Below are 56903 nucleotides of genomic sequence, written 5' to 3' on the forward strand. Positions count from 1 at the left end.
TTGCGAATTTCCCCATCGCGTTGCGAAATGTGCGATCATCCATCAGTTCTCCCATCCTTTCCCTTTTCGTAAACTTCGTTTGCACAGCTAAAGGACAGAGCCTAAAGCGATGGCCGTCCCATCATTTCGATGTTATACGGCAAAGGCCCTCCTGATCATGGTAAATAAAGAAAGCAATCATAACCACTATCGTCCATGGCCCGCCGATCCGAGATACGCCTCGGCCACCCGCTCATCAACAAGCAGATCAGCGGCTTTCCCGTTTGCCACGATCCGACCGCGTTCGAGAACATACGCATAATCCGCCGTTTGCAGCGCAGCGCGCACGTTTTGCTCGACAAGCACAATGGCGGTATGAAGCTGGTCGCGCAATCGCTTCAGCAACTCCATCATTTCTTTAACGATGAGCGGCGCCAACCCGAGCGATGGTTCGTCAAGCAGCAACAGTTTCGGTTTTGCCATTAAGCCACGAGCGATCGCCAACATTTGCTGCTCCCCGCCGCTTAACAATCCACCTGGGCGATCAAGCATCGTTTTCAATTTCGGAAACAACTCAAGTACTTGCTCGTAATCGCGCTTTACTTCATGAAGATCGCGGCGATAGCGACGATAGGCCCCAAGAAGTATATTATCCTTGACAGACAAGCCATCAAAAATTTGCCGTCTCTCTGGAACAAGGCAAATTCCTCTTTCGACGACTTGTTCCACCTTTCCATACGGGAGCGGTTCATTTTCAAAGAGAATTTCCCCTTCCTTCGGGGCATAAATGCCGGCAATTGTCCCAAGCAACGTACTTTTCCCCGCCCCGTTGGCTCCGACGACAGCGACAATTTCTCCTTCTCTCACTTGCAGATCTACCTCTTTTAACACGTGCAAATGGCCATGATGCACATGGACGTTGCCAACTATCAACATGGCGCCGCCTCCTCTTCACCTAAATACGCCTTAATGACATCCGGATGGCGGGCGATTTCTTCCGGTGTCCCTTCGGCGATTTTTTGGCCGTAATCGAGGACGACAATTCGATCGGCGACCGACATGACCGTTTCCATATCATGCTCCACGAACAAAAACGTGATCCCTTGCTCCCTCATCGCCAACCATACATCAACAAGCTGCTTTGACTCTTGCGGATTGAGCCCGGCCATCGGTTCGTCAAGCAAAATGAGCGAAGGGCGGGAGACAGCAGCCCTGGCAATTTCCACAAGCCGCTGTATCCCATATGGGAGCGTTCCCACCTGCTCCATCGCCAAATCGGCCAATCCGACTTGCTCGAGGCAGGCGAACGCCTCTTCCCGCGCCCGTTTCTCCTCTTTGACCGTATGCGGCAAGCGAAAACCGGCGCTTATGATCCCGCTTTTCAAACGCGGATGGTATCCGACCATCACGTTTTCCAATACGGTCATATCGGCAAACAGCTGCAAGTTTTGAAACGTTCTTGTCATGCCAAGCATCGCCAGCTCATCCGGCCGCTTGCCATTGACCGTCATTCCGCGAAAACGGACGACACCATCTGTCGGCGGAGTAATGCCGCTGATGACGTTGAACAATGTGGTTTTTCCTGCCCCGTTCGGCCCGATCACAGCGACGATGTCTCCTTTTTTCACCCCAAATGACACACGTTGCACCGCCTGAACCCCGCCAAATGATTTGGACAATTGTTCGACTTCCAACAGCATGGCGCTCATCCGTGCCCTCCCCCTATCGAACGCGCCTCATGGCGTTCGGTCGTTGCTGTTGTTCCTGTCTGACTTCCAGCCGTTGTCCTAAAGCGTTTCATTCCCTTTTGCACGGCGCCTGTCAATCCGCTAGGCATGTAAATAAGCATGATAATAAGCAGCAAGCCAAAAAAGACGATTTCAAACTCCCCGCCGGCATCCGGCATCAATATTGGAACGACCGCTTTTAGCCATTCGCCTAAGCAAACATAAACAGCAGCGCCAACAAGGCCACCCCATACGCCCGCCGTTCCGCCAATGACGACCATAATGAGAAAATAAATCGAAGGAACGATACCAAATAAGTCCGGGTTGATAAACGTCACATAATGGGCATACAAACTGCCGGCAACCGAAGCATACATGGCGCTAAGCATAAAGATTTGCAGCTTGTATTTGGTGATGTTCACCCCAAGTGAACTGGCCGCCACTTCGCTTCCGTGAATCGCCCGCAACGCCCTTCCGACCCGAGAGCGGACGATGTTATGGGCAAACCATAAACCGGCAAGGACAAACAGCCAAACAAGGTAATAAAACTGAATATCGGTCTGCAAGGACATCCCCAATACGCTAATCGGCGGAATACCAAAAAAGCCGTTTAACCCTCCGGTGATCGCTTCCCACTCCTTAAACAGCGTAAACATAATGACACCAAATCCTAACGTCGCCAAGGCTAAATAATGCTCACGCAACCGAAACACCGGGATACCCACGACAAACGCCACCAAAGCGGCCAATACCGCCCCAACTGCCATCGCTAGCCAAGGCGGCCATCCTGCATGAGCGGTCAAATAGGCAGACGTGTAAGCGCCGACACCATAAAAAGCGGCTTGGCCGAGCGAAATTTGCCCAGCGTATCCCATCAACAGCGTCATCCCTGTACTGACTAGCGCATAGACCCCAATGATAATGAGCGTGCTCAACAAATAATTGTTTCCTGCCACAAGCCAAGGGAAACCAAGCCAGGCGGCCACCAAAACGAGCAGCACTAGCCGCCTTCGTCCACCTTTGATCCGTTCATCCCGCTCCACCGCCATCCCTCCTTATACCCGTTTCCCTGTCATTTTCGCAAACAATCCATTCGGCATGACAAAGAGTACAAGCAACAGCAACCCGAAACTAACCGCGTCTTTATATCCGGAAGACAAATACCCTTCGGCAAACGATTCGAGCAAGCCGACAAGAAACGCCCCCGCGATCGCGGCCGGAGCGTTCGTCAATCCACCGACAACAGCCGCGATAAATGCTTTCAACCCGATCATAATCCCCATATCATATGAGGCGCCGGAGATCGGGGCGATGACAATTCCCGCCAAAGCACCAAGTCCCGCGCTGACCGCAATGGCGCCAAGAGACATTTTGCGGATGTCAATGCCCATCAGGCGAGCAGCAAACGGATTGATCACACAAGCGGTCACCGCTTTCCCAAAATACGTCCGGTGAAAGAACAAGTGTAACCCGATAAAACTAGCGAGCGAAATGACGATCGCCCAAACGCTTTGCCATTGGATCACCGCCCCAAACATCGAAAGCGATCCACCCCCAGCAAACGGGCGCAAGGCATACGGATCCGTCCCCCAAACAAGCAAAGCGATCCCGCGAAAGACAAATGATGCGCCGATCGTAATAATAATGAGCACGGCGACAGACGAATGACGCGCCGGCTGAATCGCCAGCCGCTCAAACAGTCCGCCGATCACCATCGCAGCCATCATGCTCAACCCGATGGCAAGAACAAACGGCACGCCGCTGTTGACCAACGCAATACAAATCAGGGCGCCTAACATCGCGAAATCACCTTGGGCCAAATTCAAAATGCCGGTCACACTGTACGTAATGACAAATCCAAGCGCCACTAATGCATAAATGCTGCCGATCGTCAGCCCAGAAAACAGCAGCTGCACAAACTGGCTCCATGCTTCCATCAGCTTTGTCCTCCCCCATTGGCTAGGTGAAACAAAAGGGAATTAGCATCCTAATTCCCTTTCACTTTCTTAATCCTCTGCCAGTACGAATTTTCCATCTTGAATCTGTACCATCACCAAACTGTCAGCATCCAGCCCGGTATGATCGTCTTTCGACATCCGGAACACACCTGAGATGCCGACAAAATCCGTTGTCTTTTCCAACGCTTCTCGTATATTTTCTTTGTCGGTTTTCCCTTCTTTGATGGCGTTCATCAACAGATGGAACGCATCCCAAGCATGCCCGCCAAATGTCGTCGGTTCATAGTTGTATGTTTTCTCAAACTGTTCTTTATAGGTTAATAGCGTCTCCTTTTGTGGATCGCTGTCCGGGAGCTGATCAGCCACTAAAATACGCCCAGCAGGGAGAATGACGCCGTTCGCCGCTTCGCCAGCCAAATCGATAAAGCTTTTTGTACCAACACCGTGGCTTTCAATAATCGGCACATCGATGCCCAACTCGCGGATATTCTTCGTCACAACTGCTGATTCTTGCGCTGTTCCCCAGACGACGATCGCCTGCGGATTGGCTTTTTTCACTCTTGTCAACATCGCCTTCGCATCGTCGACTGTCGCCTCAAATTCCTCTTCAATCACAGCTTTGACTCCGTACTCCGGAGCATAGTGCGCAAATTCGCTATGCCCGCTTGTGCCATAGGCATTGGCGACGTTGAGCCAGGCGATGCTTGTCCATCCTTTTTCTTTCAAAAAGCTGAGCAGTTTCTGAATGACGATGTCATCTCCTTGGGCTGTTTTGAATGTCCAATGGCGTGAGGACCCATCGCTTGGGTTGACGATTTGTTTACTTGCTGCGAGGGAAATGTAAGGAATGCCTGCCTTTTCGATGAGCGGGATCATAGCTAGGGAGTTGCCACTGATCGTGCCGCCAATCAGCGCCGTCACTTTGTCTTGCTCGATCAGTTTTTTCGTGGATAATACGGCCTCGTTTTGGTTGGACTTGTCATCATAGGCAATCAACTTGATTTTCTTTCCATCTATACCGCCTTGTTTATTCCATTGCTCCACCAACATTTTGACAGTCTCCATTTCCGGTTTGCCGAGCGGGGCCGCTCCTCCGGAAGCAGAGAAAATGGCGCCAATTTTGATTTCATCCTCAGTTCCCGATGTCGCCGTCTTTCCACAGGCGGCAACCAAAAGAACGAGCAATGCCGCCAAACAAGCATACACCCTTTTTCTCATCGTCTTTATCCCCCCTTTTAATTGAAATCGCTTCCAATCAAATCAGCCTTCCTCCGCCAAGCGCTCCTGCTTGGCGGAAGGAAGTTAACGCCGCCGCAAAAATGCTTCGATGGTGTTCATTTTATGTTGGCGCGCATACTGCTCCACCTCGTGCGGCGGTGCTTGTTCGCGCAACAGGCGGATCATTTCCCGATGTTCTCCAATCGAAGCTTTCGCCCGCTGCGGGACGAAGGTGAACCCGTAAACGCGAATGCGCTTCATGCGCTGCCAAATTTGCTTGATTTGCTCTTCTAAATACGCATTGCCACAGTGCGAATAAATCAAAGAATGGAACGCATAGTTCAGCTCGCTGAACCGTTCCAGCTCCAGCTCTTCCAGCGCTCGCTCCATCTGCTCGTTCAACTGTTCCAGCTGCTTGATCGCCTCCTTCGTTAGTTTAGCGGAGCCGAGCGCCGTCGCATAGCCCTCTAAAACCGCCAACACAGACAAGGTTTCCACGTATTCTTTCTCGTTAATCGTGCTGACAACGGCGCCAGCATACGGCTTAAACTCGACCAATCCTTCCGCCTCGAGCTGGCGGATCGCCTCGCGCACCGGGATGCTGCTTAACCCCAACTCGCGAGCAATTTGATCGATGACGACACGATATCCTGGCCCGTAGGCGCCGCTTTCGATGTGGGACAAAATATACTCATACGCCAACTGTGTCTTGTTTTTCGCTTTTGCTTCCATACGTTTATCATATACCATGCCATATATGTCCGCTAGCAGTTATTTCTGTTCGACCGATAAGGCGGATGAAGGCTTCGTTTTGCCGAATGAAGGAATCGGCGGGTCGCCGACGGCGACATGGACAACTTGCACTTCCGTGTAAAAGTCAAAGCTGTAATGCCCGCCTTCTCGGCCGATGCCGCTATATTTTGTCCCACCAAATGGAATGCGCAAATCGCGGACGTTCGGCGAGTTGACCCACGCCATCCCGCTTTCGATCGCTTGGGCGACGCGGTGTCCACGCTTCATATCGTTCGTCCAGACGTATGCTGCTAGCCCGTATTTCACATCATTTGCCAACCGGATCGCCTCTTGTTCATCAGCAAACGCCATGACCGCCATCACGGGGCCAAAGATTTCTTCTTGCGCCACCTTCATGCGATTATGACAGCCAAGCAGCAGCGTCGGCGGCACGAAATTGCCTTTTTCCAATCCTTCCGGCACGCGTGCGGCGTAAACGTCCGCTCCTTCTTGCTTGGCGATCTCAATGTAGCGGTTCACCCGCTCCCAGTGGGCGCGATGAATGAGCGGACCCAGCTCGGTCGCCGGATTCATCGGATCGCCGATGACGATTTGATCGACGCGCTGTTTCAGCCGTTCCACAAACTCATCATATATCGATTGTTCCAACAACAATCGCGAATTGGCGGTGCACCGTTCGCCATTGAGCGAAAACACGCCCCACACTGCCGCATCGAGCGCCCGTTCCATGTCCGCGTCGGCAAAGACGATGAGCGGTGACTTGCCGCCAAGTTCCATCGACGTTTTCTTCAACGTCGCGGCACTGTTGCGGATGATTTCCATGCCGGTTGTCGTCTCCCCGGTGAAGGATATGAGGCGCACGTCCGGATGGGCAACAAGCGCAGCACCCGCTGTCTCACCAAATCCATGCACAACGTTGAACACTCCGGCGGGCAATCCGGCTTCATCGATGATTTCTGCCAGTTTATTAGCCGTCAACGGTGACCACTCAGCCGGTTTCAAGACGACCGTATTGCCGGTTGCGAGCGCCGGGGCAACTTTCCACGTCTCCAGCATAAACGGCGTATTCCATGGCGTGATCAGACCCGCGACTCCGACCGGTTTATAGACCGTATAGTTTAAAAACTGGCCATTGACGTGATACGCCTCACCGACAAGGCGCGTTTTTACCATTTCGGCGTAAAAACGGAAGTTTTCCGCCGCACGGGCAGCCTGTTTTTTCGCTTGGCTGATCGGAATGCCGGTGTCGAGCGCCTCTAAGTAGGCGATCTCTTCTTTATACCGTTCAATCAACTCAGCGATGCGAAGCACGTAACGAAGCCGCTCCTCGACCGGCATCGTCCGCCACGGGCCGCCATCAAACGTGTCCTTCGCAGCCCAGACCGCCGCATCGATATCTTCTTTGTTCCCTTCCGCCACTTGGTTAATCGGTTCATTCGTAAAAGGGTTTATGTTGTCAAAAAACGCGCCGTTCGCACTTTCGACAAACCGCCCATTAATATAATGAAGCACGTTCGGTTGCGTTGCCATTCGTCTCCCCCTCTGCTACGGCGTTGTTCGATAACGCGCATGAATGTTGTTATGCTTGTACGTCCCCGCCTCGCTGAATTCATATAACTCAAGCGACAACGCCAAATACCGCTTGGCAAACAGCGGGGCGAAATGGTCTTTCATAATCGCAAACAGTTCATCGCCGACTGCTTTTTTCACTGCCTCTGGGCGACCGGCACCGATTTTCAGCGTCCCATGCACAAAAGCATCATCATGGGAGCCGTCCGCCACACAATACTCATGAAGCCGGATGGCTCGCGAACGGATGCCGCCGATCGGAAACCAATCGCTCCGGCGTATCAATGCTTGATTGATTTTCATCAGCAAGCCGCGAATGTCGGCCTCTTCGCCAAGATTGTCCGTATATTCCAAAACAAAGTGCGGCATCGCGCTTCCTCCCTTTCGTTCTGAAAAGGCCCCGTGCTCTTTAACTGAATGGTTCGCGCATCGTTGGATGCTGGTTATTCAATGTAATTGATGAGCCGGCCGATACGCTCAATTTCCGCGACGACTTCATCGCCGGGCTGAACGTTCACCGCCCCTTTCGGCGTGCCGGTCAAAATCAGATCGCCTGGCGCGAGCGTCATAAAACTCGTAATATATTCAAGCAAATACGGAATGGAAAAAATCATATCGCCTGTATATCCTTCCTGCACGAGCGCTCCATTAACATACGTCCGCAACGCCAGCGCCATCGGATCGCCAACCTCCTCATGGCTGACAATCCACGGGCCGAGCGGCGTTGTTCGGTCACGGTTTTTAACGCGAAAATTCGGTCGGTAGTAATTTTCCAAGTAATCGCGAACAGCGTAATCGTTGGCAATCGTGTACCCCCAAATGTAATCATACGCCTGTTCTGCCTTCACTCGACGAGCCGGGCGGCCGATGACCACGGCGAGTTCGCATTCGTAATGCATCATGTCAACCCCTGCCGGCCGGACGGTGCGGCCGCGGTGGCCGATTAGCGTGTTTTTCCCTTTGAAAAATAAAAGCGGCTCTTTCGGAGCGGCAAACGACAACTCCCCGGCATGATCCGCGTAATTCAACCCAAGCGCCACGATCGTGCGCGGCTCGACCGGGGGAAGCCACATCACCTCATGCTCATCGACGATCGTTCCATCCGGCAGAAGAAGGCGGCCGCTGTCAAGCGGCTCGGCTTCGGTCACCGTTCCGTTCCACGCGACGCGCGCCTGCTTCATTCCCCTTCTCCTCCTTCTTCGGCAACGATCGGATTTTCCAACGCGCCGATCCCGTCCATTTCGATGCGCACCACATCCCCTGCCGAAACGAGCGGGGCGTCGGCCGGCCAGCTGAAAAACAGCACATCGCCCTGCTCAAGCGTCATAAACTCGGTCACGTCCGCGAGCCATTGTTCAGGCGGGCGCCGAAAACGACGGAGATCGACGCATTGAACAAGACGGCCGTTTACATATACGCGTGCCGCCAACGACGACAGCGGCACGGTTTCCTCTTTTGGCACCACCCATGGACCGATCGGAGTGAACCCGTCGCGCGCCTGCTCCTTCACCGCCGGGCGGTACAGCTGCTCATGCGGGATGGACAAATCGTTTACAATCGTATAGCCGAATACGACATCGAGCGCCCCCTCAGGACGGACGCGCGCGGCCGTCCGCCCGATGACAAGGCCGATCGCTGGAGCAGTGCGAAGCCGGTTGACGCCGGACGGGAGAACGACCGGCCTCCGATGGGCGTTGATCGTATTGGCCGGCTTCATATACAGCACCGGACCTTCCGGTGGCTTCCGATACGGCGGGGCGGTCATCGCCTCGGCCATCGCCTCCCATTCCCGTCGATCATTGAGCGCCACCCCATACACGGCACCGACTTCCGGCGCATCCCACTCCCATTCATCGATGCGCGATGTTCGTCTGTCCAACGTCACCGTCCCGCCGCGCCAGTCCACTTCCGCCTCAATCGAATGCCGCCGTCCGGCCAGGCGCAGCCGCACATTCACGATCGCCTCTCTCCCTTCCATCGCGGTAATCAACGTCACAGCCTCTCCATGTCAAGACCGGTGGGCGCGCCGCCCGCCTTCCTTCAGGCGGAACAGCCGGCAACGCTTATTTCGCCGGCTGCTGTGCCGCCTCAGTCAACAACCCATATTTGACGAGCGTGCGGCGGATTTGTTCCTGGTGCTCTTCACTCGGCAAATCAAGCGGCAGGCGAAGCTTCGGGGTGATTTTTCCCAACATGCCAAGCGCTGCCTTTACCGGTCCTGGGTTCGTTTCAATAAACAGCACATCATTGAGCTCCATCAGTTCAAAGTGAAGGTCTTGCGCCCGCTTGACGTCGCCGTCAAACCAAGCATCATGCAGCTCGGCTACCTTCTGCGGCACCACGTTGGCCGTTGCGCTGATCGAACCGGCGCCGCCGATCGCCAACATCGGATAGCACAACAGCTCGATGCCGGAGAACAGTAGAAAATCGCGCCCGCAATGCCATAGCACCCGATTGACATGTTCGAAATCTTTGTTGGACTCCTTCACCCCGATAATGTTCGGGCAGTCCTCGACGAGCCGCGCCAACGTTTTAACTTCCAAATTGACCGCCGTACGCCCTGGGATATTGTAGACGATGATGGGAATGTCAACCGACTCAGCCACCGCCTTAAAATGCTTATACAGCGCCTGCTGGGACGGGCGGTTGTAATACGGGACGATGACCATGGCGGCATCGGCCCCTATCTCTTGCGCAAATTTGGTTAACTCAATCGTTTCCGCATGGTTCGTCGAGCCTGTCCCCGGCACGAACGGCACGCGCCCGGCGACCGCCTTTTTCGCTGTTTCCATCACTTGTTTTCGCTCGTCAAGCGTCAGCGAGCTCGGTTCCCCGGATGTTCCTGTCACCGAAATGCCGTGTGTGCCGCTTTTTATATGCCAATCAATGAGCGATGTCAACGTGGTCAAATCAACGTTTCCTTCTTCATCAAACGGCGTGACGACCGGCGCAATCGAGCCGCGCAGCCGCTCTTTCACCTCGCGGTATGCCATCCCCCTTGCCTCCTAATGGACTGATTTTTCAGAATCTTAATCACATTATACAGGATAATATATATCAAATCAACTATAAAATCATATATGATTTTTGTTAGATCAAAAAGGTCGGTTTCACTTTCTGCAACGCCGGTTCGTTCAGTTCAATCGGTTCGCCGCTATGGACGTCCAACATGTCCGACGCCTCTTCAAACCAACTGTCCGGCGCCGCATGCCCCCAAAACGTCTGGCGCCGCGGATCGTCCAAATCCCAGCGAATCGGCGGAAAATCCGGATCGCTCGTCAAATAATCACCGTTATACAACTCGATTCGATGGCCGTCCGGGTCACGCAAATAGACAAAGAACGCATTGGATAACCCATGCCGCCCCGGCCCCCGTTCAATGCTGGAGCTATATCCCGATGCCGCCAGCACATCGCACGCATGAATCAGGCTGAGCGGATCCGGCAGCCAAAAACCGATATGATGAAGGCGCGGACCTTTCCCGTTCATGAGCGCCAAATCATGGACATTTTGCTTCCGATGCAGCCAAGCCGCCCACAGCTTGCCATCCTTTGTTTCCGTATATTCTGAGCAGGCAAAACCTAAACCGCGGACGTAAAAATCGTATCCTTTCTGGACATCCGTTATTGCGCAGTTGAAATGGTCAATGCGTTGGACGCGGGCACCGCGATACAAGTCATAGCGCTGCAACAACCGCTCGGTTTTCTCCATATGCGCGAAAAACTCAAGCGGCAGCCCTAATGGGTCTTGGACGCGAAACGCCCGTCCGATGGCACGCTGCGAGCCGTCCTCAAGCCATCTCGGGTTCAGCTGTTGCGCCGCAAACCATTCGTACAGCGCTTCGAGTTCTTGCTCGGAACCGACTTTGTAGCTAAGTGCTTCAACCGCCGGACGCGACGCTTTTTTCAGCACTAAGCTATGGTGGTGGTATTCTTCCAACCCGCGCAAATAGATATGCTCACGATCCGCTTCCGTCACGACAAATCCAAGCACCCGTTCGTAAAAGTCACGCGACGCGGCCAAATCAGTCACATGTAGCACCGCGCGAGCACAACGAATGATGGAAAACGTCATTGTTCCTCTCCCCCTCTAATCAATGATCGCTGTTCAACGGAATCGAAACACTTTTTTTCGTACGCAAAAATTCTTGCACAAACTGTTTATACGACTCTTTTTCATAGCCGTCGAAATAGGCCATCCCCATCCGCACGGGGTCACCGAAAAAGTAATATTCATAGTGCGTCTGCCGCGCACCGAACGCGCTCATCGTCAAATCCCAAGCCAGCCGGAACAGTTGGACACGTTCATAACCGTCCACCGTCGCCCCTTGCATCGCCCGGCGGACGATGTCCCCAATTTCTTCATGTTCAAAATCTGCTTCCGTCGGAATCGCCATCAAGCCGGACGCCCCTAAAATGCGGATGATTTCCACCAAACGCGGATACACGCGCGGATACCAGTTGCGCGCAGCATCCAAAGCGGCAAAATCCGGTGTCATCGTTCCCCAACGATCTGGCTTTGCGTTATGCTCAGCCCGGTACAAGTGGCTTTTCATCGTTTCGAGAGCAAGCATGATTTCCGCCCCTTTGTCCTTCACATGTTGAAACTCACCAATGCCGATTGCTTCAATGAGACAAAGGGTAACCCCAAGCAAAAACTCCGTTTTGACGATGTTTTTCGCCACAACTTGATGGGACATATGAACGACCGCATTCGTTTCACGGAACGTCCGGTTACAAATCGACGAATTGCCGCAAACAAAGACGCGCTCCCATGGCACAAACACGTTTTCAAACGAAACGATCGCATCGCCTTCTTCAAATCGAGACGCGAGCGGATGATCCCACGTGCTGCGCCCGTAATCGAACGCCTCGCGGCAAATGAACTTCACCCCCGGCGTATTGTTCGGGATGGCAAAGGCGAGCGCATACGGATCTTCACCCGCTGTCGATTTTTTCACCGTAGACGGGAACACTAAAATTTCATCTGTGATTCCACCTTGCGTCGCCAACAGACGGATACCGCTGACGATGATGCCGTCTTTTCGCCGTTCCACCAAATGGAGCGGCACATCGGCGTCTTTTTGCTCGTGAAGCGCCTTGGCGCGGTTCATTTGCGGATGGATGAGCGTATGGGTCAAGCTGATGTCATTTTCCCGCGCATATTCATAATAGTTTCTCGCATTCTCGGCAAACATCGGGTCGTCTTCGGCAAACAAATCATTGGCGATGCCCATCGCCATCACTTCGGCGTTTAAGTAATCCGGCGAGCGCCCCATCATTCCGGCCGACATCCGCGCCCACTCTTGCGTTGCTTCGCGGCGGGCGATGAGCTCATCGATCGTGGTCGGCTGGATAAACGTCATCCCGACCAACTGTCCGGTTGTCGGCGACCGATACAACATCTTGTCCGGCTTTTCATATTGCCGGTCGTACAGCGCCGCCATGGAGCGAACGACATTGCGAAACGCCGGGTGGACGGTGACATCTTCGACTTTTTCCCCATGAATGTACACGCTGCTTTTCGCCTGCTTCAGCCTCTCCATATACTGATTTCCTGTTTTGGCTGGCATTTTCATTCCTCCCATTTTCAAGTATAATAGATGAAGTAAGCGCTATCATTCAGAATGTTCAAAATTAATATAACATATGATTTCATATATGAAAAATACAAAAAGAATCAACTATTCTATATGAAAAATATATAGAAGCGGTAGAGAAAGGAGACACGGACATGATCGATGTGAAACAGCTAAAATACTTCGTTACCATCGCCGAAGAGGGACAAATCACGAAGGCGGCACAAAAACTTCATATCGCTCAGCCGCCGCTCAGCCAACAGTTGAAGCAACTCGAAGAAAAGCTCGGCGTCCCATTGTTTGACCGGAAAGCGAAAAAAATGGAGCTCACCGCACCGGGCAAATTGTTTTACGAAAAGGCGAAACAACTGTTGCACCAGCTAGATGACGCCATCGCGGAAGTGAAAGAAATCGAAACGGGGGCAACGGGAACATTGGCTGTCGGCTGCGTCAAATCGTGCTTTTCCTATTTGGCCCAAACGATCCGCCAATTCCACGAACAGTTTCCGAACGTCACGTTTCATCTTCGCGAAGGAGATACGTTTTCCATTTGCCAGCTTCTTCAAGAGCGGCACATTGACATCGGCATTGTCCGCCTACCGATCGATTCGTCTCATTACGACATCATTCCGCTGCCAAGCGACCGTTATGTCGCCGTCTTGCCTGAGCATTGGGCATTGAGCCGCTCTTCCTTATCGATGCGCGATTTTGCAGAGTGGCCGCTCCTCCTTCTTCACCGTGTACACGGTGCCGGACAGTACGAACGGGTCGTCGAGGAATGCCGCCGTCATGGGTTTGAGCCAAACGTTCTATGCGAATGCCCGGATGCAACCATTTTGCTTTCCCTTGTCGCCCAAGGCATGGGCGCCACCATTGTGCCACAGTCAACCGTTTCCTTGTTTCGTCTTCCTGGCATTCGCGTCCTCCCAATTGTTGATTCATCAATGAAAGCAGAAGCCGCCGTCATCATCGATCGACAACGCTATGTGCCCAAAAGCGTCCATCATTTTCTCAACCTGTTGCAACAAACCGTCGCCATGCCCATCATGAACGAAAAAAGCAACCATGTGTGAAACGAAATGAGGCAGAAAGGAGCAATCGAGTTCCGATGCCAAGTGGGAGAAAGCCAACTGCCGAGGGAATGCGAATGGTCATACCGTGGGATCGATGCGCATAGAAAAAAGAGGGGCTCGTTTATATAGGGACCCCTCGATCCGTCCATGCCCAAAGATGGTGATAGATGAACGCAAACAGCTTTTCTACAACCCAGCCGAACGCATCAGCCGCTTGCCAATGTCCAAAAAGTCTTCCATGGAAATGCCAGGGGCAAATTCTTCCGGCACGGCATCCAAATCCGGAATCGTTCCTCCTTGCGGGGCGCCTTCCACCACTTCCAGCGGCTGTCCGTCACTCGGATGCGTCCCATGCCAAATGCGGGCGATCTCCTTGTAATATCGATCGCTGAACGTATACAAACGGCGATGGAGGCCTTGGTCTTCATATTTGCGCGCTTCATCGAACGCCCGGTTATCTAACTTCGGGATCGGCAACATCTTCTTCACATCAACGCCAGTCGCCACTTCCAATGCTTTCGCATACGCTAAAATATGAACACCGCCCCGCACCAACAAGTAGCCGATCATCTCACGGGCAGTTGGATGGTTCGTCATTTCATACACGCGCATTTTATGCGTGCGCGCGCCGCATTCCAAGAAAAAGTTATGAAGCAAATCCAAAATCAAGTTGCCGCTGTTGAACACATACTCTCCCTTCCACGGATTGCCCATGGAATCACCAGGAAAGGCGGTTTGCGCGGTGGCAATGAAATGATACGAATTGCGTTTGTCTTTTGCCTCCCTCATCGGTGTACAATCAGGATCGCCGGGGTGGGTGGTCCCAGTCAAACAAAGGTTGATCGTATTGGCGACAAGCTCGACATGGCCGAATTCTTCCGCCGTAATGCTCGCCACCAGTTCGTAAAACGGGCGCAGTTTTGATTTTTGCCGAAAGTTGAATGACTGAAACAAATAATTGTTCAACGTGGACATTTCCCCAAAGCGGCCGCCTAGCAGCTCTTGAACAGCGGCCGCCGCATTCGCGTCCGCGTACTTCGGTGGCGGCAATTCGATGGCCAACCGATCAATCCTCTGAAACACCACGGTATGCTCCTCCTTTCCCCACGTCGCCAAGGTGAACGGAAACGACTTGCGCCAAGCGAATATAATACACCTTTTGATGAGCCGTAAGCACGAGATGATCCGGCTTGACGTCTCTCAACGTGCCAAGCAGCGAATTCCGAGTCGTTTCCACCACCACCTGTTGACCGAGCAGTGATTGAAGAGCATGATATACATAAGGATCAATGAGCGAAACGAGCTGAGGGGAGGCATACGGTTGGTTCATGCGCTGTTCCTCCTTATAAACAAAGTAAAAAATCGCTCCTCTTTATACGTATGAAGCCCCACCGAAAACATGACAACAACCAAGCCCAGTCAAGCAGCGCGTTCCAAGTTGTTTCGCATCACTGGCACGACAAAAACAGTAAATATAAAAAGCCTCTTCATCCGCAAAGGAAAAAGAGGCTTTCTTTGATGCGTTTTTTCGTGTGTATGCCTTAATGAACCTCTCTCACTTGTAGAAGCGGGAGCGGCTCATCATTCCTATCTTTAAGTCGTTGCATATTAGTTGAAGGAACAAAGAGGAAAGATATACTAATCATTAGATAAAAATCATTCTTAAGAAGGGGATGGCTGATGACAACGATTTATGATTATCTAGTAAAAAAGCCTAATGGTGAAATCTTATCCATGGAAACATACCGAAATAAAACGATGTTAATTGTGAACACAGCAAACCACTGTCGTTTTACATATCAATTTGAAGATTTACAAAGATTGTATAAAAAGTTTGCCCATCAAGGATTCGTGATTTTAGGTTTCCCAAGCAATCAGTTTGCAGAGCAAAATCCTGAAAACGGCCAAGAGACGGCAACGATGTGTAAAGTCAAATTCGGTGTAACGTTCCCTATTTTTGAAGTGATTGATGTCAACGGAGAACACGCCCATCCACTTTTCCAATACTTAAAAGAACAAGCAGATTGTCGCGAGTTCGGTGTTAATTTGGAAGAGAAAATGCTGAAAACGAAAATTCAAGAAATCAACCCATTCTTCCTTGACGGCAAGAACATTCGTTGGAACTTTACCAAATTTTTAGTGGATGCCAACGGACAAGTCCTGAAACGATTTGAACCTACAGATTCCATCATCGATCTCGAACATGCGATTGAAGAGGCTTTAAAAGCAGCTGCGAATGCCTAACGCATCATAAACCGGAATGTCCAAAAAAGAGCGAATGAAGAAAACGACGGATGTTCTCCATTCGCTCTTTCTTAGAGATCCGTCGCTTTCGAGAAATAGCTTCAAAATCAAAAAGTGCCAAAACCCTTAATCAAGGATTTTGGCACTTACGACATCAAATGAATGGAGACGGTGGGAGTTGAACCCACGTCCAGAGGCATCGCCACTTAAGCATCTACGAGCGTAGTCGGTATATTTTGCTTCGCCGTTCGTTCCGCCTACCGACAGGCCTCCCGACGGCTAGCCTGGTTCATCTCTTCCCTCGTCCTCAGGCGGCGGATTTGGGCGTAGCCCGCTTCATATGAACCCCTCGGACGCCACACGGGCGATGGCGGGAGGAGCTAGCTGCAGCAATTAGGCAGCTAAAGCGTAGTTTTCTTTGCCAGTTATCTTTAGGTGACGTTTTTACGAGGACGTCTCCCTCGGCTCGCCGCTTAAGCTCGACCTACCCCTGTCGAATCCGGATCGTCCCCGCGGTTGCGAAGAAAGATCGGAGCTTAAGCATGAATCACTGGCTTTCGTACTCTTATTATATCATGGCTGAGCGCATTTTCAATGGAAATATGCGCTAAATTTTTTGCCGCTCACGGAACGCCCGCTCGATTTCTCGCTGCGCTTCTTTCCGCTTCATGTCTTCGCGCTTGTCGTATTTTTTCTTCCCTTTGGCGACACCAAGTTCCACTTTGGCAAAGCCGTTTTTGATATACAATTTCAGCGGTACGAGCGTATACCCTTGCTCTTTCGTGTAGCCGATCAGTTTGTTGATTTCGCGGCGGTGCAGGAGGAGCTTGCGCGTCCGCAGCGGATCATGGTTGTAGCGGTTGCCTTGTTCATACGGACTAATATGCATATTATGGAGAAATACTTCCCCTTTTTCCACTTTGGCGAACGAATCTTTTAAGTTCACCCGTCCGTTGCGGATCGATTTAATTTCCGTCCCTTGCAAAACAAGACCCGCTTCATACGTTTCTTCAATAAAATAATCATGGCGCGCTTTTTTGTTTTGCGCGATGACTTTTCCTTCCCCTTTTGGCATGAACGTCCTCCTCCTCATTCGTAGCGCTTTTATTGTACCAAAAACGAAAAAGAAGGAAAAGCCGCCTGCTCGGCTTTTCCTCACCGTTTTTTCTTTTTCTTCTTTTTCGCTTTGGTATGGCGGCCAGCGTTGTTCTTTTTCGCTTGTGCCTTTGCTTTCTTTTGCTTTTTCCCTTCAATGACAACCGGTGCCGCTTTCGCTTTCGGCGGGCGGCGCCCTTTCATGCCGACGATTTCAAAATCAACGATTCGTTCGTCTTTGTTGACGTTAATGACGCGGACGGTAATTTCATCACCGATGCGGTACATTTTCCCCGTCCGCTCGCCGACCATGGCATAGTTGCGCTCATCGTAACGGTAATAATCATCCGTTAAATAGCTGACGTGCACCAACCCTTCGATCGTATTCGGGAGCTCCACAAACAAACCGAAGTTCGTGACGGAACTAATGATGCCGTCAAATTCCATCCCGATTTTATCTTCCATAAACTCTGTTTTCTTTAAGTCATCGGTTTCACGCTCAGCCTCGACGGCGCGCCGTTCCATGTTGGACGCATGTTCGGCGATGTCAGGCAGCTTTTCCGCCCATTTTTGCTGGGTGTCAGGATCCATCTGTCCGTTAATGAGATACGTCCGAATCAACCGGTGGACGATTAAGTCCGGATAGCGGCGGATCGGGGACGTAAAATGGGTGTAAAACTCGGTGGACAAGCCATAATGGCCAAGGCTTTCCGCGTCATAACGGGCTTGCTTCATCGACCGGAGCATGACGGTGGAAATGACCATTTCTTCCGGTTCGCCGCGCACCGCTTCGAGAATTTGCTGCAAGGCGCGCGGATGGATTTGGTTGCCCGTCCCTTTGACGACATAGCCGAAGTTCGTAATGAATTCCAAAAAGCGCTGCAGTTTCTCCGGCTTCGGATCCTCATGGACGCGGTACATAAACGGCACGTTGAGCCAATGGAAATGCTCGGCGACCGTTTCGTTCGCCACCAACATAAACTCTTCAATGAGCCGCTCGGCAACGGATCGCTCGCGCAAAACGACGTCATATGGCTTGCCGTTTTCATCAACGAGCACTTTCGCTTCTTTAAAATCGAAATCGATCGCCCCGCGCTTCATCCGCTTCGTTCGCAAAATGTCGGCGAGCTCAGCCATGAGTTCAAACATCGGCACAAGCGGCGCGTATTTTTCACGCAACGCCTCATCTTTATCGACCAAAATTTTATTGACGTCAGAATATGTCATCCGTTCCGTCGTGCGGATGACGCTTTGGAAAATGTCATGGCTGACGACTTCGCCTTGCGGAGTGATTTCCATTTCACACGATAGCGTCAACCGGTCGACTTTCGGGTTGAGCGAGCAAATGCCGTTCGACAACCGGTGCGGAATCATCGGAATGACACGATCGACCAAATAGACGCTCGTTCCGCGTTCGTACGCTTCGCGGTCAATCGGCGAGCCTTCTTCGACATAATGGCTCACATCGGCAATATGGACGCCCAGTTTATAGTTTCCGTTCTCAAGTTTTGTCACGGTCACCGCATCGTCCAAGTCTTTCGCATCTTCGCCGTCGATGGTGACGATCATCTCACCGCGCAAGTCGCGGCGCCCCTCGAGATCCTTTTCCGTAATCACATCAGGAACACGATTGGCATGATCGATGACATCATCCGGAAACTGAAGCGGTAAGCCGTGCTTATAGATGACCGATAAAATATCGACGCCCGGGTCGTTTTTATGGCCAAGAATTTGGACGACTTCCCCTTCGGCGCTCATTCGTCCTTCCGGGTATGATGTGAGCCGGACGACGACTTTATGCCCTTCGACCGCCCCGTTCGCCGCGTTTTTCGGGATGAAAATATCGTTGACGATCCGCTTATCATCGGGGATGACAAAGCCGAAATATTTGCTTTCCGTATATGTACCGACGACTTCTTTCACCCCACGCTCCAAAATGCGGACGATCGTCCCTTCGCGGCGCGCTCCGCCGGACTCGGATTGGACGCGTACGAGCACCGTGTCGCCGTGCATGGCATTTTTCAGCTCCGACGGCGGGATGAAAATGTCGTCCATTCCCGGTTCTTCCGGCGTGACGAAGGCAAATCCTTTCGCATGGCCAGTCACTTTACCGCGCACGAGATTCATCCGTTCAGGCACACCGTAGCGGTTGCTGCGTGTCCGAACGACAAGCCCTTCCTCTTCCATGGCGACAAGCGTTTTAACGAACGTTTTAAATTCGTCCGCCTCCGTGATCCCAAACGCTTCTTCGAGCTCTTGAACTGTCAGCGGCTTGTACGCCTCGTCGCGCATAAACGTTAAAATTCGTTCGGCCAATGCGTGATCCATCGGCCCTCTCCTCCTTTCCGTCGTTACCAATCTAACGACTCAAGAAACGCATAAATATCTTCATGCAGCTGCTCTTTTTCTTGATCAAGCGTAATAACATGGCCGGATTGTTCGTACCATTTGATTTGCTTGACCGGCGATTCAATTTCGTTATAAATGATGTTGGCGCTGTCCGGGTTGATCATGTGGTCATGGCGCGCTTGAACGACAAACGTCGGCGCGTAAATCAAATCCAGTTGCTCACGCACATCGGCGATCAACGCTTGCAGCGCTTTTAATGTTTTCATCGGCGTTTGTTTGAACCGTTCCATTTCCTGTTCGATTTGTTCTGCCGATTTTCCTTCCCGTTTTTTATATTCGCGCGCATACTCAAGCACACCTTCATACATCGTTTCTTCGCTTTTGATGTACATCGGTGCGCACATGGTCACAATTCCTTCTATAGGTACAGTGTAACCTAATTTTAAGGAAAATACGCCTCCAAGCGACAACCCAGCAACCGCGATTTTTTCATATCCTTTGTTTTTCAAAAACTGATAACCGTTCATCACATCTTGCCACCAATCGTCCGGACCGGTATGGACGAGCTCTTCCGGCGGCACGCCATGCCCTTTGTAAATCGGCGCATGGCACGTGTAGCCTTTTGATTCGAGAAAGCGTCCGAGCATCCGAACATCAGCGGAGTTTCCGGTAAATCCATGCAAAAGCAAAACGGCACGCTCCCCGGCTTCAAAGAAAAACGGTTTTGGCGGAACAATTTTCATCATCGTTCTCCTTCCTCTCTAGATGAAATAGAAAAGGCAGCCCGTTTTTGTAAGGACCGCCCCCCGCTTTTCGCTTATGATGGTTGAACATATGCGACGAGAATCGTCAGCACAAAAAACAAAATGGCCAACACGACCGTCACGCGCTGAAACACTGCATCAAGCCCGCGCGCTTTCTGTTTGCCAAACAGCTGCTCGGCACCGCCGGTAATCGCCCCCGACAGCCCTGCGCTTCGGCCTGACTGCAGCAACACAATCGCAATCAGCGCAATCGATACAATGACAAGCAACGTCACAAGCAAGGCATGCATGCCTGACACCTCCAACGACCTACGTTGCAATATTTTTACTATACCATACATTATCGTTTGCAGCAACTGCCTCACCTGTCTCCGCCCTGAATGGCACCAATTCATTTGTTGTGAAACAAAGAGACTATTTCGTTGCTCTTCACTTTCATCCGCTAGTGGATCATGATCCCCGCCTAACAATCGCCTTTTCCGATCATTCCAAACATCAAGACGTCTATAATGAAAAAATGTCGTTTTGTGCCACGTTCTTGATGAAATTCACCGCCCTCTAACGCTCTCCCATCCGTTATCCTTAAGAGCGTGTCATGAACGTTGGTGTTCATCCTCAAAATCAAGTACAATGAAAGAAAAAACAGCGATGGAGGGATTCCTAATGGCAAGGCCAGACGAACGAGTCGTCATTGCGATTGACGGCTATCAATTTAAACGAGCACGCGAGGCGAAAGAAGGGAAAATTTTCGTCACCTCGCCAATCGGTTCGAATTTTACGTTTGATGTGAACGTCATGCGGAAACTGATTGAGGCGATCGATCGTGATCCGGCACTCGCCGAGCGATTCGGGCTTCCTGCCACAGAAGCGAATGATTGAGCGATACATAGAAGAAGGTGTCCCAAAAAACGGGACACCTTTTCCTATTCTGAAAACCAACCGTTTCGTCCTCTTTCCTGTGAAGTGCAGACACGTTGCGTCATTCCTTTTAGAGGTAAAGGCGAACGTTTGCCCACGGTCTTTTCCGCGAAAATGCGCGTACCTTGATCGTGTTCAGACGAAGGACACATGTTGCTTATGGATTTTTTCGTCAAAGGCGTCCTTGCCACGCTTCCCGCTCGCGACCGAACAGATCGTCTTCCACATGGCTCGCAGCCGAAAAGACAAACACCGGTTTGTGCTCTTTTGTGTATACGGGCCACTTCTCTGGTAAATGAGCGCCGTTCGGGTTGCCGGTGCGGGCGAACGAAAGCCAGGCACCATGCATTTCGCTGGCAATCGCCTCACGCTCTGGTCGGTTGCCGACGAAATTCTCGACACCAGGCTGATGGAGGTTATGAAACACAAACGGCAACTCGAGCGTATGGCACGCTTTCAGTTGTCCACCAAACGCCGGCGTTTCATAATCAAACCGATACATGTACACATTCGCCCCTTGCGCTGCTTGGGCATCCGCCGTTCGCAACATTCCGTCGACAAAAACAAGGTACGTCATGATGCGCAGCCATGTTTGCCACGCGGGTGCCGACCGATCCGCTGTTTCCGCGTAATAGCGTATCGCCTCCTCCGGAATAGGCCCGACCTCACGGTTCATCCGGTCAAGCAGTTCTTTTTCTTCGAGTCTTGTCAATGACGGATCAGTCAATGAAAACAAATTGTATTCGTCTTTCGTCACGCCAATTAGGATTGGAATATCACTTGCTGCCCCGTCGTGGAGCGCTTCGATCGGATGGCGTCGCAACACATGTCCGTCAACCACCGGACCGTACGTGATTCCTGGGCCGAGCGACATCGCCGCCTGCAATAGCTCTGCTGCTGGAATCGACAGCAGCCGATCGCGGTCACCCGGACGGATGCCGGCACGTTCTAAAATGCGTTCAGTCAGAGCCATCGCCGTCTCCGGAGAACGAAGAAGAAGCGAACCCGATCCGCTTTGCAATATAGCGCGTCGAAACAGCCCGCTTGCTTCCGGAAGCGACAACAGCACGCCAACGCTTGCCGCTCCGGCTGATTCGCCAAAAATCGTAATGTTGTCCGGATCACCGCCGAACGCCTCAATGTTCTCTTTCACCCAGCGCAGCGCCGCCACTTGATCCAATATGCCAAGATTTCCCGCCTGGGCATACGTTTCGCCAAACGCATCTCCCAAATACAAAAAGCCAAACACGCTCATCCGATAGTTGATCGTCACGACAACGACATCGCCGTGTTTGGCAAACGCCGTTCCATCATACCATGGAAATGAACCGGAGCCGAATAAAAAAGCGCCGCCATGAATCCAAAACAATACCGGGCGCTTCTTCCCATCCGCCGCCGGTGACCAAATGTTCAGATACAACCCATCCTCGCTCATTGGTTCATTCATCCGTCCGAGCAGCTGGCTGAACATCGAATCGGACGGCTGCATGACGACCGGTCCAAACGATGTCGCCTCACGCACTCCGTCCCATGCATCGGGCGGTTCCGGCGGCAAAAAACGGCGTTCACCGACCGGCGCTTTCGCGTACGGAATCCCTTTCCAATAGAAAACCCCTTCATTTGTTCCCCCGCGCAACCGACCGTACTTTGTTTCAACAACGGTTTGTTCCATCCTTATCACTCCTGAATATTCAAATGATTCAAAAATAGTATAAACCACCACCTCACCCACGTCTATCGTTTTGCGCCCGCATGAGAGGTGTTCATGCCGCTTCGAAAAGAGAGATGCCTCGCCCATGTACAAAAGTAAAGATAGCCGCAGCCGAAGCAGTGAACACCATGAAGGAGATGATTCGAGGCGCGATCACGCCAAAGACATTTTGTTTAAGTCACTCCATGCATGGTATCAAACTCAAGCCCCCAATGTATACGGATTTCCCGGACTGCCGCCAACGCCAGCGCGCCGGTTCACAATGTTGCCCCATGCGTCATACTCGTATTGGACAACGACATTTCCGCTTGCGTCCGTCAATGCCACGACAGCTCCATGACCGTTCAAATGATAGTAGTAAGTGGCTCCGCCTTTCGTCATCGTGACCGGGTGGCCCAATGCGTCCCATGTATATTCCGCTGTGATGATGTTGTTGGCGTCTGTTTCAGCCGATAAACTAAGAAATACGTATCATTCCCTAAAAACAGATCCATGATGCCAATCCTAGCATCATGGATACTCATTAGTTAAAGAAATGGACGAGCCATTCCATATCTTCCAACTATAACACATAATAATCACATCGCTTTCGTTACACCATTCTCCTATGATTTGACGTTCTTCCTCCGTCAACTTCTCTAGGCATTGGCTCAATAACCGGCAAACGTAACGAACATTTCCGTGTTTCTTGCCCCCCTTTGTCCACATATTTGCGACAACGTTCTAACACATCGGTAAACAGCTGAATGACATGAAAATAATCCACCACATGTGTCGTCTCTGGGCACCCCCCTTGAATCGCTTTTTTCATCGCTTGGGACCCAATCGCTCACGACACACATGAGTCCATGCACGTCCAATGGCTTCCTGTTCTTTCCTGCTTCACTGGCATACACTTCTCCCGTTTCGGCATCCATGATCGCCACTCCGTAGTCATGCCCTTTTCGAAAAGCAAACTCATTTTCACGAAAAGCCCTTGGAACGAGGAAAGGCTGTTTGAGAAGCTTCAAGAGCGGGTTCTTCCCCAGATCGAACGCCTGGCCAAACGGACCAATCAGCCCCTTTTCCTTTCGATGGATGATACGATTTGCCAAAAAACGAAGCCTTCGTCACGGGCAACGCACGTCATTCAAGGATGTGATTGTCATGACTCCCATAAAGATCATCAAATGGTCTGGGGGGCATTCGCTCGTTTGGCTGATGGTGCACACCTTCACGCAAGCGTTTCCGTTCGCGTTCCACTTGTATGACAAAAAAGTGGAAACCAGCAAAATGGACCTGGCAATCGAGATGCTTTCCTTGCTCAAAGGGAAACGGGCTCGTCCGATGTATGTACTTATGGATTCATGGTATCCGTCCAAGGAACTCATCGAAACCTGCCTGAAACAGGGATTCCATGTCATCGCCATGCTCAAGACGAACCGGATTCTTGATCCGAAAGGCATCGCCATCCAAGCCAAGTCGTTGGCCCGCTATATCAAGCCTCAAGCCCCCGCCTCGTCACGGTGGGTCAGGAGCGTTACCGCGTGTATCGCTATGAGGGGTCGATCCATGGCCTCGATGACGCGGTGGTGCTGCTGGCTTAGAAGGCGGATCAGCCGATGACTCCGGACCATCTCCGTGTCTTCTTGAGCACCGATCGGGAGCTTAGCGACGAAGACATCTCGCGTTACGATGCCCAGCGTTGAACGAGCGAATGCGCTTTCCGGCAGGCGAAAGAGCAACTGAAGCTAGATGGATACCGCGTTCGCCATGTTCGGGCGGTGAAACGGTATGGGGCAGTGGTGCTTTAGCCTGCGTGTACAGCATTGCCGAATCCCGACAAACCCTTTCCGCTGGGCTGGAGTTGCTTCGATCGCGGAAAGGCCACAGCATCGTCGAGTTCATTGATAACGCTGCGAAGCAAGATATTCCCATTGATGCGATCAAAAAACAGCTCCATGTCGCCTAAGGAGTACCCTGTTTACCTCTTATGACATGGAAATTATTATAATGAAAAATACTCATCTACAGATAAAAAAACTATTTAAAACCTTTCTATTTTTGTTAAAATTATATAAAAGATTTTGTTCAATCCATTTTCCAGTAAAAGGTGAAAGTGTAAATGAAGAAAATAATTCTTCCTGTAATTTTATTTATCAATCTTGTTTTTATAGTGGGTTACCTCATAGATACCGGGTTCCCCTTCGGTTCTTTATGGCTGGTATGGCTACCCTTTTTCGTTGCTGGTATCATCCTGTCCATTATGTTTCTAGTTCGTTATAGAAAGGAATCCAATGCCAACCTATTTTTATCGCTTGCTGTCTTGTTAAGTAGCCTTAGTTCTTTAGGTCTTTGGAGTTTTTATTATTATTTAGCCCGTGTTATGGGAGGATAAGAGCACGAAAAGAGAAGGTTGGAATAGACCTTCTCTTTTCATAAAAACATTTAGAAAATGCTACCTAATTTTCCTTGCGAGCACAATAATCCAAACTCGGCAACCATCCACCAGCCCGGATCATAAGTAGCGTATGCACAGAGATATCATTCGTAATCGCAACCATCGTCTCCTTTCCCAAAATTAGCCCAACAACGATCGTAAGCTTGGCAGCATCGGTCTAATGCGTTAATTGGTGTTCCACTTCTACACTTGGCTCCAAAGTAATTTTGGTAACAATATTTCCCATTACCAGAACCATAGGAAACTAAGCATCCCTCATACCAGGCTTCGGGTGCGATTTCACCTTCCATTATTTTATCAGTCCCCATTGGTTTTTTAAGCTCTTCTACAAACAAGAAGTAAGAAGCTTCAAAAGGAATTTCAACTTATCTCTAGGAGCCCGGTGATTTACTTAGCAACGAGGTAAAACCTATATTTTCTCAAATTCAGAAACCTTGATAAAACGTGCTTTTGTTTCTCATTCAGCTTCGTCGATTTCTCAAGTATCCTCGTTTTTCACCGGCCTTCTAGAGACAAAGATGTGATTGTTTAAGTATGAGAGTGAAATCATGGGAAATATTTGCAAGAAAATTAAAAAATATAATCAAATCAAAATTGATCTTCTCAAAATAGTTAAGTGTATTGATTGTTGTACGGAAGATGAAAAAGAACTTTACCAGAACAAAGAAGTGACAAGCTTGTTGCCCAAATGATTCGCCGATTTGTTTGAAATCCCCAAGACCCAATATTCAATCACTGTGTATGTAATGGGTGTAATATGGGAAAACGATTGCCTTCTTTTTGTCTCCACCGCCCTTGACGATTCTTTCCCACCTTTGTCGGGTGTTGGTCAAGGGCGACTCCATCCTTGAACATCCCTCCGATACTCAAGGGGATGGTCTATGTGGAGTCTTCATAACGCGCTTTTGATGCGACCCTTTGCTATCCTCGCCCGCCGCAAAAAAAGGCACCTTTCTTGGCAAACAGCCGAAAGGTGCCTGTAATGATTCTGTTATCGGTTATTTTTTCAAATTGTAAAACGAACGAATGCCTTGGTAAATAGCCGTGTGGCCAAGTTCGTCTTCAATGCGGAGCAGCTGGTTGTATTTTGCGACGCGGTCCGTACGCGACGGTGCTCCCGTTTTGATTTGGCCAGCGTTTGTTGCGACAGCGATATCGGCAATCGTGCTGTCTTCCGTTTCACCGGAACGGTGCGACACAACCGCCGTGTAGCCGGCGCGTTTGGCCATCTCAATGGCATCGAACGTTTCCGTCAGTGTACCGATTTGGTTCACTTTAATTAAAATCGAGTTGCCGACGCCTTTTTCAATGCCTTCGGCCAGTTTTTTCGTGTTCGTTACAAACAAGTCGTCACCGACGAGCTGCACTTTGTGGCCAAGGCGCTCAGTAAGCAGTTTATGGCCTTCCCAGTCATTTTCGTCAAGTCCGTCTTCGATCGAGATGATCGGATATTTCGACACAAGCTCTTCATACCAAGCAACCATTTCTTCTGATGTTTTGACGACGCCTTCGCCTTCCAAATGATATTTGCCATCTTCTTTGTTGTACAGCTCCGACGAAGCAACGTCCATAGCGAGCATCACTTGTTCGCCTGGTTTGTAGCCGGCTTTTTCGATCGCTTCAATGATCGTTTGCAGCGCTTCTTCGTTCGATTTTAAGTTCGGAGCAAATCCGCCTTCGTCACCGACAGCCGTGTTGTAGCCTTTCGCTTTTAACACAGCTTTTAAGCTATGGAAAATTTCTGCACCCATGCGCAGCGCTTCACGGAAGCTTTCCGCACCGACCGGCATGATCATGAATTCTTGAATGTCAACGTTGTTGTCCGCATGCGCGCCGCCGTTTAAAATGTTCATCATCGGTACAGGCAGCGTTTTAGCGTTAAAGCCGCCCAAGTATTGGTACAACGGCAAGCCAAGCTCATCAGCCGCAGCGCGAGCGACCGCGAGCGACACGCCTAAAATAGCATTCGCCCCAAGCTTTCCTTTGTTTTCCGTGCCGTCAAGTTCAATCAACGCGCGGTCGATCGCCACTTGATCAGTCACTTCTAAGCCGATGATTTCCGGAGCAATCACTTCGTTGACGTTCTCAACCGCTTTGAGCACCCCTTTGCCGAGGTAGCGGTTTTTGTCGCCGTCACGCAATTCAACCGCTTCATATTCGCCCGTCGAAGCGCCGCTTGGCACTAACGCACGGCCGAAGCCGCCTTCTTCCGTGTATACTTCCACTTCTACGGTTGGATTGCCGCGCGAATCGAGCACTTCACGCGCATACACATCAATAATCGCAGACATATCGACACTCTCCTTTTCCGTGTTTGTTATTTAACGATTAACGTTTTTCCGGTCATTTCTTTCGGTTGCGGCAAGCCGAGCAAATCAAGCATCGTCGGCGCCAAATCGCCTAAAATGCCGTCTTTGCGCAACTCGATGCCGTGTTTGGTGACAATGACCGGCACCGGATTCGTCGTATGAGCCGTTTGCGGCTTGCCCTCTGGCGTCAGCACTTCATCAGCATTACCGTGGTCGGCAGTGATGATGGCAATTCCACCTTTTTCTAAAATGGCATCGACGACTTTGCCAAGGCACTCATCGACCGCTTCGACCGCCTTAATCGTCGGTTCGAGCATGCCGGAGTGGCCGACCATATCCGGATTGGCGTAGTTCAAAATGATCGCGTCGTACTTGTCCGCTGCAATCTCTTTTAACAACGCCTCCGTCACTTCATAGGCGCTCATTTCCGGTTTTAAGTCATACGTCGCCACTTTCGGCGAGTTGATCAAAATCCGGTCTTCGCCTGGAAATTTCTCCTCACGGCCGCCGCTCATGAAAAACGTCACATGCGGATATTTTTCGGTTTCCGCGATGCGCAATTGGCGCAAGCCGTGCTGCGACAACACTTCGCCGATCGTGTTGTCGAGGTTCGTCGGCTTGAACGCGACATAGCCTTTCACCGTTTCGCTGAAATGCGTCAAGCAGACGAAAAACAAGTTTTTCGGATGTTTCGGGCCGCGATCAAACTCGCGGAAATCTTCATTCGTAAATGTGTTCGAAATTTGGATCGCCCGGTCTGGACGGAAGTTATAGAAAATAATCGCGTCATTGTCTTGAATCGTCGCCACCGGTGAACCGTCTTCGCGGACGATGACCGATGGAAGCACGAACTCATCGTAAATGCCGTTTTTGTATGAGTCTTCGATACACTCGAGCGGATCGCGGTAGGTCGGGCCTTCGCCGTACACCATCGCCCGATATGCCTTTTCAACACGCTCCCACCGTTTATCGCGGTCCATCGAGTAGTAGCGTCCTGATAAGGTGGCGATTTCGCCGACGCCGTATTCCTTGATTTTTTCCTGTAGTTCTTTAATGTATTGCGGCGCTGTCTGCGGGCCAACGTCACGGCCGTCCAAAAAGCCATGGATGTACACGCGTTTTACGCCTTCTTTCGCCGCTAGGCGCAAAAGAGCGTACAAGTGATGGATGTGGCTATGGACTCCGCCGTCGGAAAGCAAGCCGAACAAATGCAAGCTTGTCCCATGTTGTTTCACATGGTTCATCGCCGCTAAAAACGTTTCGTTCCGGTCAAATTCGCCTTCGCGAATAGCGATATTCACTCGCGTCAAGCTTTGGTACACAATGCGGCCGGCGCCGATGTTCAAGTGTCCGACTTCCGAGTTGCCCATTTGCCCTTCCGGCAACCCGACCGCCTCGCCGCACGCTTTCAATGTCGCATGCGGATACTCGTTCCAATAACGGTCAAAATTCGGCTTGTTCGCTTGGGCAACCGCATTGCCATACGTTTCCTCGCGCAGCGCAAATCCGTCTAAAATGATGAGAGCAACCGGACGTTTACTCATGGCGCCCCGCCTCCACAAGCTTCAAGAACGAAGCCGGTTCAAGGCTCGCGCCACCAACTAACGCTCCATCGATGTGTTCTTGTGCTAAAAAGTCGCTGATATTTTCCGGTTTGACGCTGCCACCGTATTGGATGCGGATGGCCTCCGCCGCTTCCGCGCCAAACAGACGTGCGACGACAGAACGGATATGGCCGCAGACGTTGTTGGCATCTTCAGCGGTCGACGATTTGCCAGTGCCGATCGCCCAAATCGGCTCGTAAGCGATAACCGCTTGCTTCACTTGATCTGGCGTCAATCCAGCGAGCGCTTTTTCCACTTGTGAAGCGACAACCGCATTCGTCTGCCCTGCTTCCCGTTCTTCGAGCGTCTCGCCGCAACAAATGATCGGCACGAGACCACGGGTGAAGGCGGCCAACACTTTCTTATTGACCGTTTCATCCGTTTCGGCAAACATTTGTCGACGCTCGGAATGGCCGAGAATGACATACGTCACACCAAGGTCTTTGAGCATCACCGGGCTCACTTCACCGGTATATGCTCCTTGGTCGGCAAAATGCATCGTTTGCGCCCCGATTTGTAAATCGGTGCCGTTTGTATTTTGCACCAACCGATCTAAAAACAAAAATGGTGCACAAATGACGGAATCAACTTCCGCTTTCGGAGGTACAAGCCCTTTGACTTCCTCGACAAACTGAACAGCTTCCGTCAATGTTTTATGCATTTTCCAGTTGCCTGCAATGATCGGTTTTCTCATCGTTCACCTTTCCTTTCGCTAGGCGGCGACTGCCGCCAGGGGCGTCCCATCGGACGCGCTAAATCATTTGTCGTTTAACGCTACGACCCCTGGCAGCTGCTTGCCTTCCATAAACTCAAGGGAAGCGCCGCCACCCGTAGAAATGTGGTCCATTTTGTCCGCCAAGTCAAATTTTTCAACCGCCGCAGCCGAGTCTCCGCCGCCGATGACCGAGTATGTATCCGCAGCTTCAGCGAGCGCTTCGGCGACTGCTCTCGTCCCATGAGAGAACGTCTCCATTTCAAAGACGCCCATCGGGCCGTTCCAGACGACAAGTTTGGATTGGCGAATGACATCGCGGTACAATTCACGCGTTTGCGGACCGATGTCAAGCGCCTCCCAATCGCTTGGAATGGCGTCAATCGGCACCACTTTTGTATTGGCATCATTGGCAAACCGGTCTGCCACAACCACATCAACCGGCATGTAAAAACGGACGCCTTTTTCTTTCGCTTTTTCCATAAACGATTTCGCCAGCTCGATTTTATCTTCCTCAAGCAACGACTTGCCGACGTCATGGCCGAGCGCTTTTACGAACGTATACGCCAGCCCGCCGCCGATAATCAAGTTGTCGACTTTATCGAGCAAGTTTTCGATGACTCCGATTTTATCTTTCACTTTTGCGCCGCCGATAATCGCCGTAAACGGGCGATCAGGGTTCGAAAGCGCCTTGCCAAGCACTTCGATTTCTTTTTCCATCAAAAACCCAGCAACGGCTGGTAAGTAATGAGCGATCCCTTCGGTTGACGCATGGGCACGGTGCGCCGCTCCGAATGCATCGTTCACGTACAGATCAGCCAGTTCGGCAAACGCCCGAGCGAGTTCGGGATCGTTTTTCTCTTCACCAGGATAAAAACGGACGTTCTCAAGCAAGAGGACGTCGCCTTCATTTAAGTTGGCGACTGCCGCTTTTACTTCATCGCCGATTGCTTCGTTCGTTTTCACGACCGGCCGCTCAAGCAATTCACCGAGACGCTTGGCGACGGCATCTAAGCGCAGTTCTTCGACGACTTTTCCTTTCGGACGGCCGAGGTGGCTGGCCAAAATGACTTTCGCTCCGTGTTCGATCAAATACTGGATCGTCGGCAGTGCCGCACGAATGCGTGTATCATCGGTGATGGCGCCATCTTCCATCGGCACGTTAAAATCGACACGGCAAAAGACGCGCTTTCCCCTCACCTCAACGTCGCGGATCGTCTTCTTGTTCATCGTTCTGGCCCCCTTTGGTCACAGTTTTGGCAAAGGAAAAGGAGTGGGGATCATTTCCCCGCTCCCCTCCATTTCCCTATTATAGACTTGAATCAATGGAAAACTCAATGCCAAGCTAGTCTTACAGTCCTTTTGACGCAATGTAGGCGGCCAAATCAACAACACGGTTCGAATAACCCGTTTCGTTGTCATACCAAGAAACCACTTTGACCATTTTGCCTTCGATGACCATCGTCGAAAGCGCATCGATCGTGGACGACGCCGGGTTGCCGTTGTAATCGCGCGAAACGAGCGGCTCTTCGCTATAGGCCAAAATACCTTTTAACTCGCCTTCCGCAGCAGCTTTCAACGCAGCGTTCACTTCTTCAACCGTTACTTCTTTTTCAAGTTCAGCAACCAAGTCAACAACCGATACGTTCGGCGTCGGCACGCGCATTGCCATTCCGTTTAATTTTCCTTTCAATTCCGGTAAAACAAGGGCAACAGCTTTTGCTGCACCAGTCGTCGTCGGAATGATCGATTCCGCAGCAGCGCGAGCCCGGCGCAAGTCTTTATGCGGCAAGTCCAAAATTTGTTGGTCGTTCGTATACGAGTGAACGGTCGTCATCATACCACGAACGATACCGAATTTTTCATGCAGCACTTTCGCAAACGGCGCCAAGCAGTTTGTCGTGCACGAAGCGTTCGAGATGACATGATGGTTTTGCGGATCGTATTTGTCTTGGTTGACACCCATCACGATCGTAATATCTTCGTTTTTCGCCGGAGCGGAAATGATGACTTTTTTCGCGCCTGCTTCTAAATGTTTGGCTGCATCTTCACGTTTCGTGAAGCGGCCCGTCGATTCGACAACGATCTCAACGCCAATATCGCCCCATGCGAGTTGTGCTGGATCGCGTTCTGCTTTTACGATAATTTCTTTGCCGTTGACGACTAAGTTATTGCCGTTCACCGACACTTCGGCATCAAGCGGACCATGAACCGAGTCATATTTCAACAAATGAGCCAGCGTGTTCGCATCTGTTAAATCGTTGACTGCCACTACTTCAATGTCCGGGTTTTTCAATGCCGCACGGAACACGTTACGCCCGATACGGCCAAATCCGTTAATCCCAATTTTTACTGCCATCGTATTTTCCTCCTTACATTATGGATGATTTGTATCGGCAAGGGACGTTAATCCCCTACTAACGCTTTGGCGGCGCCTTCGTCCGTCACCAAGAGGGAATGCGGTGCCCGCTTTATGTACGCCTGAATGGCCTTCGCCTTCGAGGCGCCTCCAGCGACGGCGATGACATGTTCAACATGCGGGAGGTTTTCGAGCTGAATGCCGACGGTTTTTACTTTGTGGACGACATCACCGTGTTCATTGAAATAATAACCAAACGCCTCGGCGACCGCATGGCGGGCGATGATTTTTTCCATCTCCACAGGCGGCGTCTTCCGCCGTTTCGCCATCGTCACTGCTTCGCCGATGCCATGGACGACCATACGGCACGATTGAATCAGCTCAAGTACTTCTTTCACTGCCGGTTCTTCAATGAGCGATGCATACGCCTCACCGCTCAGCTGGTCAGGTACATGCAACAGCCGGTAACGGCCGGTCGCTTTTTCCGCCATTTTGGCGCAAATCGTATTCGCTTGGTTTTCAACATCTTCACCAAGCCCTCCGCGCGCCGGGACGAACAACACATCAGCAAGCTTCGGATCCGGCGTCATCATTTCAGCCACCGCTGCCATGGTCGTTCCGCCAGCCACAGCGACAATATCGCCGGGCCGGAGCTGTTCTTTCATGCAGGCGACACACGCTCTTCCCAATTCTTTTTTTACCCAAGGAGAACGGTCACTATCCCCAGCGACCACAACAACGCGCGCAACGTTCAACCGCTGTTTCAGCGCTGTTTCCAATTCCTTGAGCCCAAGCGCTTCCCTCATCAAGTCATTAAGCGTGTGAAGCAACGCCTGGCCTTCTTCCGTTAACCGCATGCCTGACACATCGGTAGAAAGCAAGTTTTGCCCTTTTAAAAATTCGGTTTCCGATCGAAGCACTCGCTCGCTCATGCCAAGGCTGGCGGCTAGCGCCCGTCTCCCGATCGGTGCCATGAGCGAAATAGAGTGCAAAATTTGATACCGTTTTTGCATAACCTCAAGCAAGTCAGGCAATAATTTTTTTTGTGCCTCTAATAACGATTGCATCAGACCTTTCTCCCTAACCAATCATAGGGACATTATACGTCCCGGTATGACATATTATGTCCCACTAGTCCATAAAAAATTCCTCCCGCTTCATCTTCATTATAGCAGGAGGAATAAAGGTGTTCAACCTTTTTGCGCCTGCCGCAACCGCTTTCTCACCATTTCTTTTTCAATCATCCCGTATCCGATTTCTTCACCGTCGAGTTCGATGACTGGGATCATTAACTGGTATTTCTCAAGCAACGCGTCATCTTGATAAATATCGATCTCTTCGATCGTGAATGAATAGTCCGCTTGCAGCTCGGTTAAAACGGCTTTGGCCTTTTCACAAAGCGGACAGTTCGTTTTTGTATACAGACGGATGTGCATGCGTTTCTTCCTTTCTTTCTTATAGCGTTTGCCACTTGTTTTCTGTTCATTGCCTTTACGGCAGGCTCGTATATTGTTTTCGTTTGGCTGATGACGGAATGCGCAGCTGTTCGCGATATTTGGCGACCGTGCGTCGTGAGATGGCAATGCCATGCTGATCGCGAAGCAAATCGGCAAGCTGTTGGTCGGAAAGCGGCGCCCGCCGGTCTTCGGCGGAAATGAGCGTTTGAATGATCGCTTTCACTTGAACAGAGGAAGCCGTCTCCCCCGCTCCAGCCGTGGCAGCACTGGAAAAAAAGCGACGCAGCTCGATCATGCCAAACGGCGTTTGCACATATTTATGCCGGACCGCACGGCTCACAGTTGATTCATGGACGCCGAGTTCTTCGGCCACTTCGCGCATCGTCATCGGCTTCAGCGCCGACAGGCCGCTTTCAAAACAAGAGCGCTGGCGGTCAATAATGATGCCCATGAGGTGAACTAGCGTCTGCTTCCGTTGTTCTAAACTTTTGGCGAGCCATGTAAACTGCCGATACTTTTCTTTCATAAATCGCTCAGCGTGCCGATCGCCAACGGCAACAATATGCCGCTCGTATTCCTTATTCCACCCGAGCTCCGGATGGATGTCATCGTTATAGGTAACAATCCAACCGCCGTCCGCTTGGCGGGTGACGATCAAATCGGGCACGATAAAATGCGGCGTTTCGTTCGCATAATGGATACCGGGCCGCGGCTCAAGCGTGCGGATGAGCTCGAAGACACGCTGCAGCTCACCGAGGCTGACGCCGAGTTGTTTCGCAAGCGTCTTCCACGCTTTTTCGGCAAAGGCGACAAAATGATGGCGAACGATCGTCTCCGCCAACTCATCGCGCTCCGGCCGGCGCTCAAGCTGCAGAAGGAGACACTCGGCCAAATCACGCGCACCGACTCCCGGTGGGTCAAGCGATTGCACAAAACGCAGCGCACGTTCGACCTCTTGCTCCGATACGGAGAATCGCGCTGCCAACTCGGCAAGCGGTACGCGCAAATAGCCATCTTCATCCAGCGCAGCGATCAGATGACGAACCATGCGCTCTTCCTTCGCCGGCAGCATCAATCCCGGAAGTTGGGCAAGCAAGTGGCCAGCAAGCGTCTCCGTCCGACCGCTGATATTTTCGAGCCATTGCTTCCGATCTTTGTCCGTTCGGCTTGTTCTCCGCCGCATCCGACCGCGGCGAATTTCTAAAAATGGGTTTTCAAGCGACTGTTCGTATAAAAACGCTTCCAAATCAAGTGCCGAATATTGCAGCAGTTCAATCGCCTGCACAAGCTCCTTCGTCAGCGACAACTGCAGCCGCTGCTCTTGCCATAACTCCGCCCTCATCGTCACGCCCCCTTTCTTTTATTGTACACAACAGTGACGATGGGGGGTAGGAGAAATTTTTGACGGCCGCCCGCAGGCAAAACAAAAGCACCCGAGGACTCGGATGCTTTCATTCCTCTTTTCGTTGAACACGGATATGCCTAAAAGGCCACCTTTCATACTTGAGCAGAGAGCAAAACGCGCTCTCCTTAGGTCTCATGCCTAGGTGAAACGCTCATGGGTCTTTTCTATGAACATGTACGTACGTTGGATGCCACGTTCATGCTCGGGCCGAAGACAACATCTTTTCTGTGCCCCCACCACTTAATCCACCTTATGGTTTGATTGAAGTGGGAGCTTCTCAGATAATCCCGTCTATGAAAAATGTATGACACAGGGATTTGGGGGCAGATCTTTTGTTACAATATCATTCAAACGTGCAAAACCGAAAAAGACACTTCGTTTACCGCTCCACAACCATTCCGCGGCATCACGGCAACAGCTTGGCAAATGAAAAACGGTTGCTGACGCAACCGTTTTGTTGAGACGCCCTCGGCAGGATTCGAACCCACGCTAAGAGAACCGGAATCTCTCGTGCTATCCACTACACTACGAGGGCATGTTATGTTGTTGTTTTTTCTGCTTCGTTCCGTCGCATGTTCTATTATAGCAGGATCAAAAAAAAATGCAAGAGGAAAAATACAATAAAAAAAGAGGAAAAATTGGATGGCTATTCCCTGCTGTTGGCGTTCCTATCTTTTATCGCGATCGCCAACAAAGGAAGCGAGGGAAACCTTGGTTTAAAAACTGAAAAAGCGGTTATGATGAAAAGAGGGATGTTCGCTGTTGTTCGCGAATATATATAGGTGAATGGGAGAAGGCGTTTTGTTTGACCTTCATTGACCATTCATGTATGATTAAGGCGTACATAGGGACCCTTATAGTGGAAAAGGAGGCGTTTTGCATGTATTTAATCCCGACTGTCATTGAACAGACCAACCGCGGGGAGCGGGCGTATGACATTTATTCACGGTTGTTGAAAGACCGGATTATTTTCCTCGGCAGCCCAATCGATGATCAAGTGGCGAACTCGATCGTGTCACAGCTGTTGTTCTTGGCCGCTGAAGATCCGGAAAAAGACATTTCTCTCTACATTAACAGCCCGGGCGGCTCGATCACAGCGGGCTTAGCGATTTACGACACGATGCAATTCATTAAACCGGACGTGTCGACGATTTGCATCGGCATGGCCGCGTCGATGGGAGCGTTTTTGTTAGCAGCGGGAGCGAAAGGAAAACGGTTTGCGCTTCCGAACAGCGAAGTGATGATTCACCAACCGCTCGGCGGTGCCCAAGGGCAAGCGACAGAAATCGAAATCGCAGCGAAACGCATCTTGTTCTTGCGTGACAAATTAAACCGCATTTTGGCGGAAAATACTGGTCAGCCGATCGAAGTAATCGAGCGCGATACGGATCGCGACAACTTTATGACGGCGCAAAAAGCGCAAGAATACGGCATTATTGACCGCGTGCTGACACGCTTGGAAGATAAGTAAACACAAAAGGCTGCTTCCGTTACGAACGGAGCAGCCTTTTTTCTTGTTTGCCTTCCTCCGGTGAAACTTTCCACATCACCCGTACAAGCGCGCCGCTCATTTTTCTTTTTGTACATAGGCGGCAAGCTTTTCGACCGCTTCCTGTGCATCCGGACCGTCGGCGATCAACGTGATGACAGCCCCATGGCCGATCGCTAGGCTCATCAAGCCCATAATGCTTTTCGCGTTCACCCGCTTGCCGTCTTTCTCTAAAAAGACGTCCGCCGAAAAACGGTTCGCCTCTTGGACGAACAACGCCGCCGGGCGCGCTTGCAGTCCGGTTTTTAGTTTCACTTCAACTTGTTTTTCGACCATTCTCCATCTCCCCCTTACAGCGATTTATGGAAATCGACCGGCTTTCCGGCTCTCAGCCGTTCAGCAATTTCGTCAATTTTGCGCAGGCGGTGGTTGATGCCGGATTTGCTGATTTTTCCACCCGCGACCATCTCACCAAGTTCCTTTAAGGTGACATCTTGATGCTCGATGCGGAGTTTGGCAATTTCCCGCAGTTTCGCCGGCAGTGAATCAAGGCCGATCGTTTCATCGATGTAGCGGATGTTTTCCACTTGGCGGAGCGCGGCGCCGATCGTTTTGTTCAAATTGGCCGTTTCACAGTTGACGAGCCGATTGACCGAGTTGCGCATATCGCGGACGATGCGAATATCTTCAAAGCGAAGCAGCGCTTGGTGGGCGCCGATAATGTTTAAAAACTCCGCGATTTTTTCCGCCTCTTTTAAATACGTAATAAACCCCTTTTTCCGTTCCAACGTTTTGGCATTTAAAAAAAAGTGACTGTTCATTAATTCACATAACGACCGATTATGTTCCTCATACAAAGAAAAAATCTCTAAATGGTACGAGGATGTCTCCGGGTTGTTGACCGAACCGCCCGCCAAAAATGCGCCTCGCAAATACGAACGCTTACAGCACTTTTTCTTGATGAGCTCCGGAGAAATATCGTGAACGAACGAAAAATCACCGTTCCAAATATAAAGCTCCCGAAGCAATGAGGCCGCACCGTCAGTAATGCGGACGATATAAACGTTATTTTTCTTTAAACGCATCTTTTTGCGGACAAACAGCTCAACGGCGACATCATATCCTTTTCGGAGCAACATATAAATACGCCGGGCAATCGCCGCGTTTTCTGTCTGAACATCGACCGTCATCCGCCCGCCGGAAAACGACAGCGAACCGTTCATACGCAACAGCGCCGACAGTTCCGCCCGCAGACAACAGTGCTTCACTTCTAGATTGGTGAGTTCTTTTTTCGTTTCTGACGCAAAAGACACGATCGCTTCACCTCCATTCGTTCCCCGCATCGGCCGGTTGGAGGTGTCTGAACCTCGGCGCGGCCATCTGTCGCCTCCTCACTCCGGTGCTTCATCACAATATCTTGCCCCGAGCCGCCCGGCGTCTGCCTAGCGGCGGGGAAGCAGCCCAAGAAGAAGGGAGGCGACTTTCGTTGTATTATGACGAATGACCCCATCATCATACGTAACGATGTTGTCATGAATCACTTGGACGCCAAGTCCGCTGCTATCGTCACGCACCGGCTCGGCCCGCTCCTCCTCGTAGCGGCGGCGGATCGCTTCCGGAATCGCCCCGTTGTTGACGATCACTGCATCTAAAAACGGGCAGCCAAGGTGGCTGTGAAGCGCCTTCACATGATCACTCACCGTATAGTGAGGCGTCTCGCCAGCCTGGGTCATAATGTTGCATATATATACTTTTTTCGCTTTCGCCTTGCATACTTCCTGCCCGATTTTTGGCACGAGCAAATTTGGCAAAATGCTCGTATATAGACTTCCCGGTGCGATGACGATCAAATCGGCGCAGCGGATGGCGTCAATCGTTTCCGGCAGCGGTTCAATATCTTCCGGAGTTAAAAACACCCTCTGAATCTTTTTTCCCGTATTCGGAATTTTGGACTCGCCGGAAACAATCGAACCATCTTCCATTTCAGCATGAAGCACGACACTTTTGTTCGCCGCTGGCAGCACTTGACCGTGCACGTTCAGCACTTTGCTCATTTCGCGAATCGCCGTCATAAAATCACCGGTGATCGATGTGAGCGCCGCTAAAATTAAATTGCCGAGCGAATGGCCGGATAAGCCATTGCCATTTTGAAAGCGATGTTGAAACAACTCGACAATGAGCGGTTCGACGTCAGACAGCGCTGCCAACACGTTGCGAACATCCCCAGGCGGGGGGACGCGCAACTCATCGCGCAGCCGCCCGGAGCTTCCCCCGTCATCGGCGACGGTGACAATGGCAGTTAAGTCAAGATCATATTGCTTCAGCCCCCGCAACAAGACAGGAAGCCCGGTGCCACCGCCGATGACAACAACTTTTGCTGTTTGTTCATCTCTCATCGATGCGCTTCCTTTCTCCTCTCCATGTCCCGGTGCGAGACAACCGTTTTATAATCGGCAGAAAAATGGCGAGCGATATATTCCGCCAACGCCACCGAGCGGTGTTGCCCTCCCGTGCAACCGATGGCAATGACCAACTGGCTTTTCCCCTCGCGCTGGTAATAAGGCAACATAAACGCCAATAAGTCAAGCAACTTTTCTAAAAATTTTTGTGTTTCTCCCCATTTTAGCACATACGATGACACTTCGTCATCGAGCCCGGTTTTCGGGCGCATATGCTCAATATAATATGGATTCGGCAAAAAGCGGACATCAAACACTAAATCGGCGTCAATCGGGATGCCGTATTTAAATCCGAACGACATGACGTTGACCATAAACCCCGACTGGGCGTGCACGGAAAACTGACGGACAATTTTTTCGCGCAGCTCGCGCGGCTTGAGCCCGGTTGTATCGTAAATGATTTGCGCCCGCCCTTTAATTTCCTCAAGCAGCTGCCGCTCCAGGCGGATCCCTTCAAGCGGCGGCTCGTTCGGCGCAAGCGGGTGCGTCCGCCGCGTTTCCTTGTAGCGCGCGACAAGGGTTGAGTCTTGGGCGTCTAAAAACAAAATTTGCGGCACAATCCACTCCTGTTCGGCCAATTCATCCAACGCAACGAACAAATGGTCAAAAAAGTCGCGGCTGCGCAAGTCCATGACGAGCGCGACTTTATTCATTTTATTCCCGGACTCTTTCACAAGCTCCAAAAACTTCGGCAACAACGTTGGCGGCAAATTGTCGACACAAAAAAAGCCAAGGTCTTCAAAACTTTGAATCGCCACCGTTTTCCCCGCTCCGGACATGCCGGTAATAATCACGAGCTGGGTCGGTTGCACCGTCCCGTTTTGCCCCATTTCCTTCTCTCCTCTCCGTCAACTCGGATCAAGGCGATACGAAAGCAGCTCAAACTCCTCCGTATACACAAAGGCGCCGTACATGACCCCTTCGCCTTTTAAGGCGTAGTCTAAAATATGGTAGTCACCTGGAGCCATTGGCAGTTCCGAAAGCGTCTCAACATCGTGCCAAGCAAGCGTGCCTTCTTCCGAAGACGCTACATTTTCACCAACGAAGTCCTCAGCGAAAAAGGTAAACATCATCCATTCGGACACCGTTTGCTCACCGTCTTTGATCATGACGGTAAACACGCCTTTGAGCCGCGGGTTTTTTAAATAAATCCCCGTCTCTTCCCGGTATTCGCGAATGCATGCTTCGCGCACCGTCTCACCAGGCTCCATTTTGCCGCCCGGGGCGACCCACCAGCCCCGCTTCGGCTTTTGCAAAAGCAGCACTCGGCCGTCTTTATATAATACGCAATTCGTTACCCGTTGCAATTCATTCACCCCAAACATGGAACAAACACATCCATCATCATTTCCATTTTACCATAAATACATAAATAGTTAAGCCAATCCCATCGACAAACCGTTGGAAACGAAAATAGCCGGCAAACAGCCCCAAAAAAAGAGGCGCGGACAAACGTCCACGCCGATCCATAAAGATCTATATAAAAGGGGGTCAATTACTTACTTATAGCATACGACATATGTGTTGCATTCGTGTTACATCTGGATTAAATAACCATTACGGTTTCGTTGCGGTTTCGTTACCGGCTCAGTTGGCCCCTTGCGCATTCAATTTTTCTTTCAGTTCCTCGACGTAATGTTGGGCTCTTTGCGCGGCAATGCTGCCATCGCCGGTTGCCGTGACGATTTGCCGGAGCATTTTTTCCCGCACATCACCGGCAGCGAAAATGCCAGGTACTTTTGTTTCCATTTTCTCGTTCGTCACAATATAGCCATTTTCGTTCGTGATGCCGAGGTTCGCAAATGGCTTGGAGAGCGGCACCATCCCGATGTAAATAAAGACACCATCACACGGGAATTCACGCTCTTCCCCAGTCTGCGTATGAACAAGCGTCACGCTGCCAACTTTTCCATCTTTTTCATTGATTTGTTTCACTGTATGATTCCAAATAAAATCCACTTTTTCATTCGCAAACGCCCGGTCTTGCAAAATTTTTTGCGCCCGCAGTTGGTCGCGGCGGTGGACAATCGTCACTTTATTGGCAAAGCGGGTTAAATACACCCCTTCTTCAACCGCTGAGTCGCCGCCGCCGACGACAACCAAGTCTTTTCCTTTAAAGAATGCCCCATCACAAACGGCACAGTACGAGACGCCGCGGCCGCCAAGCTCTGCTTCACCTGGCACGCCGAGCTTTTTATATTCGGCCCCGGTGGCGATAATGACCGCGCGCGCTTTATATTCTTTGTCGCCGACAACGACTGTTTTGTACGCCTCACCGTCAATGATTTCTTTCACATCACCGTAGGCGTATTCCGCACCAAATTTTTTCGCATGTTCAAACATTTTTGTGGCCAATTCCGGTCCTAAAATCGTCTCAAATCCAGGATAGTTCTCGACTTCTTCCGTATTGACCATTTGCCCGCCCGGGACGCCGCGTTCGATCATCAGCGTTGACAAATTGGCACGTGATGTATACACAGCCGCCGTTAGCCCTGCCGGCCCGGCTCCAGCAATAATGACGTCATAAATTTTTTCGTCTGCCACAACGTCCACTCCTTCGCTCAAAAATCACTCCATCTTCATCGTATAAAAGTCACAGCATGACGTCTATTGATTTGCTCACACATTCGCCGTCCCCATGGTGGCTCATGAATCCAACTGGCGCGCTTTTTGTACATACTTTTTTACAGTCGTCGTAGAAACGCCGTATTTCGCCGCCATCGTTTTTTGCGTCACACGTTCCCCTTGTTGCTGGCGCCAAACATATTCGATCGCTGCCGCCCATGCAGCTCCGTTCACAAACGGTTCGCCCTGGGCTGACGGGTGGGCAGCCATTGTGAAGGCGAAGCGGCAGAGCGCCTCCTTTTCCTCATTATTTGCCAAAAGCACATCGACCATGCGGCCGATATTCGCTGCCCAAGCGGACCGCCCATCATCCAATCCGAACAAAAAAGAATCAATAAACGGGCGCAGGCGCGGGTCGGCCGGCAAAAGACGGCAGACAGCCAGCGACAATGCGGTCTCTTCCGCTTGCGGCGAACGGCTGAACAAATACAACCCGCACAGCCGGTCAGCGAGCTCTTCTCCCTCAAACAAGTGAACAATGCGGAGGAGTGTTTCATCGAACAGCGCCGGAACAGCCCAAGGCTCCTCGCCGCGCTTTTCCGGGTGAAGGGTAGTGAGCGTTTCCCACACTTGTCGGGCTAGCGATTCGTGTCCAATATGATACGCGGAATAAGCAAGCCAGTAGTAAAACGGCCCGTCGCCGTCAAAACCGTTCTTATAGAGGCGGTACAACCAGCGAAACGCCGAGTCGAACCGCCCGACAAGGGCAAAGGTGGCGCCAAGCTTATATTGGTGTTCGCGGAAAAACGGGTAGACCGAAGCGAGCGTCTCGCAAAGAGCAGCCACCTCTTCTTGATCATGCAAATAATAGGCGAAAACGAGCGCATTGCAAAGTGCATGCAAATTACCGGGATCACGCTTCAACACCTCAAGCAGCTTTTGTTTCGCCCTTTCCACGTCACCGTTGTAAAAATAAGCAAGCGCCAAATTGTTGTGCGCCGACCAAAATTCCGGATACCGGGAAACGATCGCTTCTAACGCCTCAATCGCTTCCGCAAACCGCTCTTGCTCAAGCAAATGCCGGGCCCGCTCCTGCATGGTGATCAGCTGCTCTTGCTCTTCGCTTACATCGTGGCGGTCGAGTTTAAGCAGCTCCAACAAATCGGCGGCATCATCAGCGAACTCCCCGTCTGATTCGCATGTCAAATACTGTTCCGCATATTGCGTCGCTTCACGAAACAAGCCAAGACAAGCGTAATTGTTCGCCAAAAAATATAGACAATCGTACATCGTTTCGTCTAAATCGTGAATAATTTTGAGTAACCATTGATTGGACACTTGGTATTCGCCAAGCTCGGACAATACAAGGGCAAGCTGCAAGGCGAACGATGCATCGCGCTCATCAAGCCGGACAGCGCGCTCAAAATATTTCCTTGCTTTATATAAATCGCCCCGCTCGTACGCTCTCATCCCTTTTTTAAAAAAATAGTCCGCGCTTTGGATAAATGGCACAATCGTTGCTTTTCGTGGTGGTCGCTTCAGTTGTTTCCCCATTCTGTCCTCCGTCGTCCGTAAAATTCGTCGAACAACAGTATACCATACTGCCGCCGGAAACAAACAAAAAACTTTGTCACCGCTGACGGGCACACCCCCTCCCCACCTAAAAAGGAAGAGACCAAAAACTCAGTCCATCTCCTCCTGCTAAACACCATCGGCAAACACTTGGTAACGGAGCATGCGCTCGCATAAAAAAGATGCCCTTGCCTGTTCACCTGCTTCCCATCGTTCGTCAAGATGAACAATGGACCGTGCAGGCGGGCATCAACGGGCATCCTGTTTTCCCCTCGGAAACAAGCGTCGTTCCCGATTAGTTCTTAATTATTTATTTTCGACTGCTCCTGTTTTTTGCGCATGCCGCTCGACAAGCGTTGCCAGCACCGCGTCAAGCGGCAGTTTTTGTTCACGCAACAGCACAAGCAAATGATACAGCAAGTCGGCCGCTTCCCATTTTAACTCATCATGGCTCCGATTTTTCGCGGCGATAATCACCTCTGCCGCCTCTTCACCGACCTTTTTCAAAATTTTATCGACGCCTTTCTCAAACAAATACGTCGTATACGCGCCTTCCGGCCGTTCAGCGTCGCGCTGGGCAATAATTTGTTCAAGCTCATTCAAAATCGCGAACCGATCGGCGGTTGGCGTGCGCGCCTCGCCATTTAGCGAGCGGGAAAAGCAGGAATACGACCCGGTATGGCAAGCCGGGCCGGCCGGCTCAACAAGCACAAGGAGCGTATCGGCGTCACAGTCGTAACGAATGTCCACGACACGCTGCACGTTTCCTGACGTCGCTCCTTTATGCCAAAGTTCTTGACGAGAGCGGCTGTAAAACCACGTTTCCCCTGTCTCGAGCGTTTTTTCGAGCGATTCTTTGTTCATATACGCAAGCATGAGCACTTCTTTGCTTTGCGCATCTTGAACGATGGCAGGCACAAGCCCCTTCTCGTCAAACCGAATGTCCGCTATCATCGCACGTTGACCCCCCTCTCTCTTAAGTACGCCTTCACTTGCCCGACGGACGTTTCTTTATAATGGAAAATAGACGCTGCCAACGCCGCATCGGCTTTCCCCCGCTCAAAGACGTCCAAAAAATGCTCCGCCTTACCGGCGCCGCCAGACGCGATAACCGGAACGGAGACCGCTTCGCTCACTCGCCGTGTCAACTCAACGTCAAAGCCGTTTTTCCCGCCGTCGGCATCCATGCTCGTTAACAAAATTTCTCCAGCACCAAGGCGCACCGCTTCTTTCGCCCAGGCGACGACTTCCCATTCTGTCGCATTGCGGCCGCCGTGCGTATAGACGCGCCATGACCCGATCGTGTCATCATATTTCGCATCAATCGCAACGACGATGCATTGCGAGCCGAAAAAGTCCGCTCCTTCGGTTACTAACGATGGATGAAGCACCGCCGCCGTATTGAGCGACACTTTGTCCGCGCCCGCGCGTAAAATGCGTTTCATATCGTCAAGTGAATGAATGCCGCCGCCAACTGTAAACGGAATAGCCAGCTGGGCAGCGACGCGCTCGACGACATCAACCATCGTTTTCCGTCCTTCGTGCGAGGCGGAAATATCTAAAAAGACGAGCTCGTCCGCCCCTTGTTCATCGTATGCTTTCGCGAGTTCGACTGGATCACCAGCATCGCGCAACTGAACGAACTGCACCCCTTTGACAACGCGGCCGTCTTTCACATCCAAGCACGGAATGATGCGCTTTGTGATCACCGCTCGTTCACCGCCTTTAACGCTTCCGCGAGCGTAAATTGGTTTGTGTACAGCGCCTTGCCAACGATCGCCCCACCGATGCCTTGTTCGGCGTATTCGCGGAGCGCGCGCAAATCATCCAGAGAACGGACGCCACCGGAGGCGATGACTTCTTTTCCCGTCGCCTCCGCCAACCGGACCGCAGCGGTGATGTTCGGCCCCGACAGCGTGCCATCAGTGGCAATATCGGTGAAAATAAACGTCTCCGCCCCCGCTTCAGCAAGCATTTGGCCGAGCTCTTCCGCTTTCACGTTCGACGTCTCAAGCCAGCCTTCTGTCGCCACGAAGCCGTCGCGAGCGTCGATGCCGATGACGATGCGGCGGCCGTACGTTTGCAACATCTTTTTCACAAACGTCGGATTGGAAATGGCGGCACTCCCTAAGATGACACGGGCGACGCCGCGTTCCAAATAGTAAGCGACATCTTCCTCCGTACGAATGCCGCCGCCGACTTGGACATTCACCGAAAGCCGATTGGCCGCTTCAATCACAAACCGATCGTTCACCCGGCGTCCTTCTTTGGCCCCATCCAAATCCACCATATGAATCCACTCTGCCCCTTGGGCGGCGAATTGCTCAGCCATCGCGACTGGTGAATCACCGTACACCGTTTCTTTGTTGTAATCACCTTGCAGCAGGCGAACACATTTGCCGCCGCGCATATCGATGGCCGGGTAAATCGTAAACGATGCCATCAGCCATTCTCCCTTCCTGTGACGATGCCGACATAACGGTTCAAAATGCTCATGCCGACCGCGCCGCTTTTTTCCGGATGAAACTGTGTGCCAAACACATTGTCGCGCCCAACGACCGCTGGAACATCAACGTCGTATTCACTGCTTGCGAGCACGACTTCTTCTTCGCCTGGGACGACGTAATACGAATGGACAAAATACACATGCCCTTCCTCGACGCCGTCAAGAAGCGGCGACGAGCGATGGAAACGAAGCCGATTCCACCCCATATGCGGCACTTTGTACGGCTCGCCGTCATTCGTCACACCTGGAAAACGGACAACGCGACCGCGAAGCAAACCGAGCCCTTCGGTCGGTCCGTTTTCCTCACTTTCGTCAAACAGCAACTGCATCCCTAAACAAATGCCTAACAACGGCGTGCCATCCTGGACCGCCGAACGAATAAAATCAGCCAACCCGGTTTCACGTAAAATGTGCATCGCATCGCGGAACGAACCAACCCCAGGCAAAATGAGCCCGCGCACCCGCGCCAACTCCTCTTTGTCGCCGCTCACGATATACGGGCAGCCGAGCCGCTCGAGCGCTTTGCTGACGCTATATAAGTTGCCCATGCCATAATCGATTACCCCGATCATCGTCATTCCATTCCTTTCATCAATGGTACGTCAAGCGCAGCGTCAAAGCATGCCTTTTGTCGACGGGACGCCTTTGACGCGCGGGTCGACCATCGTCGCTTCATCGAGCGCCCGCCCAAGCGCTTTAAACACGGCTTCGATCATATGGTGCGTATTGCGTCCATAATGGACGATGACATGCAAGTTCATCCGCGCCTCAAGCGCCAGCTTCCATAAAAACTCATAAACCAGCTCGACGTCGAACGTGCCGACTTTGGCCGCCGGAAATTCGCCGCGAAACTCAAAATGCGGGCGGTTGCTTAAGTCGATGACGACTTGCGCCAACGCGTCATCCATCGGCACAAACGCGTTGCCGTATCGCTTGATTCCTTTTTTGTCGCCAAGCGCTTCTTTAATCGCTTGTCCGAGGCAAATGCCGATATCTTCAGTCGTATGGTGATCGTCAATATGCGTATCACCTTTCGCATCGACTCGCAAATCAAACTGGCCATGTTTGGCAAACAAATCGAGCATATGAGTCAAAAACGGCACCCCCGTCTCGAGCTCGGCCTTCCCTTCACCATCCAACGAAAACGACAACTGAATGCTTGTCTCGTTCGTCGTTCTTGCGATCGTCGCTTCTCTCGCCATTATCGTTCCCCTCTTTCTTTTTTCAACCGCACCTCGATAGCGCGCGCATGCGCCTCAAGCCCCTCTAAGCGGGCAAACGCAGCGATGCCCTCACCGTGCTCACGAAGTGCGGTCTCACTGTAAACGATCACGCTCGATTTTTTCACAAACTCATCGACGCTCAAGCCGCTTGAGAATCTCGCCGTCCCGTTCGTCGGCAGCACATGGTTCGGCCCGGCAAAATAGTCACCAACCGGCTCGGAGCTGAAACGGCCAAAAAACATTGCCCCGGCATGACGAAGCTTCCCTAATAGCGACATCGGCTCTGCCGTCATCACTTCCAAATGCTCGGGCGCCAGCTCATTGACCACATCAACCGCCTCATCAAGCGTCTCGGTCACATAAATGGCACCGTAGGTTTCTAACGCCGCTTGGGCAATCTCACGACGCGGCAGCGTCTCCAACTGCCGTTCCACCTCACTTGCCACCGCCAAGGCGAGTTTCATCGATGGCGTCACTAAAATGGCCGACGCCCGTACATCATGCTCGGCCTGTGACAACAAGTCAGCAGCAATTTCATCCGCATAGGCTGTCTCATCAGCCAATACGACAATTTCGCTCGGCCCGGCAATCATGTCGATCGCCACATGTCCAAACACTTCCCGTTTCGCCAACGCCACATAAATGTTGCCCGGCCCGAAAATTTTATCGACCGGCCGAATCGTTTCCGTTCCATAAGCAAGAGCGGCGATCGCCTGCGCACCGCCCACTTTGTAAACTTCCGTCACTCCCAGCTCATACGCCGCGGCCAGCACCCCGTCAGGAAGCGAGCCGTCCGCATTCGGAGGAGAGGCAATGACAATCCGCTTCACGCCCGCCACTTGCGCAGGGATGACGTTCATGAGCACGGACGACGGATAGGCGGCTGTCCCTCCTGGCACATACAGCCCGACCGCGTCAAGCGGCGTCACCTTTTGCCCGAGAATCGTGCCATCTTCTTTCGTCATCCACCATGATTGGCGCTTTTGCCGCTCATGATAGTCGCGAATGTTCGTCGCCGCTTCACGGATGACTGCCAGCATCTCCGGGCTCAGCGCCGCATGAGCCCGCTTCATTTCTTCCTCCGTCACCTGAAGCGTCTCCAACTTGACGCCGTCAAACTGTTCTGTATACTCTTTCAACGCCGCGTCACCGCGGGCGCGCACTGCGGCGATAATGTCGAGCACCGCTCGTCGCTGCTCGTCCGTCCCGCTTTCAATCGTGCGCCTTAGCGAGACGCCTCCTTGCACCCGTTCGATTTTCATCGTTCGCTCCCCTTTCTGTGACGTCCATCGGTTTTCGTCCATTGGCAACCTTTTCAGCGCTGTCAACGCCGCTCCACCATTCGGCAACACCAGTCCCGAATCTCTACCAATCCATTCATGGGAAACCGCCCGGTTCCCCTTTTCCTACGGTTGTGGGATGACCGCCGCTAATCGGTCGACCAACCGCTCAATCACCTCGCCATTCAACCGGTAGCTTGCCGGATTGACAATAAGACGCGACGTCACGTCAGCGATCCGTTCGAGTTCAACAAGCCCGTTTTCTTTCAACGTCCTTCCTGTCGAAACAATATCCACAATCCGGTCGGCCAAACCGATAAGCGGAGCGAGTTCAATCGATCCGTTCAAGCGGATGATTTCAACTTGCTCGCCTTGTTCGCGGAAATACGTTGACGCGACATTCGGATATTTTGTCGCCACCCGGGGCGCGATCCCATTCATTTTGACGCCGGGCAGCCCCGCCACCGCCAAATGGCAGCGGCTGATTTGCAAATCCAGCAGCTCATAGACGTTCCGTTCTTCCTCCATCAAGACATCTTTGCCCGCTATGCCTAAATCCGCCACCCCATGCTCCACATACGTCACGACATCCATCGGTTTCGCCAAAATAAAGCGCATATTTTCCTCTGCGACGTCAATGACGAGTTTTCGCGATTCTTCAAATTCCGGCGGCAGCATATAGTCCGCCCGGCGCAGCAGCTCGACCGCCTCTTCAAAAATGCGCCCTTTCGGCATCGCAATCGTCAGCATCGCTCTTCCTCCCTGCTCCTTGTCATGTCAGCTCCATAAACCGCGCAGCCATCCCTGCGGCAATGGGTTGGATTCCATTCACGCCGCGTGCACGTTTTCTTTGTCAGCGCGCCCCGCTCTCGCCGTTTCGGCCACTCGGCCGGCTTCCTTCGACGCCCTGTTTACTGCCCGTCGTGCCCGCTCCGGCCAAGCAAATAGACAATCGACCGATAGCGCTGACTGTAGGCGTCAATGTCGCGAATACCAGTGATATGCTGTAAAACGACGCGCTGACCTTCCGCTCGCTTCGCCTCCGCCAGCTCAACCGCTTCCGCAAGCCGCTCTTGGCTGAAGACGATGCACTCAATTTCTCCCCGGACGTCCGTCTCGCCAATCGCCTCGATCAGCCGATCAACACGCAACCCAAACCCCGTCGCCGGCGCCGGACGGGAGAATTTGGCCAATAAATCATCATACCGACCGCCGTTGCCAATCGGAAACCCGACTTGCTCGGCGTATACTTCAAACAAAATGCCAGTATAATAGCTCATATGGCTCACGAGTGCCATATCGAGTTTCACCGCCTCGGACACCCCATACGTCTTAAGCGCTGCCAACAGCGCCGCCAGCTCATCCGCTGCTCGCTGTCCTTCCTCGCTTGTCACCAGCGCTTTTGCCGCCTCGATCGCTTCACTGCCGCCGCGCAAGGAAAGAAGATCGAGAAGACGTTTTTGATCAATGGACGAAAGCGGCAACGACTTCACATGTTCGCGGTAGCCAACGTAATTTTTTTCATATAAGAAACGGCGCAGCACGCTCGCCCGCTCTTCATTCCCTAAAATCTCCAAAAACAACGCGTTCACATAGCCGATATGGCCGACCGCCACCGAAAAGTGACTAAGCCCCACGCGCTTCAACAACGCGGCCATTAAGCTAATCACCTCGGCATCAGCCATCACCGTGCCATCGCCGATCAACTCGACACCGATTTGTTCAAACTCCGCCGGCCGGCCACCTTCACGCTGCTGAGCGCGGAACACGTTGGCATTGTACGCCAATCGAAGCGGGTTGCTGTCCTCATACAGCCGCGATGCCGCCACCCGAGCGATCGGCGCCGTCATATCCGGCCGCAACACGAGCGTATGTCCTTGCTGATCCAACAGCTTAAACAACCGATGATCAGCAATCGCCGACGCCGTCCCAACCGTTTCATAATATTCCAACGTCGGCGTCTCGATAAACTCATAGCCCCACCGTTCGATTTCCTCCGCCATCGTGCGGCGCACTTGCTTTTTCATTTCATATAAAAACGGCAGCGTATCGCGCATGCCTAACGGTTTTTCAAACATGAACAGCCTTTTTGCCATGTCCCCACGCCCTTTATCTAAATACTTTAGTTTGCTAATATGGTAGAGAAGTGAAGTTATTAGTAGTTTACTCCTTGCTGTCTCCTACGTCAAGAGAAAACGCGCCATCGACAACAAAATGGACAAAGACTCTTCCAAACGAAGAAACGCCTGTCCATTTCGCTCCACCTTGTGCATGTGGCTACTTAACCAAATGATCCAAGGCGCGAAAGAACTTCGAATCATCGGATATGTAGGTGACGCTCAGCGAGACGAAAGGTCACTTTCGTCGTAGAACCGACAAGCGCTCCTGCTTCAAGCAAGACGAAATGGAAGTAGTTCACCACTTTAAGCTACTTGTCGTTCGTTATCGCCATGACCGAATTACGAATGAACGTTCTTCTTTTCAAAACCTTTTTCGTCAATCTCCTCCAACACGATAAAAATAGTTTTTTCATTCATTTTACCATTTTTTCAGAATCTTTTCTTTATATAAATCAAAAACCGCCCCCGTTACTCGGAAGGCGGTTCATTCATCCGAACGATGCGCATCGGGCAGCCGGCAACCATCGCCCCGGGTGGGACGTCTTTATGGACGACAGTGCCCGCGGCGACGACGGCGCGGTCGCCGATGACGACACCAGGCAAAATGGTGGAGTTGGCGCCAATCATCACCTCATCGCCGATCACGACATCGCCAAGGCGGTATTCGTCCACCAAATATTCGTGGGCGAGAATCGTCGTGTTGTAGCCGATGACACAATTGCGGCCGATACGGATGTTTTCCGGAAACAAAATATCTGGCATAACCATAAAGGCAAGCGCCGTTTGTTCGCCAATCTTCATGCCAAGAAACGTGCGGTACAGCCAGTTTTTCAGCGGCAAAAACGGCGTGTAGCGCCCAATTTGGATAATGATGACGTTTTTCAGCACTTTCCAAAACGATACGGTGCGGTACAATTGCCAGAGTGAGTTCGCCCCTTGCACGGGGTATTTCGTCGTTCGTCTCACTGGGAGGACGGTTCCTCCTTTCATTCGTTCATGCCGACAATGGCCAACAAATCGCTCATTTTTTCCAGCATAAAGTCCGGTTCATATTGTTCCAAATACTTGCGCCCTTTAATCGACCACGCCACGCCGGCTGTTTTTACACCGGCGTTTTTGCCGGCTAAGATGTCGTGGTAGTTGTCGCCGACCATGAGCGCTTCGTTCGGTGTCGACCGAAGCACATCAAGCGCTTTATAAATTGGTTCCGGATCCGGTTTTGGACGACTAACGTCATCGAGACCGATGACGCACGAGAAAAACGGCTCTAAACGCGTTTTCCGCAAGCCCATGAGCGCTGTGTCATGAATTTTCGTCGTCACCACGCCAAGGCGGAAGCCATGGCGGTGAAGCGTTTCGATCGTCTCATACACCGTGTCAAACTCGCGAATCAACTCATCATGACGGGCATGGTTAAACGTGCGGTAAGTCTTGACCATTTCTTCCATCCGTTCTGGATCGAGTGATCCGAACGTCTCATACAACGACGGGCCGATGAACGGCAGGACGTCCTCACGCCCATAGCGGCCCGGATAGTACCTCTCGAGCGTATGCAAAAACGACTGGATGATCAGCTCATTTGTATCAATCAACGTTCCGTCAAGGTCAAATAAAATGGTACGAATCGTCATGAAGCGGCTTCCTTTCTTTTCGGTTGTTCCAGGCGGCGCCAAATGAACGCCACCGCCATCGTCAGCAATACGGCCGTCACTAGGCGGATCACAAGCAGCGGCCATACCGGAATGCCAAGCGGAACGAAAATGAGTGTGTCCTCCACAACCGCATGGCACGAGACGAGAAAAATGAACGCCAACGTTAAGTCACGCTTGGAGACGCCGTCTTCTTTCGCCGCTTGAATCATGACGCCGGCGCCATAAGCAAGGCCGAACACAAACCCGGCCGCCAGCGTCAGCGACGTGTTCGGGCTCATGCCGAGCGCCTTCGTCGCCGGTGACATCCATCGCGAAAATGTCTCAATCCAATGGCGTTCTTTCAACACTTGAATGACCGTCATCAGCGGAATGACGATCACGACCAACTGCACGATGCCAGTAGCCGCTTTCTTCAACGCCACCAAGGCGATCGCTCCCCAGCCGACAGGCGGCGCGTCTTCCTGCGGCATAAAGCCGTATTGGGCGATTTCCTGGCCTCCATCCCATAAATGGGCGATCAGCAATGCGGACACAATGGCGAGTCCGACGCGCACGATGACCATGAGCGTCACGCTCATTCCCGTACGCGAGGCAACCGATGATTCGACGATCAAGTTATGGCAAAAAGAAAGCATGATCGCCAAAATCAACACTTCCTTCACCGTAAACTCGATCGTCAACATCGCCCCGATCGCCGCGTATAGCCCAAGCAAATTGCCGAGCACAAGCGGCACGGCCGCATCGCCGGATAAACCGAGCCATTTCATGAACGGAGCAACAAAGTCAATGAGCCATGAAAAAAGCGGCGTCGGCTGCAATAATGCCAAAAGGAGCGTCACCGGAAAAATGATTTTCCCGAGCGCCCACGACGTCTTCAGCCCGGCGAGCACGCCGCGCTGCAACGTTCCGATCATGTTCTCCTCTCTCCTTTGCTTGTCTTCCATATGTAAGAGGCGACCTATGGCGCCACTAGTCCATATACCGTTCTCTTGCCCATCCTTTTGCCCGACGCACCATCCACAAGACGAGCGCAATAATAATAAGGGTAATCGACATCACTTGCGCCATGCGCAAATGTTCAGCGAGCATTAAGCTATCGGTGCGCATCCCTTCAATCCAAAAGCGCCCGAGCGAATACCAAATCACATACGACAAAAACAGCTCGCCGCGCCGCAAATTGACGCGCCGCAGCCAAAGAAGCAAGCAAAAGCCGACAAGATTCCAAAGCGATTCGTACAAAAAGGTCGGGTGCCAATATTGGCCATTAATATACATTTGGTTGATGATCCAATCCGGCAAATACAAATTTTCCAGAAATTCGCGTGACACCGGCCCGCCGTGCGCCTCTTGGTTCATAAAATTGCCCCAGCGTCCAATCGCCTGTCCTAAAATGATGCTTGGGGCAGCAATATCAGCCAACTTCCAAAACGGCAGCCCACGCACCTGGGCAAACACCGCTCCTGTCGCCACCACGCCGATTAATCCCCCGTGAATCGCAAGGCCACCTTGCCAAATTTTCGGGATCTCGGCCAAATGCTTGGAATAATAGTCCCATTCAAACAGTACGTAGTACGCCCGGGCGCAGACAATGGCAATCGGCACGGCAAACAGCACCAAATCGACAAATGTCTCTTTCGGCAAGCCGCGCCGCACCGATTCACGCGTCGCCAGCCATAAACCAATCAACACGCCCGTGCCGATAATGACGCCATACCAGTAAATTGTAATCGGACCGAGCTGCAAAAACACACGGTCCAGCGGCTCGATTGCCGGTTCCATCATGAACACCTCCTTTGCGATGACGGATGGCCGCTCCCCCCTGTCCATTTGCTCATCATCGTCATATCTCCGTGGCCATCCTTATCGGAATTTCCTTGTTCATCCTAGAGAGGAATAAGGCATAAAGAAGCATAGTTTTCATTGAGAAACTTTGATTTTTTGAATTCTCAAAAATCACTGGTGACAGAAAGCAGTGATTTTCTCCAGCTTCCTAGATGATGATTTCACGCAGAATCCCCCTGCATGAACACCCTGTTTCTTTCTTCCCTAAAAACGAGCGATAGAAGAAACATCACTGTTTTTTACCGGTTTTCAGTCACGTTCCCCTTCTTCAATGGCATCGCTCAGTCGTGCCGAAAATTCCTCAGCCGCGTTAACGCCCATCCGCTTCAACCGGAAGTTCATCGCTGCCACTTCAACAATGACGGCCAAGTTGCGCCCTGGGCGTACCGGAATCGTTAATCTCGGCAATTCGATATCTAAAATTTTCATCTTTTCTTCTTCCAAACCAAGACGATCGTATTGCTTCTCCGGATCCCATAGCTCTAAATCGATGACTAAGGAAATGCGCTTATGCGGCAGCACCGCCCCAGCACCGAACAAGGTCATCATATTAATAATGCCAAGTCCGCGAATCTCGAGCAAATGCTCAATCAGCTCCGGTGCGCTGCCGATCAATGTATCTTCATCCTCCTGGCGGATTTCGACACAGTCATCGGCGACCAACCGATGGCCGCGCTTCACAAGCTCAAGCGCCGTTTCACTTTTACCGACCCCGCTTTTGCCTGTAATCAATACGCCAACGCCGTACACATCGACGAGTACGCCGTGCACCGCTGTTGTTGGGGCCAGCTTGCTTTCCAAATAGTTGGTCAATCGGCTAGAGAGCCGGGTCGTTTTCATAGTCGAACGCATCACCGGCACCGACTGGCGCTCGGACGCTTCGATCAGCTCCGGCGGCACGTCTAAGCCACGCGAGACGATAATTCCGGGCGTAATATCGGTACAAAGCCGCTGCATCCGCGCCCGCTTTTCTTCCGGGGTCAACGTTTCGTAAAACGACAGCTCCGTTCGGCCAAGCAGCTGCAGACGCTCTGCCGGATAGTAGGCAAAATAACCCGCCATCTCGATCCCTGGCCGCGACAGGTCGCTTGTCGTAATCGGGCGGTAAATGCCTTCGGCGCCGCTGACAAGCTCAAGCTGGAACTGTTCAATGATGTCTTTTGTCCGCACTTTTGGCATAATCAGCCTTTCTCCCCTTTCTTCATCTTTTTCCATTGTAGCACGTTTTGTTTCGCCGTTGAATGGAAAACATCGGGGAAACAAAATGGAGACGGTTCATCCCGTCTCCGTTACGACCGTTTGCGAAGCGGCTCAACAATCGCTTTTTGCACAAGCAGATGGAAAAACGACAAGACGATCGAGGCGAGCAGCGCCGTGCCGAACCCTCCAATTTGAAACGCATCGCCCATCAGCGCTGCCGTCATCATCAGCGTGATAGCGTTGATGACAAACAAAAACAACCCGAGCGTCAACACCGTCACGGGCAGCGTCAATAAAATGAGCACCGGGCGGACAACGACATTTAACACCGCTAAAATCAAACTCGCCAAAAACGCGGCGCCAATGCCGCTGAAATGAATATCGGCAAAATAGCCATCAATCGCCATGAGCAAAACGGTATTAATAAAAACTCCAATCAACCAATTCAGCATCACATCACCATCTTTGCTCTAAAATCGGTTGCCGAACGTTCTCCCTGCATGAGCAGATGCCTTTTTCTATTATAGTGCCATAAAACAAGGCAAACATTGCACATGCCGGCCGAAACAATGCACTCCGTCGACCCGCTTACGCAAAATGTAGGTCAGTTCTATCTCACTTTTATTTTAACACCTGAATCCCTTTAATGATATTCCAAATCAACACAACAAGGTTCAAAGCTCCAGCGACGAGGAAACCGAGCCAAATAAGGCCGCCGCCAAACAAGAACGCTTCCTCTCCCTGTTGACCGAACAAAAAAGGAACAAAGGCGAACGCAATAAACACAACAATGGTAATCGCCGGAATTAAGTGAGAAAAAAGCGACCGTTTCGCATGGTGTTTCACACCTGGATCTTCCACAACAAAATACACAACGATCGGCAAAATGAATGGCGCAAAAAAGATGCTGAAATAACAAAGGGAAGATATAACTTTATTGGTGGACAATTCGATAACTCCTTTCTCCATTTCTTCACCTTTTATATACGACGATCATCGTCAAAAGTTTCCCTCTGACCGTAAAAAGATAGCGCCCATCACTCTCCCCAAACGATAGAAAAAGCGGCAAAGCACTACGCCTTTGCCGCTTCATATCGCGCTTGCATGCGCGCCCGGTCACGTTCCAAAATGGGTTTTAAGTAGCGGCCAGTGTGCGATGCCTCGACCTCCGCCACTTGTTCCGGCGTGCCGGCGGCAACAATTTGCCCACCGCGGCTGCCGCCTTCTGGACCTAAGTCAATAATATAGTCAGCCGTTTTTATGACGTCTAAGTTATGCTCGATGACAAGCACCGTATCGCCGTTCTCCACCAACCGATGAAGTACATTCAGCAATCGGGCGATGTCATCGACGTGCAGACCGGTCGTCGGCTCATCTAAAATGTAGAGCGTCCGGCCGTTCGAGCGACGATGCAACTCCGCAGCGAGCTTGACGCGCTGCGCCTCGCCGCCCGAAAGCGTTGTTGCTGGCTGGCCGAGCTTCATATAGCCAAGGCCGACATCGTACAGCGTCTCAAGCTTGCGTTTAATTTTCGGGATCGGAGCAAAAAAGTCAAGCGCATCTTCGACTGTCATGTCAAGCACTTCTGCGATGTTTTTCCCTTTATACGTCACCTCAAGCGTCTCACGGCTGTACCGTTTACCGTGGCACACTTCACACGGGACATACACGTCCGGCAAAAAGTGCATTTCGATTTTAATGATCCCATCACCATGGCACGCCTCGCAGCGCCCGCCTTTGACGTTAAAGCTGAAACGTCCTTTTTTATAGCCG

General features: G+C 51.6%; 57 protein-coding genes, 1 tRNA gene, 1 other RNA gene and 2 pseudogenes (1 of these 61 running past the window's edge). 6 read left to right on the top strand and 55 right to left on the bottom strand.

The genetic code is table 11. The features are described 5' to 3' along the window. Nucleotides 1-186 precede the first annotated feature (186 nt). From DSM465_RS0110560 to hpaB, 13 genes are all read right to left on the bottom strand, one after another. Nucleotides 187-915, bottom strand: coding sequence for an ABC transporter ATP-binding protein (locus DSM465_RS0110560; RefSeq protein WP_008880263.1), 729 nt, complete (start codon nucleotides 913-915; stop codon nucleotides 187-189). Then, the gene (locus tag DSM465_RS0110565; RefSeq protein WP_008880264.1) at nucleotides 909-1688 is read right to left on the bottom strand and encodes an ABC transporter ATP-binding protein; all 780 of its coding nucleotides are present in this window, start codon (nucleotides 1686-1688) and stop codon (nucleotides 909-911) included. The genes DSM465_RS0110560 and DSM465_RS0110565 overlap by 7 nt, the downstream gene beginning before the upstream one ends. Continuing rightward, nucleotides 1685-2755, bottom strand: coding sequence for a branched-chain amino acid ABC transporter permease (locus DSM465_RS0110570; RefSeq protein WP_011888157.1), 1071 nt, complete (start codon nucleotides 2753-2755; stop codon nucleotides 1685-1687). Before DSM465_RS0110570 ends, DSM465_RS0110565 begins: the two co-directional genes overlap by 4 nt. A 6-nt stretch (nucleotides 2756-2761) precedes the next feature. Next, entirely contained in the window at nucleotides 2762-3643 is an 882-nt protein-coding gene (locus DSM465_RS0110575) for a branched-chain amino acid ABC transporter permease (protein WP_011888158.1), read from the bottom strand. Between the two features lie 69 nt (nucleotides 3644-3712). Further along, the gene (locus tag DSM465_RS0110580) at nucleotides 3713-4882 is read right to left on the bottom strand and encodes an ABC transporter substrate-binding protein (protein ID WP_008880267.1); all 1170 of its coding nucleotides are present in this window, start codon (nucleotides 4880-4882) and stop codon (nucleotides 3713-3715) included. A gap of 84 nt (nucleotides 4883-4966) precedes the next feature. Next, on the bottom strand, nucleotides 4967-5614 hold the full coding sequence (locus DSM465_RS0110585) for a GntR family transcriptional regulator (RefSeq protein ID WP_029761335.1): 648 nt from the start codon (nucleotides 5612-5614) through the stop codon (nucleotides 4967-4969). 39 nt (nucleotides 5615-5653) lie between these two features. Further along, nucleotides 5654-7165 (bottom strand): 5-carboxymethyl-2-hydroxymuconate semialdehyde dehydrogenase, encoded by a 1512-nt coding sequence (hpaE, locus tag DSM465_RS0110590; RefSeq protein WP_011888160.1) that lies wholly within the window; start codon nucleotides 7163-7165, stop codon nucleotides 5654-5656. Nucleotides 7166-7180: 15 nt separating this feature from the next. Next, nucleotides 7181-7573 carry a 5-carboxymethyl-2-hydroxymuconate Delta-isomerase gene (locus tag DSM465_RS0110595; protein ID WP_008880270.1) on the bottom strand — a complete coding sequence of 131 codons (393 nt, stop codon included), beginning with the start codon at nucleotides 7571-7573 and terminating at the stop codon, nucleotides 7181-7183. A 74-nt stretch (nucleotides 7574-7647) separates the two neighbouring features. Next, nucleotides 7648-8385 carry a fumarylacetoacetate hydrolase family protein gene (locus DSM465_RS0110600; RefSeq protein WP_011888161.1) on the bottom strand — a complete coding sequence of 246 codons (738 nt, stop codon included), beginning with the start codon at nucleotides 8383-8385 and terminating at the stop codon, nucleotides 7648-7650. Further along, a complete protein-coding gene (locus DSM465_RS0110605) occupies nucleotides 8382-9164 on the bottom strand; it encodes a fumarylacetoacetate hydrolase family protein (protein ID WP_029761336.1) in 783 nt (260 codons plus the stop codon). The genes DSM465_RS0110600 and DSM465_RS0110605 overlap by 4 nt, the downstream gene beginning before the upstream one ends. Before the next feature lie 103 nt (nucleotides 9165-9267). Next, a complete protein-coding gene (gene hpaI, locus DSM465_RS0110610) occupies nucleotides 9268-10197 on the bottom strand; it encodes a 2,4-dihydroxyhept-2-ene-1,7-dioic acid aldolase (RefSeq protein ID WP_008880273.1) in 930 nt (309 codons plus the stop codon). A 97-nt stretch (nucleotides 10198-10294) separates the two neighbouring features. Beyond that, a complete protein-coding gene (gene hpaD / locus DSM465_RS0110615; RefSeq protein WP_011888163.1) occupies nucleotides 10295-11278 on the bottom strand; it encodes a 3,4-dihydroxyphenylacetate 2,3-dioxygenase in 984 nt (327 codons plus the stop codon). Between the two features lie 19 nt (nucleotides 11279-11297). Further along, nucleotides 11298-12776 (bottom strand): 4-hydroxyphenylacetate 3-monooxygenase, oxygenase component, encoded by a 1479-nt coding sequence (gene hpaB, locus DSM465_RS0110620; RefSeq protein ID WP_008880275.1) that lies wholly within the window; start codon nucleotides 12774-12776, stop codon nucleotides 11298-11300. 161 nt (nucleotides 12777-12937) lie between these two features. On the opposite strand from hpaB, the gene DSM465_RS0110625 reads away from it, so the two are divergent. After that, nucleotides 12938-13855, top strand: coding sequence for a LysR family transcriptional regulator (locus DSM465_RS0110625; RefSeq protein WP_011888164.1), 918 nt, complete (start codon nucleotides 12938-12940; stop codon nucleotides 13853-13855). Nucleotides 13856-14041: 186 nt separating this feature from the next. Here the strand turns inward: DSM465_RS0110625 and DSM465_RS0110630 are convergent, their stop codons facing one another. Then, on the bottom strand, nucleotides 14042-14938 hold the full coding sequence (locus DSM465_RS0110630; protein ID WP_011888165.1) for a manganese catalase family protein: 897 nt from the start codon (nucleotides 14936-14938) through the stop codon (nucleotides 14042-14044). Further along, on the bottom strand, nucleotides 14922-15185 hold the full coding sequence (locus DSM465_RS0110635) for a YuzF family protein (protein WP_008880278.1): 264 nt from the start codon (nucleotides 15183-15185) through the stop codon (nucleotides 14922-14924). Before DSM465_RS0110635 ends, DSM465_RS0110630 begins: the two co-directional genes overlap by 17 nt. A 350-nt stretch (nucleotides 15186-15535) precedes the next feature. Between DSM465_RS0110635 and DSM465_RS0110640 the strand changes: the two genes are divergently transcribed. Then, on the top strand, nucleotides 15536-16099 hold the full coding sequence (locus tag DSM465_RS0110640) for a glutathione peroxidase (protein ID WP_008880279.1): 564 nt from the start codon (nucleotides 15536-15538) through the stop codon (nucleotides 16097-16099). Nucleotides 16100-16259: 160 nt separating this feature from the next. On the opposite strand, the gene ssrA is transcribed toward DSM465_RS0110640, so the two are convergent. The 5 genes from ssrA to secG all read right to left on the bottom strand — a co-directional run bounded on the left by ssrA (nucleotide 16260) and on the right by secG (nucleotide 20597). Beyond that, nucleotides 16260-16611, bottom strand: a transfer-messenger RNA (tmRNA) gene (gene ssrA / locus DSM465_RS18970). Nucleotides 16612-16706: 95 nt separating this feature from the next. After that, nucleotides 16707-17174 (bottom strand): SsrA-binding protein SmpB, encoded by a 468-nt coding sequence (gene smpB / locus DSM465_RS0110645; RefSeq protein ID WP_008880280.1) that lies wholly within the window; start codon nucleotides 17172-17174, stop codon nucleotides 16707-16709. 80 nt (nucleotides 17175-17254) lie between these two features. Continuing rightward, complete coding sequence (rnr, locus tag DSM465_RS0110650; RefSeq protein ID WP_008880281.1) at nucleotides 17255-19522, bottom strand: ribonuclease R; 2268 nt, start codon at nucleotides 19520-19522, stop codon at nucleotides 17255-17257. Nucleotides 19523-19545: 23 nt separating this feature from the next. Further along, on the bottom strand, nucleotides 19546-20286 hold the full coding sequence (gene estA, locus DSM465_RS0110655) for a carboxylesterase (protein ID WP_008880282.1): 741 nt from the start codon (nucleotides 20284-20286) through the stop codon (nucleotides 19546-19548). 74 nt (nucleotides 20287-20360) lie between these two features. Then, complete coding sequence (gene secG, locus DSM465_RS0110660) at nucleotides 20361-20597, bottom strand: preprotein translocase subunit SecG (protein ID WP_008880283.1); 237 nt, start codon at nucleotides 20595-20597, stop codon at nucleotides 20361-20363. Between the two features lie 373 nt (nucleotides 20598-20970). On the opposite strand from secG, the gene DSM465_RS0110665 reads away from it, so the two are divergent. Then, nucleotides 20971-21186, top strand: a complete 216-nt coding sequence (locus DSM465_RS0110665; protein WP_008880284.1) for a hypothetical protein — start codon at nucleotides 20971-20973, stop codon at nucleotides 21184-21186. 211 nt (nucleotides 21187-21397) lie between these two features. On the opposite strand, the gene DSM465_RS0110670 is transcribed toward DSM465_RS0110665, so the two are convergent. The 3 genes and pseudogenes from DSM465_RS0110670 to DSM465_RS20375 form a co-directional block, all read right to left on the bottom strand. Then, nucleotides 21398-22897 carry a carboxylesterase/lipase family protein gene (locus DSM465_RS0110670; RefSeq protein ID WP_029761338.1) on the bottom strand — a complete coding sequence of 500 codons (1500 nt, stop codon included), beginning with the start codon at nucleotides 22895-22897 and terminating at the stop codon, nucleotides 21398-21400. A 240-nt stretch (nucleotides 22898-23137) separates the two neighbouring features. Next, nucleotides 23138-23317 (bottom strand): RHS domain-containing protein, encoded by a 180-nt coding sequence (locus tag DSM465_RS0110675; protein ID WP_152524570.1) that lies wholly within the window; start codon nucleotides 23315-23317, stop codon nucleotides 23138-23140. Nucleotides 23318-23500: 183 nt separating this feature from the next. Then, a pseudogene (locus tag DSM465_RS20375) lies at nucleotides 23501-23916 on the bottom strand (transposase); the annotation flags it as partial. Between DSM465_RS20375 and DSM465_RS18975 the strand changes: the two are divergent. Together DSM465_RS18975 and DSM465_RS0110695 are read left to right on the top strand one after the other, a co-directional pair. After that, nucleotides 23896-24887 (top strand): annotated as a pseudogene (locus tag DSM465_RS18975) (IS701 family transposase); the annotation flags it as partial. The pseudogenes DSM465_RS20375 and DSM465_RS18975 overlap by 21 nt on opposite strands. Before the next feature lie 153 nt (nucleotides 24888-25040). After that, a complete protein-coding gene (locus tag DSM465_RS0110695) occupies nucleotides 25041-25313 on the top strand; it encodes a hypothetical protein (protein WP_029761341.1) in 273 nt (90 codons plus the stop codon). A gap of 1061 nt (nucleotides 25314-26374) precedes the next feature. On the opposite strand, the gene eno is transcribed toward DSM465_RS0110695, so the two are convergent. From eno to DSM465_RS0110750, 9 genes are all read right to left on the bottom strand, one after another. Continuing rightward, entirely contained in the window at nucleotides 26375-27667 is a 1293-nt protein-coding gene (eno, locus tag DSM465_RS0110705) for a phosphopyruvate hydratase (RefSeq protein ID WP_008880286.1), read from the bottom strand. A gap of 26 nt (nucleotides 27668-27693) precedes the next feature. Then, nucleotides 27694-29229, bottom strand: a complete 1536-nt coding sequence (gene gpmI / locus DSM465_RS0110710; RefSeq protein ID WP_008880287.1) for a 2,3-bisphosphoglycerate-independent phosphoglycerate mutase — start codon at nucleotides 29227-29229, stop codon at nucleotides 27694-27696. Beyond that, nucleotides 29222-29983, bottom strand: coding sequence for a triose-phosphate isomerase (gene tpiA, locus DSM465_RS0110715; protein WP_008880288.1), 762 nt, complete (start codon nucleotides 29981-29983; stop codon nucleotides 29222-29224). Before tpiA ends, gpmI begins: the two co-directional genes overlap by 8 nt. Before the next feature lie 63 nt (nucleotides 29984-30046). Further along, on the bottom strand, nucleotides 30047-31231 hold the full coding sequence (locus DSM465_RS0110720) for a phosphoglycerate kinase (protein WP_008880289.1): 1185 nt from the start codon (nucleotides 31229-31231) through the stop codon (nucleotides 30047-30049). A 121-nt stretch (nucleotides 31232-31352) separates the two neighbouring features. Beyond that, nucleotides 31353-32360 (bottom strand): type I glyceraldehyde-3-phosphate dehydrogenase, encoded by a 1008-nt coding sequence (gene gap, locus DSM465_RS0110725; protein WP_008880290.1) that lies wholly within the window; start codon nucleotides 32358-32360, stop codon nucleotides 31353-31355. 47 nt (nucleotides 32361-32407) lie between these two features. Further along, nucleotides 32408-33427, bottom strand: a complete 1020-nt coding sequence (locus DSM465_RS0110730; protein WP_008880291.1) for a sugar-binding transcriptional regulator — start codon at nucleotides 33425-33427, stop codon at nucleotides 32408-32410. 123 nt (nucleotides 33428-33550) lie between these two features. Next, nucleotides 33551-33796: a glutaredoxin family protein gene (locus DSM465_RS0110735; protein WP_008880292.1), complete on the bottom strand. Its 246-nt coding sequence runs from the start codon at nucleotides 33794-33796 to the stop codon at nucleotides 33551-33553. A 55-nt stretch (nucleotides 33797-33851) separates the two neighbouring features. Then, nucleotides 33852-35159, bottom strand: a complete 1308-nt coding sequence (gene rpoN, locus DSM465_RS0110740) for an RNA polymerase factor sigma-54 (protein ID WP_011888172.1) — start codon at nucleotides 35157-35159, stop codon at nucleotides 33852-33854. A gap of 526 nt (nucleotides 35160-35685) precedes the next feature. Beyond that, a tRNA-Arg gene (locus DSM465_RS0110750) sits at nucleotides 35686-35757 on the bottom strand. Between the two features lie 345 nt (nucleotides 35758-36102). On the opposite strand from DSM465_RS0110750, the gene clpP reads away from it, so the two are divergent. Continuing rightward, nucleotides 36103-36693 carry an ATP-dependent Clp endopeptidase proteolytic subunit ClpP gene (clpP, locus tag DSM465_RS0110760; protein ID WP_008880295.1) on the top strand — a complete coding sequence of 197 codons (591 nt, stop codon included), beginning with the start codon at nucleotides 36103-36105 and terminating at the stop codon, nucleotides 36691-36693. 96 nt (nucleotides 36694-36789) lie between these two features. Here clpP and DSM465_RS0110765 read toward each other — a convergent pair whose 3' ends face one another. The 23 genes from DSM465_RS0110765 to uvrA all read right to left on the bottom strand — a co-directional run. Further along, on the bottom strand, nucleotides 36790-37047 hold the full coding sequence (locus tag DSM465_RS0110765; RefSeq protein WP_008880296.1) for an HPr family phosphocarrier protein: 258 nt from the start codon (nucleotides 37045-37047) through the stop codon (nucleotides 36790-36792). Between the two features lie 14 nt (nucleotides 37048-37061). Next, the gene (gene whiA, locus DSM465_RS0110770) at nucleotides 37062-38024 is read right to left on the bottom strand and encodes a DNA-binding protein WhiA (RefSeq protein WP_008880297.1); all 963 of its coding nucleotides are present in this window, start codon (nucleotides 38022-38024) and stop codon (nucleotides 37062-37064) included. Between the two features lie 129 nt (nucleotides 38025-38153). Then, a complete protein-coding gene (locus DSM465_RS0110775) occupies nucleotides 38154-39107 on the bottom strand; it encodes a gluconeogenesis factor YvcK family protein (RefSeq protein WP_008880298.1) in 954 nt (317 codons plus the stop codon). Continuing rightward, nucleotides 39104-40000, bottom strand: coding sequence for an RNase adapter RapZ (rapZ, locus tag DSM465_RS0110780; protein WP_029761342.1), 897 nt, complete (start codon nucleotides 39998-40000; stop codon nucleotides 39104-39106). The genes DSM465_RS0110775 and rapZ overlap by 4 nt, the downstream gene beginning before the upstream one ends. Nucleotides 40001-40018: 18 nt before the next feature. Then, nucleotides 40019-40495, bottom strand: a complete 477-nt coding sequence (locus DSM465_RS0110785; RefSeq protein WP_008880300.1) for an NUDIX hydrolase — start codon at nucleotides 40493-40495, stop codon at nucleotides 40019-40021. Between the two features lie 262 nt (nucleotides 40496-40757). After that, a complete protein-coding gene (gene trxB / locus DSM465_RS0110790; protein ID WP_029761343.1) occupies nucleotides 40758-41714 on the bottom strand; it encodes a thioredoxin-disulfide reductase in 957 nt (318 codons plus the stop codon). 102 nt (nucleotides 41715-41816) lie between these two features. Next, complete coding sequence (locus tag DSM465_RS0110795) at nucleotides 41817-43289, bottom strand: tetratricopeptide repeat protein (RefSeq protein WP_008880302.1); 1473 nt, start codon at nucleotides 43287-43289, stop codon at nucleotides 41817-41819. Between the two features lie 324 nt (nucleotides 43290-43613). Further along, nucleotides 43614-44261, bottom strand: coding sequence for a bifunctional phosphoribosyl-AMP cyclohydrolase/phosphoribosyl-ATP diphosphatase HisIE (gene hisIE, locus DSM465_RS0110805; RefSeq protein WP_008880304.1), 648 nt, complete (start codon nucleotides 44259-44261; stop codon nucleotides 43614-43616). After that, the gene (gene hisF / locus DSM465_RS0110810) at nucleotides 44258-45016 is read right to left on the bottom strand and encodes an imidazole glycerol phosphate synthase subunit HisF (protein ID WP_008880305.1); all 759 of its coding nucleotides are present in this window, start codon (nucleotides 45014-45016) and stop codon (nucleotides 44258-44260) included. Before hisF ends, hisIE begins: the two co-directional genes overlap by 4 nt. Continuing rightward, the gene (gene hisA, locus DSM465_RS0110815) at nucleotides 45013-45750 is read right to left on the bottom strand and encodes a 1-(5-phosphoribosyl)-5-[(5-phosphoribosylamino)methylideneamino]imidazole-4-carboxamide isomerase (protein WP_008880306.1); all 738 of its coding nucleotides are present in this window, start codon (nucleotides 45748-45750) and stop codon (nucleotides 45013-45015) included. The genes hisF and hisA overlap by 4 nt, the downstream gene beginning before the upstream one ends. Then, nucleotides 45750-46391 carry an imidazole glycerol phosphate synthase subunit HisH gene (gene hisH, locus DSM465_RS0110820; RefSeq protein ID WP_008880307.1) on the bottom strand — a complete coding sequence of 214 codons (642 nt, stop codon included), beginning with the start codon at nucleotides 46389-46391 and terminating at the stop codon, nucleotides 45750-45752. Before hisH ends, hisA begins: the two co-directional genes overlap by 1 nt. A 36-nt stretch (nucleotides 46392-46427) precedes the next feature. After that, nucleotides 46428-47015, bottom strand: a complete 588-nt coding sequence (gene hisB / locus DSM465_RS0110825; protein WP_008880308.1) for an imidazoleglycerol-phosphate dehydratase HisB — start codon at nucleotides 47013-47015, stop codon at nucleotides 46428-46430. Further along, nucleotides 47015-48298, bottom strand: a complete 1284-nt coding sequence (hisD, locus tag DSM465_RS0110830) for a histidinol dehydrogenase (protein WP_029761344.1) — start codon at nucleotides 48296-48298, stop codon at nucleotides 47015-47017. The genes hisB and hisD overlap by 1 nt, the downstream gene beginning before the upstream one ends. 144 nt (nucleotides 48299-48442) lie before the next feature. Beyond that, complete coding sequence (gene hisG / locus DSM465_RS0110835) at nucleotides 48443-49066, bottom strand: ATP phosphoribosyltransferase (protein ID WP_008880310.1); 624 nt, start codon at nucleotides 49064-49066, stop codon at nucleotides 48443-48445. A gap of 161 nt (nucleotides 49067-49227) precedes the next feature. Then, nucleotides 49228-50412 (bottom strand): ATP phosphoribosyltransferase regulatory subunit, encoded by a 1185-nt coding sequence (locus tag DSM465_RS0110840; protein ID WP_011888178.1) that lies wholly within the window; start codon nucleotides 50410-50412, stop codon nucleotides 49228-49230. A 492-nt stretch (nucleotides 50413-50904) separates the two neighbouring features. Beyond that, nucleotides 50905-51402 (bottom strand): acyltransferase, encoded by a 498-nt coding sequence (locus DSM465_RS0110845; protein WP_011888179.1) that lies wholly within the window; start codon nucleotides 51400-51402, stop codon nucleotides 50905-50907. Between the two features lie 20 nt (nucleotides 51403-51422). Then, entirely contained in the window at nucleotides 51423-52067 is a 645-nt protein-coding gene (gene ppaX / locus DSM465_RS0110850) for a pyrophosphatase PpaX (RefSeq protein ID WP_011888180.1), read from the bottom strand. Then, nucleotides 52064-53002, bottom strand: coding sequence for a nucleoside recognition domain-containing protein (locus tag DSM465_RS0110855; protein WP_008880314.1), 939 nt, complete (start codon nucleotides 53000-53002; stop codon nucleotides 52064-52066). The genes ppaX and DSM465_RS0110855 overlap by 4 nt, the downstream gene beginning before the upstream one ends. Nucleotides 53003-53057: 55 nt before the next feature. After that, nucleotides 53058-53870, bottom strand: coding sequence for a prolipoprotein diacylglyceryl transferase (lgt, locus tag DSM465_RS0110860; RefSeq protein WP_174375702.1), 813 nt, complete (start codon nucleotides 53868-53870; stop codon nucleotides 53058-53060). Between the two features lie 309 nt (nucleotides 53871-54179). Continuing rightward, nucleotides 54180-55109 (bottom strand): HPr(Ser) kinase/phosphatase, encoded by a 930-nt coding sequence (hprK, locus tag DSM465_RS0110865; RefSeq protein WP_008880316.1) that lies wholly within the window; start codon nucleotides 55107-55109, stop codon nucleotides 54180-54182. Nucleotides 55110-55219: 110 nt separating this feature from the next. Next, the gene (locus tag DSM465_RS0110870; protein WP_008880317.1) at nucleotides 55220-55582 is read right to left on the bottom strand and encodes a phage holin family protein; all 363 of its coding nucleotides are present in this window, start codon (nucleotides 55580-55582) and stop codon (nucleotides 55220-55222) included. A 169-nt stretch (nucleotides 55583-55751) separates the two neighbouring features. Beyond that, complete coding sequence (locus DSM465_RS0110875) at nucleotides 55752-56099, bottom strand: DUF4870 domain-containing protein (RefSeq protein ID WP_008880318.1); 348 nt, start codon at nucleotides 56097-56099, stop codon at nucleotides 55752-55754. A gap of 104 nt (nucleotides 56100-56203) precedes the next feature. Beyond that, on the bottom strand, nucleotides 56204-56903 hold the 3' portion of the coding sequence (uvrA, locus tag DSM465_RS0110880; protein ID WP_008880319.1) for an excinuclease ABC subunit UvrA. Its footprint extends 2168 nt past the window's final position; only the last 700 of its 2868 coding nucleotides appear in the window; its start codon lies beyond the right edge, outside the window; it ends in the stop codon at nucleotides 56204-56206.

The sequence above is a fragment of the Geobacillus thermodenitrificans subsp. thermodenitrificans DSM 465 genome (genome assembly GCF_000496575.1).
Lineage (GTDB): Bacteria > Bacillota > Bacilli > Bacillales > Anoxybacillaceae > Geobacillus > Geobacillus thermodenitrificans.

What these genes read in the sequence shown, in the direction of transcription:
- DSM465_RS0110595 (WP_008880270.1), bottom strand. Translation starts at nt 7,573, where the DNA reads ATGCCGCACTTTGTTTTGGAATATACGGACAATCTTGGCGAAGAGGCC.
- DSM465_RS0110795 (WP_008880302.1), bottom strand. Translation starts at nt 43,289, where the DNA reads ATGGGGAAACAACTGAAGCGACCACCACGAAAAGCAACGATTGTGCCA.
- DSM465_RS0110570 (WP_011888157.1), bottom strand. Translation starts at nt 2,755, where the DNA reads ATGGCGGTGGAGCGGGATGAACGGATCAAAGGTGGACGAAGGCGGCTA.
- DSM465_RS0110580 (WP_008880267.1), bottom strand. Translation starts at nt 4,882, where the DNA reads ATGAGAAAAAGGGTGTATGCTTGTTTGGCGGCATTGCTCGTTCTTTTG.
- DSM465_RS0110640 (WP_008880279.1), top strand. Translation starts at nt 15,536, where the DNA reads ATGACAACGATTTATGATTATCTAGTAAAAAAGCCTAATGGTGAAATC.
- DSM465_RS0110695 (WP_029761341.1), top strand. Translation starts at nt 25,041, where the DNA reads ATGAAGAAAATAATTCTTCCTGTAATTTTATTTATCAATCTTGTTTTT.
- smpB (WP_008880280.1), bottom strand. Translation starts at nt 17,174, where the DNA reads ATGCCAAAAGGGGAAGGAAAAGTCATCGCGCAAAACAAAAAAGCGCGC.
- lgt (WP_174375702.1), bottom strand. Translation starts at nt 53,870, where the DNA reads ATGATGGAACCGGCAATCGAGCCGCTGGACCGTGTGTTTTTGCAGCTC.
- hpaI (WP_008880273.1), bottom strand. Translation starts at nt 10,197, where the DNA reads ATGGCATACCGCGAGGTGAAAGAGCGGCTGCGCGGCTCGATTGCGCCG.
- DSM465_RS0110775 (WP_008880298.1), bottom strand. Translation starts at nt 39,107, where the DNA reads ATGAGAGATGAACAAACAGCAAAAGTTGTTGTCATCGGCGGTGGCACC.
- ppaX (WP_011888180.1), bottom strand. Translation starts at nt 52,067, where the DNA reads ATGACGATTCGTACCATTTTATTTGACCTTGACGGAACGTTGATTGAT.
- DSM465_RS0110735 (WP_008880292.1), bottom strand. Translation starts at nt 33,796, where the DNA reads ATGCACATCCGTCTGTATACAAAAACGAACTGTCCGCTTTGTGAAAAG.
- hisIE (WP_008880304.1), bottom strand. Translation starts at nt 44,261, where the DNA reads ATGATAGCGGACATTCGGTTTGACGAGAAGGGGCTTGTGCCTGCCATC.
- tpiA (WP_008880288.1), bottom strand. Translation starts at nt 29,983, where the DNA reads ATGAGAAAACCGATCATTGCAGGCAACTGGAAAATGCATAAAACATTG.
- hpaD (WP_011888163.1), bottom strand. Translation starts at nt 11,278, where the DNA reads ATGACGTTTTCCATCATTCGTTGTGCTCGCGCGGTGCTACATGTGACT.
- DSM465_RS0110625 (WP_011888164.1), top strand. Translation starts at nt 12,938, where the DNA reads ATGATCGATGTGAAACAGCTAAAATACTTCGTTACCATCGCCGAAGAG.
- hpaB (WP_008880275.1), bottom strand. Translation starts at nt 12,776, where the DNA reads ATGCCAGCCAAAACAGGAAATCAGTATATGGAGAGGCTGAAGCAGGCG.
- DSM465_RS0110875 (WP_008880318.1), bottom strand. Translation starts at nt 56,099, where the DNA reads ATGGAGAAAGGAGTTATCGAATTGTCCACCAATAAAGTTATATCTTCC.
- clpP (WP_008880295.1), top strand. Translation starts at nt 36,103, where the DNA reads ATGTATTTAATCCCGACTGTCATTGAACAGACCAACCGCGGGGAGCGG.
- DSM465_RS0110855 (WP_008880314.1), bottom strand. Translation starts at nt 53,002, where the DNA reads ATGATCGGAACGTTGCAGCGCGGCGTGCTCGCCGGGCTGAAGACGTCG.
- DSM465_RS0110635 (WP_008880278.1), bottom strand. Translation starts at nt 15,185, where the DNA reads ATGAACCAACCGTATGCCTCCCCTCAGCTCGTTTCGCTCATTGATCCT.
- secG (WP_008880283.1), bottom strand. Translation starts at nt 20,597, where the DNA reads ATGCATGCCTTGCTTGTGACGTTGCTTGTCATTGTATCGATTGCGCTG.
- DSM465_RS0110585 (WP_029761335.1), bottom strand. Translation starts at nt 5,614, where the DNA reads ATGGAAGCAAAAGCGAAAAACAAGACACAGTTGGCGTATGAGTATATT.
- DSM465_RS0110600 (WP_011888161.1), bottom strand. Translation starts at nt 8,385, where the DNA reads ATGAAGCAGGCGCGCGTCGCGTGGAACGGAACGGTGACCGAAGCCGAG.
- DSM465_RS0110765 (WP_008880296.1), bottom strand. Translation starts at nt 37,047, where the DNA reads ATGGTCGAAAAACAAGTTGAAGTGAAACTAAAAACCGGACTGCAAGCG.
- DSM465_RS0110575 (WP_011888158.1), bottom strand. Translation starts at nt 3,643, where the DNA reads ATGGAAGCATGGAGCCAGTTTGTGCAGCTGCTGTTTTCTGGGCTGACG.
- hisB (WP_008880308.1), bottom strand. Translation starts at nt 47,015, where the DNA reads ATGGCGAGAGAAGCGACGATCGCAAGAACGACGAACGAGACAAGCATT.
- DSM465_RS0110870 (WP_008880317.1), bottom strand. Translation starts at nt 55,582, where the DNA reads ATGCTGAATTGGTTGATTGGAGTTTTTATTAATACCGTTTTGCTCATG.
- DSM465_RS0110675 (WP_152524570.1), bottom strand. Translation starts at nt 23,317, where the DNA reads ATGACGAAAGGCGGAGCCACTTACTACTATCATTTGAACGGTCATGGA.
- DSM465_RS0110720 (WP_008880289.1), bottom strand. Translation starts at nt 31,231, where the DNA reads ATGAACAAGAAGACGATCCGCGACGTTGAGGTGAGGGGAAAGCGCGTC.
- rpoN (WP_011888172.1), bottom strand. Translation starts at nt 35,159, where the DNA reads ATGAGGGCGGAGTTATGGCAAGAGCAGCGGCTGCAGTTGTCGCTGACG.
- eno (WP_008880286.1), bottom strand. Translation starts at nt 27,667, where the DNA reads ATGTCTGCGATTATTGATGTGTATGCGCGTGAAGTGCTCGATTCGCGC.
- rapZ (WP_029761342.1), bottom strand. Translation starts at nt 40,000, where the DNA reads ATGGGGCAAAACGGGACGGTGCAACCGACCCAGCTCGTGATTATTACC.
- estA (WP_008880282.1), bottom strand. Translation starts at nt 20,286, where the DNA reads ATGAAAATTGTTCCGCCAAAACCGTTTTTCTTTGAAGCCGGGGAGCGT.
- hisG (WP_008880310.1), bottom strand. Translation starts at nt 49,066, where the DNA reads ATGCTGACGATTGCGATGCCGAAAGGGCGCATTTTTGAAGAGGCGGTC.
- DSM465_RS0110785 (WP_008880300.1), bottom strand. Translation starts at nt 40,495, where the DNA reads ATGTTTGGGGTGAATGAATTGCAACGGGTAACGAATTGCGTATTATAT.
- DSM465_RS0110840 (WP_011888178.1), bottom strand. Translation starts at nt 50,412, where the DNA reads ATGGCAAAAAGGCTGTTCATGTTTGAAAAACCGTTAGGCATGCGCGAT.
- gap (WP_008880290.1), bottom strand. Translation starts at nt 32,360, where the DNA reads ATGGCAGTAAAAATTGGGATTAACGGATTTGGCCGTATCGGGCGTAAC.
- DSM465_RS0110730 (WP_008880291.1), bottom strand. Translation starts at nt 33,427, where the DNA reads ATGCAATCGTTATTAGAGGCACAAAAAAAATTATTGCCTGACTTGCTT.
- hpaE (WP_011888160.1), bottom strand. Translation starts at nt 7,165, where the DNA reads ATGGCAACGCAACCGAACGTGCTTCATTATATTAATGGGCGGTTTGTC.
- DSM465_RS0110665 (WP_008880284.1), top strand. Translation starts at nt 20,971, where the DNA reads ATGGCAAGGCCAGACGAACGAGTCGTCATTGCGATTGACGGCTATCAA.
- DSM465_RS0110560 (WP_008880263.1), bottom strand. Translation starts at nt 915, where the DNA reads ATGTTGATAGTTGGCAACGTCCATGTGCATCATGGCCATTTGCACGTG.
- hisA (WP_008880306.1), bottom strand. Translation starts at nt 45,750, where the DNA reads ATGGCATCGTTTACGATTTACCCGGCCATCGATATGCGCGGCGGCAAA.
- DSM465_RS0110670 (WP_029761338.1), bottom strand. Translation starts at nt 22,897, where the DNA reads ATGGAACAAACCGTTGTTGAAACAAAGTACGGTCGGTTGCGCGGGGGA.
- gpmI (WP_008880287.1), bottom strand. Translation starts at nt 29,229, where the DNA reads ATGAGTAAACGTCCGGTTGCTCTCATCATTTTAGACGGATTTGCGCTG.
- DSM465_RS0110565 (WP_008880264.1), bottom strand. Translation starts at nt 1,688, where the DNA reads ATGAGCGCCATGCTGTTGGAAGTCGAACAATTGTCCAAATCATTTGGC.
- hisD (WP_029761344.1), bottom strand. Translation starts at nt 48,298, where the DNA reads ATGAAAATCGAACGGGTGCAAGGAGGCGTCTCGCTAAGGCGCACGATT.
- rnr (WP_008880281.1), bottom strand. Translation starts at nt 19,522, where the DNA reads ATGGATCACGCATTGGCCGAACGAATTTTAACGTTTATGCGCGACGAG.
- hisH (WP_008880307.1), bottom strand. Translation starts at nt 46,391, where the DNA reads ATGACGATGATCGGGGTAATCGATTATGGCATGGGCAACTTATATAGC.
- hprK (WP_008880316.1), bottom strand. Translation starts at nt 55,109, where the DNA reads ATGCCAAAAGTGCGGACAAAAGACATCATTGAACAGTTCCAGCTTGAG.